Genomic DNA, 56457 nt, shown 5'->3' with positions numbered 1-56457 from the left:
TCAGCAGGCCGGCCGGCAGACCGGCCTCCTCCAGGACCTTCGCGACCAGCGTGCCGCCGCAGATCGGGGTGTTCTGGTGCGGCTTGAGGACGACGGCGTTGCCCAGCGCGAGCGCGGGCGCGACCGACTTGATGGAGAGGAGGAAGGGGAAGTTGAAGGGCGAGATGACGCCGACGACGCCGACCGGGACGCGGTAGACGCGGTTCTCCTTGCCGTCGACCGGCGAGGGCAGGATGCGGCCCTCGGGGCGCAGCGCCAGGTGGACCGCCTCGCGCAGGAACTCCTTGGCGAGGTGGAGCTCGAAGGCCGCCTTGAGGCGGGTGCCGCCGAGCTCGGCGACGATCGTCTCGGCGATCTCCTCCTCGCGGTCCTCGACGATCCGCAGCGCGCGCTCGAAGACGAGCCGGCGCGCGTACGGGTTGGTCTCGGCCCACGCGGCCTGGGCGCGCTCGGCGGACCGGTAGGCGCGGTCGACCTCGTCGGCGGTGGCGACGGTGATCGACGCGAGCTTCTCCCCGGTGTACGGGTTGAAGTCGATGATGTCCCACGAGCCGCTGCCGGGCTTCCACTCGCCGTCGATGTACTGGTGGGCCAGGTCGGTGAAGTGCGACATGGTGGAGACCCCTCTACCCGCTACCTGCAGTGCGACTGATGTGGCGTCATCGTACTGATGTATCAGGAGAGTTGAAGGAGACCTCGGAGCAGGTCACGACTTTCGGCCGGATCCGGACCGTCCTTCTGCAGTTTCTCCATCACCCGCTGGTACTGGGCGACTTCCTCGCGCTTGTCGAGGTAGAGGGCGCTGGTGAGCTGTTCGAGGTAGACGATGTCGGAGAGGTCGGACTCGGGGAAGCTGAGCATCGTGAAGGCGCCGCTCTCGCCGGCGTGGCCGCCGAAGCTGAACGGCATGATCTGGAGCGTGACGCCGGGGTGCTCGGAGATCTCGATGAGATGCCTCAACTGCCCCTGCATGACCGACCGGTCGCCATAGGGGCGGCGCAGCGCGGCCTCGTCGAGGACGGCGTGGAACTGCGGGGCGCGCTCGGAGACGAGGACCTTCTGCCGCTCCAGGCGCAGGGCGACGCGGCGGTCGATCTCGGCGCGCGGGGCGTCGGGCATGCCCCGGGTGACGACGGCGTGGGCGTACTCCTCGGTCTGCAACAGGCCGTGGACGAACTGCACTTCGTAGACGCGGATGAGGGAGGCGGCGCCTTCCAGGCCGATGTACGTCTGGAACCAGCCGGGCAGGACGTCGCCGAAGCTGTGCCACCAGCCGGCGACATTGGCCTCGCGGGCGAGGCCGAGGAGCGCGCCGCGCTCGGTCTCGTCCCCGACTCCGTAGAGGGTGAGCAGATCCTCGACGTCCCTGGCCTTGAAGCTCACCCGTCCCAACTCCATACGGCTGATCTTTGATTCGGACGCGCGGATGGAATAGCCGGCCGCCTCGCGGGTGATCCCGCGCGACTCGCGCAGCCGCCTCAGCTGGGAGCCCAGCAGGATGCGCCGCACCACGCTCCCGCTCGCTCCGCTCGATTCGCCTGCGGTCACGGCTCTTCGCCTCCCCTTTACGGTGTCGAGCCCCCGTCGAGCCCCGGATTCTGCCATCAAACGCTTCAGCGCGTACACATTCGATTACGGAAAGGCGACGAGTTCCGGGCATCCGCGCGCACATCACGGGCACAGTGCGTGCGGATCCGGGGAAGTTCCCCACATCGTGTGGACGACTTATGCACAGATTCGGCACGCGGAAGGACAGGTCCGGCGCGTGCACGTGCATCTGCCCTTGCATCCAGTGCACGCATTCGGAACCATGGACCCCGCGCAGCCGCGTACTCGTTCGTGTTGTCGTGTTGTCGCACCACAGTCGCGATTCCCGGGAGTGCCTCGCATGGGGACGAATGGATCGACCGTGCTCGAGCCGTTACGGCAGGGCCTTCCGCCGATCGATCCCGGCGCCGTCTCCACCTCCGCCTCCTGCGCCCTGCCCGCCCGGTACGAAGCCGTGCGCGGGGCCCGCAAGTTCACCAGCGCCACGCTCGACCGCTGGGAGCTGACGGAACGCTTCGACGACGTGGCCCTGGTCGTCTCCGAGCTCGTCACCAACGCGCTGCGTCACGCGGTGCCCGCCGACGCGCCGCAGGAGGAAGTCCAGAACCCGCCGGTCCGGCTGCACCTGATGCGCTGGGCCTCACGCCTGGTGTGCGCCGTGCGCGACCCCAGCCAGGAGAGCCCGGAGGCGCGCGACGGCAAGGAGGACTTCGCCGCCGAATCGGGTCGCGGCCTGTTCCTGGTGGACTCGTTCAGCGACAGCTGGGGCTGGCACCCGCTGGCCGGCGCGCTCCAGGGCAAGGTCGTGTGGGCGCTGTTCCGGATCGGACCGGAGTAGTACAGGACATGCGAGAAGGGCCCCGACGGGAACCGTCGGGGCCCTTCTCGCGTCTCGGAGCAGGTGGTCCCGCTCCAGGAAGTCCCGGACCGGGAATCCTCAGACCAGGTGGTCGAACTCGCCGTCCTTGACGCCCAGCAGGAGCGCCTCTATCTCCGCGGGCGTGTAGACGAGCGCGGGGCCCTCGGGGTGGCGCGAGTTGCGCACGGCGACGTCGCCACCCGGAAGCTTGGCGAACTCCACGCAGGACCCCTGGGAGTTGCTGTGGCGGCTCTTCTGCCACACGACACCCCGCAGCTCCGTGGCTGCCATGCCGTTGTACGCGTGATGCGCATGATGCACTGGTAGCTCCCCGAGTTGCTTGGTGCAGGTGTCAACTTCCTCGGATCATAGCTGTGTTCACATGCCGATGCATGAGCAGATGCACGTGCACAAGGGGTGGCGTAGCGACTACGCGACAGAGCGTGCTACCGGCGGGTATGACGCACCCCCGACCTCGCCTGACAGCCCATCAGTGGAGGTCAGGCGTCCAGGAACGCGTCGAAGGCCGAACCGGGCCCCTTCCGGGAGTCACGGCCCGCCGCGTGCTCGGCGTCCGCCAGGAAGCAGGAGCCGAGGAGCTCGGCGAGCCCGTCGCGGTCCAGACCGGGCGAGGTGAAGACCAGGTGCCGGCAGCGGTCGCCGTGTCCCGGGTGCCGGTCCAGGGCCGCGGCCGCCCTCCGCACCGGCGGGACCGTCTCCCAGGCCCCGTCGGGCAGCGAGGCCGGCCAGGGCCCCGCGCTCTCGACGCAGAGCGCGCCGCCCGCCGCGTCCCAGGCGAGCGGGGTGTCGGGCCGGTCGGCCGGGTAGAAGCGACCGCGGCTGCGGGCGGCGACGCAGGTCAGGCCTTCAGGCGCAGCGTACAGCCGGCCCGGACGGAAGGGCCGGTGACGGTGCCAGACGTACGTGGCGACCCCGTGCGCGTCCACCTCCTGCGGCAGCGGGGCGCAGGCCGGGTGCCGGGCGGCGGCCGCGACCTCCACGTCGAAGCCGGCGGGGACGGCCCGCGCGAGGGCCGCGTCCCCGACGGGGACGCGCAGGGCGGTGGGGTGCAGCCGGTCGAGCAGCGCCCGGTCCTCCGCGTCGGCCTCCGGGCCCTCGGCGACGGCGAGCACGGGCGCGTACTCCAGCCGGCGCGCCCCGGCGTCGGCGATCGCGCGCCGGTCGGTGGCGGCCGCGGCGAGACCGGCGTCGGCGAGGTCGTCGCCGTTGCCGAGGCAGGGCAGGAGGAGGGCCGGGTCGACGGCGGTGACGACGGCGCCGATCCGGAACCCGACGGCCGCGACGACCTCGGCCATCGCCCCGGGCTCGACGGAGTCCCGGAGCTCGACGACGGCGAGCCGGGTCGGGCCGGAGTCGCTCCGGCTCGGGGAGGAGGGCCTGCCTTTCGGATCGGGCCGGATCAGGGAGCGGGGCCCGGTGCGTGCGATCGCAAGGCGGAGGAGGTCGACAACGGCGGAGCCATGGCGGCCGACGACAACGCGGCGAGCGTGCGTGCCAGGCCCCGCGAGCCCGGCCCGATCCGAAAGGCAGGCCCTCAGTCCTCGCGCAGGGCGCAGCAGGCGCAGTCGTCGACGAGCGGGGCCTCGTCCGCGGAGAGGAGGCCGGTGGCGTCGCGGACGGTACGGGCGACGGTCCCGGTCTCCGGGGCCGTCGCGAGGTCGTGGTGGAGCGCCGCGCTGCCGGGGACGACGGCCAGGAGCCGGTCCACGGCAGCGCGGCGGGCGTCGGAGTACAGGCCTCCGACGAGGGCGACGGAGAGCATCAGGGCGCCTCGCGCCGTCCGTAGCGCTTCTCGAAGCGCTCGACGCGGCCGGCGGTGTCGAGCACGCGCGCGGTGCCGGTGTAGAAGGGGTGGCTCGCCGAGGAGATCTCGACGTCGACGACGGGATAGGTGCGGCCGTCCTCCCACTCCACGGTCCGCTCACCGGTGAGCGTGGAGCGCGTGAGGAAGGCGAAGCCGCCGGCCTTGTCGCGGAAGACGACGGGCTCGTACGTGGGGTGGATGCCGGGCTTCATGGGGTGGCTCAGCGCTCCTCTCGGAAGTCGACGTGGCGGCCGGCGACCGGGTCGAACTTGCGCAGGGCGAGGCGGTCGGGGTCGTTGCGGCGGTTCTTGCGGGTGACGTAGGTGAATCCGGTTCCGGCGGTGGAGCGGAGCTTGATGACGGGGCGGAGTTCATTGCGTGCCATGCTGTGGAGAGTAAATGAAAATGAATCCCATTGTCAACAACTCTGTGGAGAGGTAGGTCACCCTTGTCCGCCCGCTGCCGGCTGACCGGCGCACGCCCCGGATTCGGCAACCGGATCCCGCGCTCCCACCGGCGCACCTCCCGCCGCTTCGACCCGAACGTCCAGGGCAAGCGGTACTGGCTGCCCAGCGAGCGCCGGTACGTACGGCTGACGCTGAGCGCCCGCGCGATCAGGACCGTCGACACCATCGGCGTCGAGGCCGCCGTGGCCCGCATCCGGGCGCGCGGAGGCAAGGGCTGATGGCCAGGCGCAGCAAGGTCGCCCACAACGAGCGGCGGAAGGCGGTCGTGGCCCGGTACGCCGAGCGGCGCGCCGAACCGAAGCAGACCGTCCGGCGCCCCTCCACCCCGGTGGCCGAGCGCGAAACGGCCCTACGCGAGCTGGCCCCCAGCCCCGGGACGCCAGCCCGACCCGCGTCCGCAACAGGGACGCGGTGGACGGCCGCCCCGCGGCCACCTGCGCAAGTTCGACCTGTCCCGGGTACGGGTGCGCCGACAGGCCCACGCCGGGTTCCTGCCGGGCGTACGGAAGGCGTCCCGGTGACGGGGCGGCTCGCCAGCCCGGGCGCGCGGAAGGCGTCCGGGTGACGGGCCGGATCACCAGCCCGGGCGCACGGAAGACGTCCCGGTGACCGGCCGGGCCGGGCCCGTCAGCCCGGGCGCACGGAAGGCATCCCGGCGACCGGCCGGATCACCAGCCCAAGCGCACGGAAGGCGTCCCGGTGACCGGCCGGGCCGGGCCCGTCAGCCCTGGAGGCCGACGAGGCGCCTGCCCTCGTCGTCGTAGAGGGTGACGGCGGCCGGCCTCTCCCCCGGGCCGGTACGCGTGTACCAGACGCCCCAGCCGGGGTGGCCGGGCAGCGTGACGAGCGTGGCGACGGTCTTGTGGCCCTCGGCGTCGGTGAGTTCGACGCGACCCGCCTTCCGGGTCCCGTAATAGAGGCCCGAGTGGAACACCCCCGCCTCGTCGCCCTCGCTCTGGTGGCTGATGCCGGGCTGCGAGCGGTCGATGTTGCCGTCGACGACGCTGCGGAAGTTCTCGTAGCCGTCCGGGCCCGACCAGTGCTTGCCGTCCTCCGTCAGCCACACCGTGTATCCCTGCCCGGCGTCCACGCGCTCGCCGGAGCGGACGGTACGGATGCGGGTCGGGAGGGTGGGGGCGGGGGCGGGCTTCTCGGCGGATGTGACGGCCGGTGCGGCGGCCGGTGCGATGGTCGGTGCGACGGCCGGTGCGGTGGTCGGCTTCACGACGGTCGTCGTGGAGGCGTTCGCGGCCGACGGCGCCGCGATCAGCGCCGCGGCCACGACACCGGCGGCCGCCATCAGGTACTTCTTCATCCGGTTGCTCCTGGGATCTCCCGGGACCGCGACCGTTCGCGACCCTCGTCCCTTTCAACTCCGCGCCACCCGCCGCTGGATGACGTGCCGCCGGAATCAGCGGCCGCGCCTCGAAGCCGTCAGCGCCGTCGTCAGCTCCTCCAGGGTCTCCAGGAGCAGGGCGGCGCCCTTGTCGAGCAGGAAGTGGTCCGGCGGGTCGGCGGACCAGGCGGTGACCGTCTCGCGCAGGGCGTCCCAGTGCGGCTGCTTGCGTTCCCGCACCTCCTTCGCGCCCCGCTCCGTCGACCGGTGGAGGGACTCGGCGAGGGTCGCCGCGGCGGGTACGGGCGGGGCGCCGCGCTCCGGCAGGTGCGCCTCCAGGAGCATCGCGACCCGGCCGAACTCCGCGAGCGCGTGCCCGGCCTCCTCCACGGCCGCGTGCGACAGCCCCCGGTGCCGCACCGGTTCGTGGGTCGCCCGGTCCACCGCCTCCTGCCAGGCGACCCGGGCGGCGCGGGCCTTCAGGAGCGCCTCCCGCACGTCGGGGCTGGTCGGCCCGGCGGGGTCGGCGTACCGCGCGGTGACGACGGCCGCGTACGCGCCGACCGCGGCCAGCCAGTCCGCGAGCCGGCCGCGCAGCCGGGGCGTCTCCCAGGCCGGGTAGACGGCGTACGACAGCATCGCGAGGAGCCCGCCGAGCAGGGTGAGCAGGACCCGTTCCCGTACGGTCTGGGTCAGGCCCGCGCCCTCCATGCCGAGCAGGAAGACGACGTACGCGGAGACGAAGACCTGACCGGCCGCGTACCCCGTCCGCACCAGCAGGTACATCCCGAACGCGCACACCACCGCGAGGGCGGCCGACAGGTACGTGCCCGGGTGCGCCGAGCGCACGACCGCCGTCGCCAGGGTCACGCCGATGAGCGTGCCGCCGAACCGCGCCACCGAGCGGGCGTACGTCTGCGAGAAGTCCGGGCGCATCACCATCACCGAGGCCATCGGCGCCCAGTAGCCGTGCCCGAAGGGGAGCCACGTGCCGAGCAGATAGCCGGCGGCCGTGACCACCGAGACCCGGACCGCGTGGCGCAGGATCGGCGAGCCGGGGCGGAGCTCGGCGCGCATCTGCGCGAGGACGAGGGGGGCGAGACGGAGGAGGGTCGGGCGGGTGCGGGCCCCTCGGGCATGGGGCTCCGAGGTCTCCGTACGGGGCTCCGCCGTCTCCACGACGTCGCTGAGCAGCGCCGCCAGACGCAGGGCGGCCCGGCGGGACGGGCCCTTGAGGACCTCACCGGTGTCCGGGGTGCGGAGGGTGGCGAGGGCGCTCGGGAGCAGGGCGACCGGGTCGCCGTGCCGGATCGCGTGCGCGGCCGCGTCCAGGACCTCGGCCGCCGCGCCGAGCAGCTCCCGCACCCGGGCCCGCTGCGGCCCCTCCTCCGGGACGCCGACCGCCGGATCCGCCAGCGAGGCCAGGACCGGCCGGATCCGCTCCGCGAGCCCCCGCGCCCCGTGCAGCTCCGCCGGGCGGGTCCGGGCCTGGCGGGGCGTGACGGCGGCGGCGTTCCGTGCCGTCATGAGCGGTACGGGGTCGAACGGGGCGACCGGGTCGTGGCGGAGGCGGCGCGCGTAGTCCGCCTCCGCCGCCAGCGCGTCCGCGAGGGCGTCGCGCTGGGCGCCCCAGCGGCGGACCGGCAGGAGGACCACCAGGGCCGCCTGGACGACACCCCCCGCGAAGATCACCGCGGCATGGCCGGCCGCGGTGGCGACCGAGGTCGGGAGGGTCACCGTCACCAGCATGATCGCCACGTTGGACGAGGCGATGATCCCCGCGGTCGGTCCTGCCGCCCACGCGAGCCCCGCCAGGAACGTCCACAGGAGGAGCAGCGCGAGGAAGAGGACCGTGTGCGCCCCCGTCAGATACCCGAGGAACGTCGACACCGCGAGACTCGCCCCGGAGGCGAGGGCCAGGGTGGGCCGGGGCCGCCAGGAACGCTGGAAGGTGGCGATGGCCGCCTGGAAGGCCCCGAACGCCGACGAGACGGCCACGGCGGGGCCGAACAGCGCGAGCGAGACCCCCATGACGAGAGCGAGCCCCAGCGCCCCGCGCGCCGCGACGGCCGGTTCGAGCCGCCGCCGCTCGACGGTGAGTCCGGAGCGGGCGGTCTCCTTCAGCGCCCGGAGCCAGCTCATGCGGAGAGCGTATCCACGAATGCGGGCGAACCGGGCATTCACGCCGAGTGCGGGCCCCGCGGTGGCGCCCTACGGCAGGCGGGGGCGACCCGGGTGGAGGCCCGCCGCGTCGGCGGCGGAGGCGCCGTGGGTCCAGCCCGCCTCGTCCCAGGCGGCCCGGACGCGGGTCGTGCGGGTCTCCGGGAAGAGTTCGTCCGTCCGCGCGCCCACCGCGACCTCGCGCGACGCGAGGGCCGGGAGGAGGGTCGGGGCCTCGGCGGCGACGCGGCGGGAGGTCGCCGCGAGCCGGGCGCCCAGCCGGTTGGCGTACGCGAGGAGGAAGGACTGCCGGAAGGACTTCGTGCGCTTGCGGCCGCCCGCCCGCTGCTCCGCCTCCGCCCGCGTCATCGCCGCCGTCCCCTGCACGAGCAGCGAGGTGTAGAGCAGCTCCACCGGGTCCAGGTCCGCCTCGAAGCCGACGACCGTCGAGAAGCCGTACGCCTCGTTCCACACGGCCCGGCAGTGGTTCGCCGTCGCCACCGCGTCGAGCAGGATCGCCTTGGCCTGCTCGTACGGCGGCTCCACCCCGATCCGGATCGCGCCCGGCGTCTCCGGGGACGGCGCGCCCGCCGCGAGCGTGGCCTCGTCGAGGCTGTGCCGGGCCATCAGCTCCTGGGCCTTGGCCGTCAGCGCCTCCGCCTCCTCCGGATAGCCCGTCGCCTCCGCCTTCGCGAGCAGCGCCCTGATCCGGCCGAGCATCCGGGGCTCGCCCGCCACCGCCGGCGGCAGGGCCTCCCCCGGGACCGGGCCCACCGCGTCGAGGCGCGGCAGCCGGACCAGCAGCCGGTACAGCTCCAGGACGGTCGTCGCCCGCGAGAAGCGGTCCGCCGGGCGCCCCTCCGCCGCGTCCAGGCCGTCCAGCTGCGCCTGCCAGCGGTGCGGGAGCCGCCCGTACCCCGCCGTCTCCGCCCTGATCAGCCCCGCCAGGAGCCGTACGTGCTCGTCCGCGAGGTCCCGTCGCACCATGCGGACCAGATCCGCCGGCTGCCAGCCCCGCACCCACAGCGTCCGCACGAACTCCTCGCCGCGCCGGGACAGTTCCACGTCCGCGCCCGGGTCGGCGGCAAGCAGGGAGGCCGCCATGTCGAGGGAGCCGTCGTCGCTCGCGTACAGCGCCTCGAAGGCCTTGTCGATCACGGTCATGCCGTCGTCCTCACGTCCCGTTCGATGCGGCGCGGGGTCAGCGCCGGAATCCGCCGCGAGACCCCGGTGGCGAGCCGCTGGAGCTCCCCGAACCGCCGCGCCCCGGAGGCGGGTTCGACGACGGCGCGCACCGTCCGCTTGTCGCCGAGCCGGTCCTGGACGTCCCGCGCCCCGCAGTCCTCGGCACGGCCGACCAAGGGCTCGGTGGTCACCTCCGTGTGCCCCTCCGCCATCGATGTGCCTCCTTCCGCATGCCTGCCCGCCCGTTCACGACGGTCCTGGATCGCTCTCGATCGCTCTCGATCTCCCTCGATGGTCTCAGCCGTCACGGCCCCCGGGGGAATTCCGTGCCGCTCGTCACCGGCGGCTCCGGCGCCCTCGACGCGTTCGTGAAGGCGATACGGGAGGGGTAGGGCCAGACCTACCTTCCGGACGCCCGGTGGTGGTCGTGATCGGGGCGGGCGGAAACGGTTCGCTGGAGTCATGACCACGACCACGACCGCCGCCGCCGTACGGCTCCGCGGGCTCACCCGGCACCACCGGGACGTCCGCGCCCTCGACGGCGTCGACCTCGACTTCCGCGCCGGGACCTTCACCGCCGTCATGGGCCCCTCCGGCTCCGGCAAGTCCACGCTCCTCCGGTGCGCCGCCGGGCTCGACCGGCCCACCGCCGGAACCGTGGAGGTCGGCGGCACCCCGCTGGAGGGGCTGAGCGAGCGGCGCCTCACGCTGCTGCGGCGGGACCGGATCGGCTTCGTCTTCCAGTCCTTCAACCTGTTGCCTTACCTGACCGCCGCCCAGAACGTCGCCCTTCCCCTCCGGCTCGCCGGCCGCCGCCCCTCCCGCCCGCAGATCCGGGAGGCACTCGCGCGCGTGGGCCTCGCGGGGCGGGAGCGGCACCGGCCGGGCGAACTCTCCGGCGGCCAGCAGCAGCGGGTCGCGATCGCCCGCGCCCTGATCACCCGCCCGGCCGTCCTCTTCGGCGACGAACCGACCGGCGCGCTCGACTCGACGACGAGCCGCGATGTGCTCGACATGCTGCGGGACCTCGTCGACCGCGACGGCCAGACGATCGTCATGGTCACCCACGACCCGGTGGCGGCGTCCCGCGCGGACCGGGTGGTCTTCCTGGTCGACGGCAGGGTCGCGGGGGAGCTGCGGGGGCCGACGGTGGAGACGGTCGCGGCGCGGATGGCGGCGCTGGAGACGGCAGGCGTCCCGGTGGGAGGTCCGGCGTGCTGACCGTTCTTCTCGCCGGGCTGCGGGAGCGCTGGGCCTCCTTCCTCGGGGGGTTCGTCGCGCTCGCGCTCGGGGTCGGGACGCTCGTGACCATGGGGCTCGGTCTGTCCGCGACTTTTCAGGCGCCCGAGCGTTCTCCTCAGCGGTTCGCGGCGTCGCCCGTGGTCGTCCAGGGGCAGGACCGGCTGACGCTGGACGTGCGGCGCGGGCCCGGCACCGCGGCGGTGGAGCAGCGGCTCGACCGTCCACAGCCTGTGGACGGCCGGGTGCTCCGCGAGCTCCGGGCCCGCTGGACCGTCACCACCGCCGGGGGGCCCGACGCCGTCGGTGTCGACGCCCCGGCCGCCGAGGTCCGGGCGCTCGTCGGCGGCCGCGCCCGGGTCCTCACCGGGGAGGCGCGGACGCAGGCCGATCCCGACCCCGAGCGGGACGCCCGCGCACTCGTCGCGCTGAGCGCCCTCCTGGGCACCTCCGGCGGCGTCACCGCCTTCGTCTCCGTCTTCGTCGTCGCCTCGACCTTCGCCTTCGCCGTGGCGCTGCGCCGCCGCGAGTTCGGGCTGCTCCGGACCGCCGGGGCCACCCCCGGCCAGGTCCGGCGGCTCCTCCTCGCCGAGGCGGCGGCGCTCGGCGTGCTCGCGTCCGCCGCCGGGTGCGGGCTCGGCGCCCTCGGGGCGCCCCTCCTCGCCCGGACGCTCGTCGACGGCGGCCTCGCGCCCGCGTGGTTCACGATCGGCGGGGCGGCCTGGCCCTTCCACGCGGCCTTCTGGACGGGTGTGGGCGTCGCCCTCGCGGGGGCCGTCGCCGCGTCCCGGCGGGCCGGGAAGGTCGGCCCGACGGCGGCGCTGCGCGAGGCGGACGTCGACGCCGGCGCCCTGCCCCTCGGCCGGGCCGTCCTCGGCACGGGCCTGCTCGTGGCCGGGCTCGGGCTCCTCGTCTGGACCTGTGCGACGGATCCGTCCGCGCTGCTCAAGCGGAAGACGTACACGACCCTCCCGATGCTCCTGATCAGCGGCGTCGCGCTGCTCTCCCCGCTCCTCGTCCGGCCCGTGGCCCGGCTGCTGCGGGCGCGCGGGGCGGTGGGGACGCTCGTGCGGGAGAACAGCGCGGCCGCCGTCCGCCGTACCGCCGCCGTCGCCGCTCCCGTCCTCGTGACCGTGGCGCTCGCGGGGACGCTGTTCGGCTCGGCGGCGAGCGTCACGCGCGCGAAGGAGACCGAGGCGCGGGAGCGGACGGCCGCGCAGTACGTGGCGAGCGGGGAGGACCTGAGGCCGGTGACGGCACCGCCCGGGGCCGTCCTCTCCGCCACCGGGGCGACCTCCGTCTTCGTACGGGACGGGGACGCGGCCGTCGTGAAGTACGGGGCGCGGACGGTCGCCGACCCGGCCGCCTTCGCGGAGCTGGCCCGGCTGCCGGTGACCGCAGGGGACCTGCGGGACCTGGACGACCGGTCGATCGTCGTCAACGAGGAGTTCGAGCGGCGCCGGGTCGGCGAGACGGTGGAGGTCTGGCGGGCGGACGGAAGCGGTCCGGTACGGCTCCGGGTCGTGGCCGTCCTCGCCCTCGGAACCGGCGACAACGGCCCGTACGTCACCCGGGCGAACGCACCGGGCGCCGCCCTCGACCGGATCGACGCGCGCGGGGGCGGGGCGGCGACGGCACGGGCCCTGGAGGCGAGCGGCGGAAACGTCCTCGTGGCGCCGCCCGAGCTCCGGACGGCCGGGAACCCCCGGAACCGCCTGGGCATGGTCCTGGTCCTGGGCATCGCCCTCGTCTACACGGTCATCGGCCTCGCCAACACCCTCCTCATGGCGACGTCCGTACGCGGCGCCGAGCTGGCCTCGCTCCGGCTCGCCGGGGCCACCCGCACCCAGATCCTGCGGGTCGTGACGGGCGAGGCCGCGCTGGCCGTCGCGATCGGCACCCTGCTGGGCCTGGCGGTCACCGCGATCGTCCTGGCCGCCCTGGGCGCGGGCCTGGCCGCCCTCTCCGCTCCCGTCGCCCTGGTCCTTCCCTGGCCGGTCGTCGGCGCGGCGGCGGGCGTGTGCGCGGCGGTCGCGGTCGCCGCGTCGGGCGTCTCCGCGTGGCGGCTCACGCGATGAGCGGCGATGGTGGGACGACGGGGCGGCGACCGGGGTCGGAGCCGGGTCACCGCCCCGCCCTTCCCACGCCCGCGCGCACGCACCGCGCCCGTAAGGGCGGTGCCGGCCCACCCCCGTGCGACCGGCACCGCCCGTCCGGGGCCGTGCCCCGTGCCCGTGTGGGCGGTCGTCCCTCCCCCGGACTTCGCCCGGGGGGACTCCCTGGGCGGGACGGGTTACGGCTTCCAGTCCCTGGCGAGGACCGACCAGATCTCCTCGTCGTGCCGCTTGCCCCGGTAGTCGTAGCTCTCCCGCAGGACCGCGTCCCGGGTCATGCCCAGCCGGCGGGCCACCGCGATGCTGGGTTCGTTGTCGGAGGAGACGACCCATTCGACGCGGTGGACGCCGCGGACGCTGATGGCCCAGTCGACGAGGGCGCGGGCGGCGCGGGTCACGAGGCCCTTGCCGACGGCGGACGGTTCGAGCCAGCAGCCGGCCTCGGCGGTGCCGGCGGCGGTGTCGAGGCGGCGGAGGATGACCGCGCCGACGAGTACGCCGTCGGACCAGATGCCGTGGATCCGCCCGGAGTCGGTCGCGACCTTCTCCGCGTACAGGCGGAGGTAGGCCCGGCTCGACTCCAGGTCGGTCACGACGTCGGGGAGTCCGTTGCGGGCGCCGATGAACTCCCTTCCCCGGTCCATGTGCGCGAGGAACTCCTCGGCCTGCCACGGCTCCAGCGGGCGCAGCTCCGCACCGTCGTCGCCCAGGGACATCGCGTACATCGGCATCAACTTCCTTCGTCAGACGTCAGAGTCGGCCCTACGGGGTCAGGACGATCTTGCCCTGCACGTGACCCGCCTCGCTCAACTCCAGTGCGCGGGCCGCCTCCTTGAGGGGCAGCACCTCGGCCAGGCGGACCGACAGCGCGCCCTCCGTCACCAGGCGGGCCTGGGCGACGAGCCCGTCCCGCACGGCGTCCGGGTCCCCCGTGACGCCCGAGAAGACGATGCCGTGCTCCTCCGCGTCGGTCGCCGCGATCGTGACGATCCGCTCCTTCGCCGCGTCGCCGCCGCCGAGGAGTTCGATCGCGACCGGCAGGACACCGTGTCCGGCCGCGTCGAAGACGGCGTCGACGCCGTCCGGGGCGGCGGCGCGGACCCGGTCGGCCAGGCCGTCCCCGTACGTGACGGGGATCGCGCCGAGCTCGCGCAGGTACGCGTGGTTGGCCTCCGAGGCGCTGCCGATCACCGTGATCCCGGCCGCGACCGCGAGCTGGACGGCCACCGAGCCGACGACGCCCGCCGCGCCGTGCAGGAACAGGGTCTCGCCCTCCCGGACCCGGAGCAGGTCCAGGACGCGCTGGGCGGTCTCGCCGGCCACGGGGAGGCTCGCGGCGGCCTCCCAGGAGAGCCCGGCGGGCTTGGGGGCGACGGTGCCGGCGATGGCGTACTCGGCGTAGGCGCCGGTCTTCGTCCAGCCGAGGACCTCGTCGCCGACGGCCAGTCCGTCGACGCCCTCGCCGAGCGCGTCGACGGTGCCGGCGAACTCCAGGCCGGGGACGGCGGGGAAGGTGGTCGGGTAGAACTGCTCGACCCAGCCGTGGAGCCGCTTCCAGTCCACCGGGTTGACCCCGACCGCCGCCACCTTGACCCGGACCTCGCCGGGGCCGGGCTCCGGCTTCTCGACGCCGGCCTCGTGGCGCAGCACCTCGGGGCCGCCGAACTCCTCGTACACGATCGCTTCCATCTCAGCCTCCACTGCTGCCCGTCGCCTCTTCGGTCTCTCTTCGACGCCCCAAGCCTGCGCCCGGCGACCCCTCTCCTCCGCCCTCCCAACGGCCAGTCCCACCTGGCCGAAAGACGGGCCGTCAGCCGACCTGCCCCGACTAGGCTGAACCGCATGGACGCGCTCACGCTGACCACCGCGTACGAGATCATCCGGCAGCCGCTCGGGGAGATCCTCCCCAAGGTCTCGGCCGCCCTCGCCCCGCTGGTCCCGCACGTGGACGCGGCCGAACTCTCCACCCACTGCGCCCACTCGCCCTTCAAGACCCTCGGCGGTACGGAGCTGATGACCGCCGCCGAACTGACCCCGCTGCTCGCGGCGGGCGTCCCCGGCGAGCCCTGGCAGGGGCGCGCGACGATCGGCGGCCGGGAGCGCGAGGTCGTCGCCGTCACCAGCCACGCGACCCGGCGCGGGGCGGTCCTCGTGCTCGTACGGGAGGACGGCGCCGCCCCGGCCGACACGGCCGCGCTCACCGTGGCGCAGGCGCTGTGGGACCTGGTCACCGGGCACTTCGACCGCTTCGCGACGGAGGCGATGCCGGGGGCGCTGGCCCGTTCGCGGGCGGCGGCCGACACCCGGGCCCGGGTGATCGCCGAGCTCACCGCCGCGCACGCGGCGGCGCTCTCCGGCGTCCTCGGGGTGCTGCGCAGCCGGGCCCTCGACGACACGACGGCCCGGGCCACCGCCACCGACCTGGCCGCGTCCGCGCTCATCGACATGCGGGCCGAGCAGCGGCGCGACCGGGCGGTCGCGGAGGAGCCCGCCGAGGACGCCTTCGAGCGGCTCGCGGGCGAGCTCCGGCCGATGCTCCGGCACAGCAAGGTGCGGCTCGACCTGGGCGCGCCCGACTCGACGCGCTCGCTCGCGGCGGACGTCGCGCACAGCGCGCGGGCCATCGTCCGCTCCCTGCTCCTCATCGTCCTGGAACAGGAGTCCGTGCACCGCGTCCACGTCGGCTGGCAGCTCACCGAGCACGAACTCCGCGCCTCCGTCCGCGACGACGGCCCGGGCGCGCTCGCCCCCTGCGACCTCGGCGCCGGCACCGTCCGGGACCGCCTCGACGTCCTCGGCGGACGCCTCGACATGGACGCCGTCCCGGGCTGGGGCACCACCATCACCGCCGTCATCCCCCTCGCGACCCCCGAGGCCCCCGTCGAGGCCGCCCACCCCCTGACCGGCCTCGGCGAACGAGAGGTCGAGGTCCTGCGCCACCTCGCACTCGGCCACCGGAACCGGCGCATCGCCGAGGAGCTCCACATCAGCGAGTCGACGGTGAAGTTCCACGTCGCGAACATCCTCAACAAGCTCGGCGTCGACTCCCGCGGCAAGGCGGCGGCCCTCTTCCACGCGGCGGCGTGACCCCTCCCCCGGCCCGGCTTCCCGGGGGTGTCAGTGGCGGGTGCCAGACTCGCACCCATGAGCGAGAGGTGGGCGCTGGCGGCCGAGAGCGAGGGGGACGGAGCACTGCTCGTGCCCCTCGGGCCGGACGGGCTGCCCGCGGGGCCCGTGCGGCGGGAGCCGGATCTGGTGGCGGCGGTGCGGGCACGGCCGGAGGTGGCGCGCTGGGTGTGGCGGTCGACGGCCGAGGTCTATCCGCGGCTGCTGGCCGCGGGGGTGCGCGTCGAGCGGTGCTACGACGTCGAGGACGCCGAGCAGCTGCTCCTCGGGCACGAGGGCCGGCTCGGGGAGCCGCGCAGCGCCGCCGCCGCCTGGGCCCGCCTGCGGAACGCCCCCGTACCGCCGGATCCGCCGCAGCGCGCCGCCGAGCCCGGTTCGCAGGACGGTCTCTTCGAGCCGCGGCCGACCGTCTCCGTGCCGTTCGACGGGCTGCTCGCGGTCTACGCGGAGCAGCTGCGCCGCCATGACCGGGCCGAGCACCCCGGCCGGATGCGGCTGCTCACGGCGGCCGAGTCGGCGGGGATGCTGGTGGCCGCCGAGATGCACCGGGCCGGGCTGCCGTGGCGGGCGGACGTGCACCGGGACCTGCTGGGCGAGCTGCTCGGCGAGCGGTACGCGGGCGGGGGCGAGCCGCGCCGCCTCGCGGAGCTGGCCGACGAGGTGTCCGCCGCCTTCGGGCGCCGGGTCCGGCCCGATCTGCCCGCCGACGTCACCAAGGCCTTCGCGCAGGCCGGGATCCGGGTCAGGTCCACGCGCCGCTGGGAGCTGGAGGAGATCGACCACCCGGCCGTGGAGCCGCTCCTCGCGTACAAGAAGCTCTACCGGATCTGGACGGCCCACGGCTGGTCCTGGCTGGCCGACTGGGTGCGCGACGGCCGCTTCCGGCCCGAGTACCTGCCCGGGGGCACGGTCAGCGGGCGCTGGACGACCAACGGCGGCGGGGCCCTGCAGATCCCGAAGGTGATCCGGCGGGCGGTGGTCGCCGACGAGGGCTGGCGGCTCGTGGTCGCCGACGCCGACCAGATGGAGCCGCGCGTGCTCGCCGCGATCTCCCGCGACCCCGGTCTGATGGAGGTCGCGGGGCACCCCGACGACCTGTACACCCGGCTGTCCGACCGGGCCTTCTCCGGCGACCGCGCCCACGCCAAGCTCGCGCTGCTCGGCGCGATCTACGGGCAGACCAGCGGCGACGGCCTGAAGAACCTGGCGGCGCTGCGCCGCCGCTTCCCGCGCGCGGTGGCCTATGTCGACGGGGCCGCGAAGGCGGGCGAGGAGGGCCGGCTCGTACGGACCTGGCTGGGCCGGACCAGTCCGCAGGCCGTCGGCGCGGGAGAGGACGACGAGGCCGGCCTGCCGCAGGAGGGGCCCGAGAGCGGCGAGCTCGCCCCCGGACACTCCTCGGGGAACGCGCGGGCGCGCGGCCGGTTCACCCGTAACTTCGTCGTGCAGGGCAGCGCCGCCGACTGGGCGCTGCTGATGCTGGCGGCGCTGCGGCGCTCCCTCTCGGGGATGCGGGCGGAGCTGGTGTTCTTCCAGCACGACGAGGTGATCGTGCACTGCCCGGAGGCGGAGGCGGAGGCGGTGGCGGAGGCGATCCGGGCGGCCGGGGACGAGGCCGGGCGGATCGCGTTCGGGGAGACACCGGTCCGGTTCCCGTTCACGACGGCGACGGTCGAGCGGTACGCGGACGCGAAGTAGGTCCTGCGATACGGGCCCCCCACCCGTACCGCAGGACCGCTCGCCCCTACTTCAGCGGCAGCTTCTGCCACTTGGGGCTCAGCGCGAGCGCCTTCAGCTGCTCCATCGTCAGGGCCGGCTCGTTGCGCGTGGCGGCCTTGTACTGCGCGTCCGAGTTGAAGGTGGAGACGATGACCCGGAAGCCCTCCGGGGTCATGGTGTCGACGCTCCACCAGACGACCCCCTCGCCGCCCTTCTCGCCGGGCTGCTGGGTGGACTTGACCTTGGTGCCGTCGGGCAGGGTGACGACGCCGGCTCCGGTGAAGAGCTCGGCGAAGCCCTCGTGCTTCCCGGCGGTGGGCTGGACGTCGACGCCGACGAGGCTCGGGCCCTCGCCGTCGTCGACGACGACGTAGCCGTGGCCGTCGTCGCCGCCGTGGGACGTGACGGTGACGCCCTTGGGCAGGAGGGAACGCAGGGTGGCCTGGACGGCGGCCGCGCTCGGCACCGCGGGCAACCCGTCCTTGCCCGTGCCGGGCCTGCCCGGGAGCTGGGGCAGCTGCGGCAGCTGGGCGGCCAGCGGCCGCCAGGCCTCGGCCGTGACGAGGGTCTTCAGCTGACTGAGGCTGAAGGGCGGGTTCTCGCGGCTGATCGCGGCGCCCTTCTCGGCGGCGGCGTTGTACTCGCTCGCGTCGATCAGGATCCCGTCCTTGGTGAGCAGGACCGCCCGCCAGTTCTTGGTCTCCTCGCGCTTGTCGGGGTACTCGTACCCCTGGATGGCCATGAACCGTTCGCCGCCCGGCAGCCGCCCGTCGGCGCAGCGGTCGTACGGGACGACGGCCTTGTCGGGGCAGGTCACCTGGTCCGTACCGGACTCTCCGGTCCCGCCGGCCCGGTAGAGGCCGACGCTGACGCCCGCCTTGCCGTGGCCGTCGTCGTAGACGCCGGTGACGGACTGGCCCTGGCCGTCCAGGTTGTCGAACTGCCACTGGCCGGCCGGGGTGTTGGCCTTGAGGACGGCGGCGAGGTCCTTCACCGGGATCGTCGCCTCGCCCATCGGCTTCTCGCCGGGGGCGGCGGCGCCGACGCCCTGCCCCCGCTGCGGGGGCGCGGCCACGGAGCTGGTCTCCGCCGGCCCGCCGGGGCCGAGCAGCGAGCCGCCGTAGACGCCGCCGAGGCCGACGGCGGCGAGCGCGAGGACGCCGCCGGTCACCGCGAGGCGGCGGCGGACCAGGCGGCGCCGGCCGCGCTGGAGCCCGCCCGCGACCAGCTCGCGCCGGTCGTCGACGGCGAAGCCGTCACCGGTGCCGCGCAGGACCGCGCCGAGCTCCTCCTCGAAGCGCTCGTGCGCTCCGTCGTGCCGGGTTCCTTCGTTCTGGGACATGCCGAGATCACCGTCTCCGGTCGGTAGGGAAAGTACGTGGTCAGCGGGCGGCGAACTCGACGATGCTGCCGCCGAGTCGTTCCCGCAGCTTCGCGAGCGCCCGCACCGAGCGGGTCCGCACCGCGGCGGAGCTGACGTTCAGGGCGTCGGCGGTCTCCTCGATGCTGCGGTCCTCCCAGTACCGCAGCACCACGACCGCCCGGTCCTTCGGCGCGAGGCCGGCCAGCGCGTCGAGCAGCGCGATCCGCAGGGCCGGGTCCTCGCCGTTCTCGGACGCGCGGTCGGGCAGCTCGCCGAGGGGGCGCTCGGTGGCCGAGCGGCGCCGCCGGTGGCTGAGGAACGTGCGGACGAGCACGGTCTGGGCGTACGCGGCGGGGTTCCCGATCCGGGCCATGCGGCCCCAGAGGGCGTACATCCGGCCGAGGGTCTCCTGCGTGAGGTCCTCGGCGAGATGCGTGTCGCCGCTGGTCAGCAGGCACGCCGAGCGGAACAGGTGCCCCGTGCGTGCGGAGGCGAACTCCAGGAACTCGTCCGCGCGGGACTTTCTCATGCCCCTCCTTTCCTCGCGGTCACGTGGTGTGGTCGCCGTACACCTCATTGACGCGACGGGGGCGCGGGAATGTTTCAGACGGATCCGGTATCCGAAGAAGCGGAATCGGGTAATCCTGTTGGTATGAACACTCTCAGCGCAGCAGAGAACCTGGCCGCTGGGGTTTGGCAGTCAGGACTGGCCCAGGTGCTCGGCGGGCTCATCGTCGTCTTCGTCCTCATCGGAGCCGTCTGGCTGGGCTTCCGCCTCAGCGACCGCGAGTCCAAGAAACCGAAGCCCGAAGAGCAGCCGCACCGACCCGACACCGGGGCCCTGCCCGGCGAGGTGGAGGAATACCGCAAACCGTCCGAGGTGCCGCAGACCGACGGCGAGCACCGGCTCATGCCCTACCAGCTCAAGAACGCCGGAGAGGCCTCGACCGATCCGCCCTCCGAGGAGAAGCGCAAGTGGGGCGGCATCTCCAGCGGCGGCTTCGGCAGCGGAGGCACCGGACACGGCGACTGACCCCTCTCCCCCTCCGTGTCTCCACCCTCCGTACGGACACGACGAAGCCCAGCCGTCGACGGCTGGGCTCGGTCCGACGGGCGGGAAGGTGCCCCCGCGGGGATCCCCGCCCCGGGGTCACCGCCCGGAAAGGGGCTCGTGCACTCCCCGGCCCGCGCGTGAGGCGATGTGGGCCGGCGGGGCGAAGTCCGCCGGCAGGACCGGGTCGATCACCGGCTCGCCGAAGGTGGTCACCACGGGCAGCACCCCCGCCCACAGACCGAGCGCCGCGTCCTCGGACTCGCCGTCGTCCGGCGGGCCGTCGGCGGTCTTCACCGAGGCCTCGGTCAGGTCGAGCGCGAGCAGCGCGGTCGCGGCCAGCTCCTTGCGGCTCGGCTGGCGCGCGTACTCCCACTGGCCCGGGGAGCTCTGCTCGGTCAGGGCCCGCAGGCCGCGGAGCTTCTCCTCCGGGTCGGTGACGATCTCGGGGACGCCGTAGATCATCGCGCAGCGGTAGTTGATCCCGTGCTCGAAGACGGAGCGGGCGAGGACCAGGCCGTCGACGTGGGTGACCGTGACGCAGACGGTGGCGTCGGGGGCCTGGACCAGGCTGCGGCTGGCGACCGAACCGTGGAGGTAGAGCCGGTCGCCGTCCACCCCGTACGCGGTGGGCACCACCATCGTCGTGCCGTCGACGGTGACGCCGAGGTGGCAGAGGAAACCGGCGGCGAGCACGGCGTCCAGGTCGGCCCGCCGGTGGCTGCCCTTGTGCCGCATCCGGCGCAGCCGGGTCCGCTCGGTGACGGTCAGCTCGTCGCCGAGCTCTGTAGGGGTGCTGCTCATGATGACCTCTCGTTCCGTACGGGTGTACGTGTTGTACGGGGGATCAGCCCGTCACCGCCACCGACTTCCGCCTGTCGGAACGGTGGTGGCGGTGACGGCTCGCCACCAGGGAGTCGCAGATCTCGCCGGCCCGGACGGCGGCCATCGACAGCAGGTTGGCCGTGATGCCGTGCGAGTGCTCGGTGCCGCCCATCAGGTAGATCCCCGCCTCCACCTCGGGCGCGGTCTCCACGCGGTAGTCGCGGCGGACCCGCAGCCGGCCGTCCTCGTCGCGCGCGCAGGCGGCGTCGAGCGCGCCGAGCAGCCGGGCCGGGTCGGGCTCGGAGTAGCCGGTGGCGTAGACGACGGCGTCCGCGTCCATCGTCTCCGTCTCCCCCGTGGCGAGGTTCCGCACCTGGACGCGGACGCCGTCGGGCCCCTCCTCGGCCTCGGTGAGCCGGGTGACGCCGAGGATCCGCAGCCGCTGCTCGCCGCGGACCTTCTCCTGGTACGAGCGGCGGTAGAGCTCCTCGATGAGGTCCATGTCGACGACGCCGTAGTTGGTGTTGCGGTGGTAGTCCATGAGCGTCCGGCGGACGGACGGCTCGGCCCCGTGGTAGAGGTCGACGGCCTCGGGGTCGAAGATCCGGTTCGCGTACGGGCTGTCGTCGGCCGGGCTGTAGCCGTACCGGGTGTGGACGGCGACGACCTCGGCCCCCTCGTACGTGCGGTGGAGGTGGTCGGCGATCTCGGCGGCGCTCTGCCCGGCCCCGGCGACGACGAAGCGGCGCGGGTTCCCGCCCGGCAGGGCGGCGAGGCGGTGCAGGAACTCGCTGCTGTGCCAGAGGCGTTCGGAGGAGGTGACGCCCTCGGGGAGCCGGGGCACGAGGCCGGTGCCGATGACGAGGTTCCGCGCCCGGTACGTGACGGCCTCGCCCTCTCCGGCGGCGGCGACGTCGACCTCGACGACGGGCCCGGAGGCCCCCGCCGTCCCCGCGGGCCGGATGGCGGTGACTTCGAGTCCGTAACGGACCATGTGGTCCACGCCGTCGGCGGCCCACCGGAGGTAGTCGTGGAACTCCTCGCGGGTCGGGAACAGCATCTTGTGGTTGATGAAGTCGACCAGGCGGCCCCGGTCGTGGAGGTACGGCACGAAGCCGAAGCGGCTGCGCGGATTGCGCATCGTGGCCAGGTCCTTCAGGAACGAGACCTGCATGGTGGCGTCCGGCAGGAGCATGCCCCGGTGCCAGCCGAAGTTCGGCTGCTTCTCCAGGAAGACGGCGGTGAGCCGCTCGTCGGGCGCGGCCCGCTCGTTGTACTCCTCGATGGCGATCGCGAGGGAGAGGTTGGCGGGCCCGAAGCCGACACCGACGACGTCGTAGACGGGAGTGGTCTCGTTCGAGGTCCCGATCGAGGTCTCGTTCATGGCGAAGTGCCTTTCGATGGAGGGGGGTTCAGCGGTTCCGGACGCAGGCGAGGGCGGCGCAGCCGGCGGCGAGGAGCAGGGCGAGCAGCAGCCCCGTACCGGCGAAGGAGAGGAAGGCGGCCGCGATGATCAGGGTCACGACGGCGGTCGCGCGCAGGGCGCGGCCGGTGCCGCGTGCCCGCAGGGCGGCCGCTGCGGCGGCCACGTACAGCAGCAGGAACGCGCTGCTGGTGACGACGAGGACCAGCTCCTCGCCGGTGCCGGTGAGGGTCAGGGCGGACAGGACGGCCGCGTAGGCGAGGGCGAGCGCGACGGTCGCCCCCACCGGGCGGTCGGCCAGCGCGCGCGGCAGGATCCGCTCGCGGGCGGCGGCCCGGACGACCCGGGTGGCGCCGAGCACCCACGCGTTGGTGGCGACCACCGCGAGCCCGAGGGCGAGGAGGTCACCGGCGATCGCCCCGCCGTCGCCGAGCGAGGCCCCGAGGAGGGCCGTGATGACGACCGGCTCGTCCCCGGGTACGGCCAGGTAGGCGGCCGTCACCGCCGCGTACAGCAGCCCGACGACGGGCACCGCCCAGCGGATCGCCCGCCGGTAGCTGCGGGCCGGGTCGTCGACCTGCTCGGCGAGCGTGGAGACGTTCTCCCAGCCCAGGAAGGAGAAGAACGCGGTCACGACGGCGATCCCGACACCGCCCCAGCCGTGCGTGAGGAACGGCGTGTACTCCCCCGCCTCGAACCGCGGCACCGCGAGCACCACCGCCCCGCCGAGGCCGATCAGCAGCACCACCAGGGCCGCGGTCTGCACCCGTGCGCCGGCCGTGAGCCCGAGCAGCGTGAACGCGGCGGACAACGCCATGAAACCGATCGCGATCGGGTAGACGGGCCCGTCCGGCTGCCCCGACAGCCCCAGCAGACACCGTGCGGACACGATGCCCATCACCGGATTCCCGATGACGTACGTGGCGACGAGCAGCAGCGCCGCCGCGCGCCCCGGCCGGCGCCCGAACCCCGCCTCCACCATCGCGGCGAGACCCGAGGCGTCCGGACGCCAGGCCGACATCTCCGCGAAGAACCTCGCGAAGGGGTACGAACTGAGCGCGAGCGCCAGCCACGCGAGCAGCGCGGCGGGCCCCGCCTGTCTCTCGGTCAGCCCCGGCACCAGAAGAATGCCGGTCCCGACGAGGCTGCTGACGTAGAACACGACGAGCGCGCGCACGCCCAGGGCGGTGGGGGGTTCGGCGGCTTGGGCGGCTTCGGGCCGCCGCAGCAGATCGGTCATGGGTGTCACCTCCGGTGGTAGTGGTGGGCATGCGTTCCGCCGGGCGCGGACCCGCACGGGCGCGGGCTCATACGGGCGCGGGCTCATACCCGCGCGGCCCTGCGGGCACGGGCCCCGGGTCACCCGCCGCCCAGCACGTCCAGCGCCTCCGCCGCCGCGAGTTCCGCCGCCGCGGGGGCCGTCTTGAAGCCCGCTCCCGACCACCCCGTCGCGAGGACGATCCGGCTGTCGGCGTGCTCGCGGCCGAGGTGGGGGCGGGAGTGCGGGGTGTAGAGGTCGACGCCCTGGCGGCCGCCGAGGAAGCGGGTGGCGGGGTCGGCGAGCCAGGGCCACCGGGCGGCCGCGCCCTGGCGGATGTACGCCACGTGCTCGTCGGTCAGCGTGGCGAGCCCGCCCGGGGGCACGTCCCATTCGTCGACGGGCCGCCCGGCCATGTAGCCACCGGCCGCCTCCCCGGTGAGCTGGGGCCGCCCCCAGACGCCGCTGACCATGTCGACGACGGTCGGCAGACCGGCCGTGGCGGGGTGCTGGAAGAAGCCGTACCGGATGGACTTGGTGCGTCCGGCGTCCGCGCCGCTCAGCCGGTGCCCGGCGATCTCCCCGGTGCCCCCGCCGGCCGCGAGGACGACGGCACGGGCCTCGACGGGCCCGCCGGGTTCGAGGAGGACGCGGACCCGGTCGGCCCCGGGCGGGGCGTCGAGGGCGCGGACCCGGGCGGGCAGCAGCCGGGCCCCGTGGGCGAGGGCGCGGTCGCGGTAGACGCGCGCGGTGCGGGGCGGGTCGGCGTAACCGGCCCCGGGTTCCCAGACGGCGGCGGTGACGCCGTCGACGGAGAGCCCGGGGAAGCGGGCCCCGAGCACACCCGGATCCAGCAACTCGGCCGGTACACCGGCCCCGTTGAGCTCGACGACGCCCTTCTCGGCCTGTTCCAGGTCGGCGTCGCCGCAGAGGACGAGCGACCCGGTGGCCATGAAGCCGTACGGCCCCGGCGCCAGCGCGGCGGGCCCCCAGGCGAGCTGGTGGCTGCGCAGCGCGAGCCCGCGCAGGTACGGGTCGGCCTCGAAGGACCGGACGAGCCCGCCGGACCAGGCGGTGGCGTGGTCCTGACGCCCGTCCATGGGCGCGACGAGCGCGACCCTGGCGCCGTGCCGGGCGAGTACGGAGGCGGTGGCGGCGCCGACGACCCCGGCGCCGACGACGATGGCGTCGTAGGCCCGCCCGTGCGGCCGGTGCCGCGCAGGGGGCCGCACGGCCTCCGGCGCCGGTACGGGCACCGGTACGAAGTCCCAGCCCACGCTCCCGGCCTCGGGTTCGCCGAGCGCGGTGAACCCCCGGTCGGCATGGGCCCGTACGGCGGCGAGCAGGGTGCGTCCGGTGCGCCCCGGGTCCTCGGAGAGCGCGGCGGTGGCGGCGGCGAAGGCCGCGTCCACGTGGGCCTCGGGCCCTCCGCGCATCCGCGCCACGGAGGCGGGACCGGCGGACGGGCCGAGCAGCTCCGCGAACTCGTCCACCGCGCAGTCGTCGGTGAACCAGAACGCCCCCTCGAACCCGGCCTCCCGCCGCTCCCGTCCCACCCTCGCGGCCCCGACGTGGGTCCCGCAGACGACGAGCGCGGTGACGTCCCGGCCTCCGGGCCCGTCGACGGCCTCCAGGACCTCCAGGACCTCCGGCGGAGCAGCCCCGGCCAGGGCGGCCGGCACCGGCACTCCGCCCGTCGCGGGCCCGCTCCCGTCGGAGACCACGGCCCCCGACGGCAGGGCGGGCCGCGCGACCGCCGCCCCCTCCCGTACGAGCAGGGCGAGCCGCTCCCCGTACGCGCTGCCGTCGTGCGTGACGGCGACCCGGCCGTGGCCCGCCTCCCGTACGGCCGCGAGCAGGTCGGTCGCCTGGGCGCGGTCGTCCGGGCACCAGCGCAGCAGTGTGCCGGCGCCGTCGGCGAGGAGGCCGGGGGTGGTGGCGAGCGGGAGGAGGACGGGGAGGCCGGCCGCCCGGTAGACGGGGAGGGCGGCGGCCGCGCCGGCGCTGTTGAAGTGCCCGACGACGAGCGCGTGCCGTCCCTCGGCGACGATCGCCTCGGCGATCCGCCGGGCCGTCCCGGCCTCGCCCCGGTCGTCGTACAGCTCCCAGTTCACGGCCGTCCCGTACCGCTCGGCGGCCCGTTCCAGGTGCTCGCCCCAGGCGGCCCGGGGCCCGGAGAAGGGCCCGACGACGGCACCGCGCGGCAGCACCTCGGGCACCTCAGGCACCGAAGACCGCCCCGGGCCAGGCCGCCACCGGTGTCCCCGGGGCGAGCGGCGCGAGGGCCTCCGCGTCGACCCGGCGCGGCCGGGGCGCGAGGCCGAGGAGGGCGGCGAGGCGGGCGGAGCCGTACGGGAGGACGGGCGCGGCCCAGGCGGACAGGGCGGCGGCGACGGCGAGCTGGGCGGAGAGCGCTGAGCGGTACGCGGCGGCGCCGTCCGGACGCTCGGCCTCGAAGCCGTTCACGTACCCGAAGTCCTCGGCGAGGCACACCACTTCGTCGAGCAGCGCGACCGCGCGCCGCGCGTCGTACCCCTCGACGCCGTACGCCTCCCGCAGCTGCCCGACGGTCTCGGTGAGCCGGGCGCGCAGCCGCTCCCACGCGGCTCCCTGCGGCGCCTCGTCGAAGGCGGCGCCGCCGGACTCGGCGACGGCGGTGAGGAGCCGGCCGAGCCAGCCGTCCCAGCGCTCGGCGAGCCGCTCCCGGCTGACGGCGAGGGCGGCCGAACCGAAGCTGGTCTGGCGGCCGTTGGGCCGGTCGGACAGGACGTGGTAGCGCAGGACGTCCGCGCTCGTCCGGGCGAGTTCCTCGTGCGCCCAGATGGCGTGGCGCCGGCTGGTGGAGAACTTGAGCCCTTCGAGCCGGTAGAACTCGTTGACGACGAAGGCCTTCGGCAGCGCGATCTCCGGGTCGTACGCCCGGAAGGCGGCGGGGAACAGCAGGGCGTGGAAGTAGCCGTTGTCGAAGCCGAAGAACTGGACGGGCGCGGGCGCGGGTCCGGTCCCGCCGGCGCCGGTCCACTCCAGGAGGTAGCCGGGGGCCATCTCGAACCAGACGTAGATCCGCTGGTCGGTGAAGCCCGCGACGGGCACCGGAACGCCCCACTCGGAGGGGTGGCTGACGGCGATCTCGGGGAGCCCTTCGGCGCGCATCCGCTCGCAGAGGGAGCGCAGGTGGGGCGGCATGTCGACCCGCTCCCAGAAGGCGGTGAGCTCCTGCTCCCAGGGCGCGAGGGGGAAGTAGAGCCGCTCGCAGTCGCGGAGTTCGGGGGTGGCGCCGCAGCCGGTGCAGACGGGGTCGGCCAGGTCGGCGCAGTCGTTGGGGCGGCCGCAGGGCTCGCAGGCGTTGCCGTTGGAGCCGGAGCCGCAGTGCGGGCAGTCGCCCTTGAGGTAGGCCTCGTACAGCCAGCGCTCGCAGCCCGCGCAGTACGGCAGCGGCCGCGTACGGGCGACGATGTGCCCGGCCTCGTACAGGCGCTGGAAGAACTCCTGGACGGCCGACCGGTAGCCGACGTCCCGGCGCGGGCGGACGACGGCGTCGAAGTCGGCGCCGGCCTGCCGCCACACGGACTCGATGGAGGCGCCGTACCCGTCGGCGACCTCCTCGCCCTTGCGCCCGCCGTCGCCCCGGCCGCGGACGGGCACGTAGCTCTGGTGGTCGTCGAGGCCCGTGGTGTAGCGGACGGTGCCGGCGCCCTCGGCGGCGAGGAAGCGGCGCAGGACGTCACCGGCGAGGTAGGGGCCGGCGAGGTGGCCGATGTGGAGGTCGCCGTTGGGGGTGGGCGGGGTGGCGGTGATCCAGTGGGTGATCGTCGCGTCGCTCATGCCGCGACCTCCTCGTTCTGCTCGGTGTCGTCGGTGCGGACGGCGGGCTCGCGCAGCGGCCAGTACAGGGAGACCCAGCTCAGCTCGGTGTCACCGGTGTTGTGGACGACGTGCTCCTGGTTCCGGGGCAGCACGACGAGGTCGCCGGTGCGGAACGGCGGCTCCGGGCGGCCGTCGAGGGTCACGCTCCCGGTCCCGGAGAGGATGAGCATGACCTCGTCCTGGTCGTGACGGTCGGGGTCGGATTCCCCGCCGGGCTCCAGGAAGCAGGCCATGGCGCCGACGGGCGGCTCGGCGTCCCCGCCGGGCCAGGGGATGAGCCGCTGGCAGGCGAGCCCGAACTCCTCGGTGGCGGCGCTGCGGTCGATGCGGAGATGGCGGCGGTCGGCCATGGGGGCGGCTCCGGGGGTCGGGGTGGTGGGCGAATTGGGGGTCGAAGTGGGGGTCGAAGTGGGGTGCGGGTGCGGGCTCGTGGGCAGGCCGCGGTACGGAGTGGGGGCGAGGGCCGGTTCTCCGGGCGGCAGGATGGGCGAGGTGAAGGGCATGGGGGTCTCCTGAGAAGGGCGGGGCGCGGGGCGGCCCGGTCTCCGGGAAGGGCGGGACGCGGGGCGGCCCGGTCTCCGGGAAGGGCGGGACGCGGGGCGGCCCGGTCTGCTGGAAAGGGCGGGCGGCGAGCCGGCTACAGCGGGTCGAGGCCCCGCACCGAGGCGACCGGGATGCGGGCGAGTCCGGCCATGACCTGGCGGGGCCCGGCCCCCCACCCGTACCGCTGCTTGAGCGGCGCGACGTGGGTGGCGATGAGCGCGAGGAGGGGCGCGAGGTCGGTGGGCGTGGCGCCGAGGAGGGCGAGCAGTTGCTCGGTACGGGTCAGGCCTGCGCCCGGGCCGATCCCGTGCACGGCGGCGTCCTGCCAGGTGGCGCCGGCGCTCCCGGCGACGACGGTGTTGTGCAGGGCGAAGCCCTGGTTGTCGTGGGCGTGGATGCCGACGGGGGCGGACACGGCGGCGCGGGTGGACTGGACGAGTTCGATGACGCGCTCGGGGCGGAACGAGCCGAGCGAGTCTACGAGGAAGACGGCGTCGAGGGGGCCGAGGGCGGCGCTCTCTCCGAGACAGCGGTCGAGTTCGGGATAGGAGGCGAGGTCGATGTGGGTGAGGAGGAGGCAGACGCCGAAACCGGCTTCCCGCAGGCGGTGCAGCGGGGCGGCGGCGCGGGCCACCCGGTCGTACCGGACGGCGAGGCGGACCAGGCCGACGGCCACCGGCCCGGCGGCCAGGGCGTCGGCGATCCGCCCCGCGGAGGCCGTGGCGGCCGTGTCCGCGGCGGGCAGGCCGACGGTGTCGAGGAGGACGGAGAAGCGGGGCCCGTAGCGCTCGGGGAGCGGGACCGGAAGGAGCGCGCCGCGCGGGGCGGAGCGGTCGGCGGGGTCGTGGACGCCGCCCAGCTCGATGACGTCGATGCCGAGCCGCGCGCAGACCGCGAGGTAGTCGGCGGCCAGCGCGGGGGGTACGGCTCCTCCGGTGAGCTGTCCGCCGGTGCGCAGGGTGCAGTCGAGCAGGGTCATCGGGGTCACCCCCAGCCGGTGTCGTTCGTGCCGGTGCCGGCGGCGGGGGCGCCCCAGCCGGTGTCGTTCGTGCCGGTGAGGACGGCCGCGCCCCAGCCGGTGTCGTCGGTGCCGGCGGTGATCCGCTCGGCGGTGACGGTGCCGAGGCCCGCGAGGCCGACGACCAGGGTGGTGAGGAGGGTGGTACGGATCCGCCGCTTCATGTCGTGCGCTCTCTTTCCGCTTCCGCGAGGAGGGGGTAAGTCGTGGGTTTCCGTGGCGAGTTGCGAGCTTCGCGGGCTGTGCGAGCTTGGTGCGGTTCGACCTTGTGGGCGGTGGTACGAACGTATCGACGGCGGCATGGCTATGGGGCGGACCGCATGGCTCATTAGGCTGCATGGCAGCAAGAGGACGCTGTCACAAACGGGGGAAAAGGTGGCGATACCAGACATTGCGCGGGCCCTTGGCGACGCCGGGACACCGGAAACCACGGCCCTGGCCGCGATCGCCGCGGCGGCCCCGCCCCTCCCGGCACCCTCCTCGGAGACCACCGAGAACCCCGGAGCCCTCGGAGCCCCCGGAGCCCCCGGAGACCCGGACTCCCCCGACGACCCCCTGACCCGCGTCTACACCTGCCTCCTGGCCCGGGACCCGGCCCACCCGCCGGCCCACCCCGCCGACCTCGCGGCGGAACTGGAACTCCCTCTCGCCCGGGTGGAGTCGGCCGTCTCGGCCCTCCTCGACATGGGCCTGCTGCGCCGGACCCCGGAGCGCGCCGTGCTCCCGGTGGCACCGGACGAGGCCGTCCAGCGCACGCTCGGCCCGCTGGAACGCGAGATGCGCGCCCGCCGCCAGCACATGGAACGCACCCGCGAGCAGCTGATGGCCTTCATGCCGCTGTACGAGTCCCACCTGCTCCGGCTGACCCACCTGCGGCAGGCGGAGTACGTGGAGCTGCTCACCGACCTGCGTGCCGTACGGGAGGCCATCACGGAGCTGGGCCGGACCTGCGAGCGCGAGGTCATGACGGCGCAGCCGGGCGGCGGACGGCGGGCCGAGGTCCTCGAAGAGGCGGTGGCCCGCGACGAGGAACTGCTGCGCCGCGGCGTCCGGATGCGCGTCCTGTACCAGCACACCGCTCGCTTCTCCTCGGGCACGTGCGCGTACGTGGAGCGCGTCGGCCGGCTCGGCGCCCAGGTCCGCACCCTGGACGACGAGTTCATGCGGATGCTCGTCTTCGACCGGGCGACGGCGGTCATCCCGGTGCCGGACGACCCGAACGCGGCGGTGCTGATCCGCGAGCCGCACGTGGTCGCGTTCATGGTGGGGGCGTACGAGCGGCTGTGGCTGGAGGCCCTGCCGTTCGAGACGGAGTGGGACCGGCAGACCATCATGGACATCTCGGACGAGCTGAAGCAGACCATCGTCCGTCTGCTCACCGAAGGCCTGACGGACGCGGCGATCGCCCGCCGCCTGGGCCTCTCCGTGCGCAGCTGCCGCCGCCACGTCGCCGACGTGATGGCGGCCCTGGGCGCCGAGAGCCGCTTCCAGGCCGGCTACCTCCTGGCCCAGCAGGACTGACGGAGCCGCCGCGTCACCCGTACGGAGTGAAGACCGGCCGACGGCCACCGCCCGGACACCTCGGGGGCATAAGGTCCGTGCAGACAACAACAGAACGACGAAGTCAGGGTGGACATGAGCGACTTGGCGACCGAGGCGCGATCCGGCCGGGAAGGCCCGGAGGGAGACCCTCCGGGCGACGCGGCCACGGCATCCGGGCGGCCCGCGAAACGCCGCCGCCCCTTCTGGATCGAGCTGCCGTTCCTCGCCGCGATCGCGCTGGGACTGGCCTTCCTGATCAAGACGTTCCTCCTCCAGGCGTTCCTGATCCCCTCGGGCTCGATGCAGAACACCCTCCAGGTGGACGACCGCGTCCTCGTCGACAAGCTCACCCCCTGGTTCGGCTCAGAACCCGACAGGGGCGAGGTCGTGGTCTTCCGCGACCCCGGCGACTGGCTGGCGGGCCGGACCGCGAAGCAGCCCACCGCCGTGCAGAAGGCCCTGGGCTTCGTCGGCCTGATGCCGGCAGCCGGCGAGAAGCACCTGATCAAGCGTGTCATCGGCGTGGCGGGCGACACCGTCGAATGCCAGGGCACGGGCCCCCTGAAGGTGAACGGAAAGCCCCTGACCGAGCCGTACGTCTTCCAGGGCAACACCGCCTGCAGCACGGACCCCGAAGGCCAGTTCAAGGTCACGGTCCCCGCCGGCAGCCTCTGGGTCATGGGCGACCACCGCCAGAGCTCCCAGGACTCCCGCTACCACCAGACCGACCCCCGCGGCGGCATGGTCCCCGTCACGGACGTCGTGGGCCGCGCCGTCCTCGTCGCCTGGCCGGCCCCCCACTGGTCGACCCTCCCCGTCCCGGACACCTTCGACCAGCCGGGCCTCACACGCTGACCCGCTCGCCGGCCCCGGCCGGCGAGCCTCAGCAATCAGAAAAGCCAGGTCAGACAATGTCTGACCTGGCTTTCTCCTGAGCCGCCTTCGGGATTCGAACCCGAGACCTACGCATTACGAGTGCGTTGCTCTGGCCAACTGAGCTAAGGCGGCGCCGCTGTGCGTTCCCATGGTGGGTGCCGCAGCGTCGCCAAGTCTACACAGTTTCCGGAGGTGCTCCGACCACCCCTGGATCAGGCCTACGAGCAGCGCTTTCCTTCGGCCGGAGGGGTGCCTTCGAGGAGGTAGGTGTTGATCGCGGTGTCGATGCAGTCGCTGCCCCGGCCGTACGCGGTGTGGCCGTCGCCCTCGTAGGTCAGCAGGGTGCCGGAGGAGAGCTGCCCGGCGAGGGACTGGGCCCAGTGGTAGGGGGTGGCGGGGTCGCGGGTGGTGCCGACGACGAGGATCGGGGCGGCGCCCTCGGCGGTGATGCGGTGCGGGCGGCCGGTGGGCGGGGTGGGCCAGTAGGTGCAGTTGAGGGCGGCCCAGGCGAGGCCCGCGCCGAAGACCGGGGAGGCCTTCTCGAAGGACGGGACGGCCTTCTGCACGTCGGCGGGGCCCTGGTAGGCGGGCGGCAGGTCCAGGCAGTTCACGGCGGCGTTCGCGAACATGAGGTTGGCGTACGTGCCGTCCGCCTCGCGCTCGTAGTAGCTGTCGGCCAGCGCGAGGAGGCCGGAGCCGTCTCCGCCCATCGCCTGGGTGAGGGCCTCGCGCAGCTGGGGCCAGGCGCCCTCGTCGTACATGGCGGCGATCACGCCGGTGGTGGCGAGGGACTCGCCGAGCTCGCGGCTCTCGCCCGTGGGCACCGGCTTGGCGTCCACGTCGCGGAAGAACTTCTTCAGCGCCTCCCCGGCCGCGGCGACCGACTCGGTGCCCAGGGGGCAGCCCGCCTTGCGGATGCAGTCGGCGGCGAAGGCGCGGAAGGCGGTCTCGAAGCCGCCGGTCTGGTCCCGGTTGAGGTCGAGCGCGGAGAGCGAGGGGTCCATCGCCCCGTCGAGGACGAGCCGGCCGACCCGGGCGGGGAAGAGCTCGGCGTAGGTGGCGCCGAGGAAGGTGCCGTAGGACGCCCCCACGTACGTGAGCTTCTCGTCGCCGAGCACCGCCCGCAGGATGTCCATGTCGCGGGCCGTCTCGACGGTGGAGACGTGCCCCAGGACCTGCCCCGACTTCTTCTCGCAGCCGGCCGCGAAGTCCTTGAAGGCCGCACTGAGCGCGTTGATCTCCGCCGTGTCGTCGGGGGTCTGGTCGACCTGCGTGTACGTGTCCATCTGCGGGCCGCTCAGGCACTCCACGGGCTCGCTGCGGGCCACGCCGCGCGGATCGACGGCCACCATGTCGTAGCGGGCGCGGACGGGCGCCGGGTAGCCGATGCCCGCGTACCCCTGGAGGTAGCCGACGGCGGAGCCGCCGGGGCCTCCCGGGTTGACCAGGAGCGACCCGAGCCGCTTCCCGGGGCCGGTGGCCCGGGCCCGGGAGACCGCGAGCCGGACCTCCTCCCCGTCCGGCTTCGCGTAGTCCAGCGGGGCGCGCAGGGTCGCGCACTGGAAACCCTCGACGCCGCAGTCCCGCCACTTCAGCTTCTGGCCGTAGTACTTCTTCAGCTTCGGCGCCTCGGACGAGGGCGAGGGCGCGGACGCCGGCGCGGTCGTCCGGGACGCGGCGGCGTCACTCCCGCCCGAGCAGCCGGTGAGAATCAGCCCGGCGGCCGCGAGAGCCGTGGCGGACGTACGGAGCAAGCGCCTGGAATCCATCCCCGGAGCGTATCCGGACCGGCACGGACCGTGTCCAATCGCCCGAGCCGCCCCACCGCCGCCGCGGTCGGCAGCCGAGCCCCGGAGCCGTCCGCCGCCCGTCGGGGTCACCCTCGCAGTGCCATCGTCATCGCCTCCACCGCGAGCAGCGGTGCCACGTTCCGGTCGAGGGCCTTGCGGCAGGTGAGGACCGCCTCGATGCGGCGGAGGGTCCGCTCCGGGGTGGTGTCGCGGGCGATCCGCTCAAGGGCGTCCTGGACGTCGGTGTTCGCCAGGGCCGTGCGGGAGCGGAGCTGGAGGGCGAGGACGTCGCGGTAGAAGCCGGTCAGGTCGGTGAGCGCGAGGTCCAGGCTGTCGCGCTGCGTCCGCGTTCTGCGCCGCTTCTGCCGCTCCTCCAGCTCCTTCATCGCACCGGCGGTGCCGCGCGGCATCCGGCCGCCCTGCGCCGCGCCGAGGGCCGCCTTCAGCTCCTCGGTCTCCTTGGCGTCGACCTCCTCCGCGACCTGCTTGGCGTCCTCCGCGGCCGCGTCGACCAGCTCCTGGGCGGCCTTGAGGCAGCCGCCGATGTCGTCGACCCGCAGCGGCAGCTTGAGGACGACGGAGCGGCGCGCGCGGGCCCGCTCGTCGGTGGCGAGCCGCCGGGCCCGGTCGATGTGGCCCTGGGTGGCGCGGGCGGCGGCCTGCGCGGTCTCCGGCTCGATGCCGTCGCGCCGTACGAGCACGTCGGCGACGGCCTCCACCGGCGGGGTGCGCAGCGTCAGGTGACGGCAGCGGGAGCGGATGGTGGGCAGCACGTCCTCCAGGGAAGGCGCGCAGAGCAGCCAGACCGTGCGCGGCGCGGGCTCCTCGACGGCCTTCAGGAGCACGTTCCCCGCGCCCTCGGTGAGCCGGTCCGCGTCCTCCAGGACGATGACCTGCCAGCGGCCGCCCGCCGGGGACAGCTGGGCGCGCCGGACGAGGTCGCGGGTCTCCTTCACGCCGATGGACAGCAGGTCCGTACGGACGATCTCGACGTCCGCGTGCGTGCCGACGAGGGTCGTGTGGCAGCCGTCGCAGAAGCCGCAGCCGGGGGCTCCGCCGAGCGCCCGGTCGGGGCTCACGCACTGCAGCGCGGCGGCGAAGGCGCGCGCCGCGGTCGCCCTGCCGGACCCGGGAGGGCCGGTGAAGAGCCAGGCGTGGGTCATCTTGGAGGCCTCGGGGGCCGGCTCCCCGGCGGCGTGGGCGGTCACGAGCGCGTCGGCGTCACGCGCGGCGGCGGCGAGCTGCTCCTCGACCCGGGTCTGTCCGACCAGGTCGTCCCATACGGCCATGTCTGCCCCTCCTCAGGTACGTCCTCCATTGTGGGGCAGCGCTCTGACACCCCCCGCCGGGCTGTGGACAACCGCTCCCCTCGGACCGCGCCGGGCTGTGGACGAATCGCTCCCCCTCAGGCCCCACCGGGCTGTGGACGAATCGCTCCCCCTCAGGCCCCACCGGGCTGTGGACACCCCACTCCCCCTCAAGCCCCGCCAAGGTGTGGACGACCCGCACCCCTCACGCCCCGCCCGCCCGGCTGTGGACAACCGGCACTTCTCAGACCTCGCTGCGCGGCCTGGTCAGCCACAGCCCGACCGCCGAGCCGAGCAGGACCACCCCGGTGCAGACGCTCCCGACGATCCGGAGGGCGCCGGTCCAGCCGGCGAAGGTGCTGATGAAGACGTTGGCCAGGACGCTCGCGGCGAGCAGCAGCCAGAGAAGGGCGCGCATGGGATGCCTCCGTGGAGTGGGTTCCCTCGAGGTGCCGGGGCGTTCCCGGCGACTCTTCGATCCTGGTCTCCGCGGCGTCCCCGCACAGCCGTGCCCACCCCCGGAGCGATGGTGTAGCCCGCTCCACCGCCCCGCCCGGAGCGGCCGCCTACTCTGGCTCCATGCGCGAGGTGATCAAGGAAGCGGCCCGGGCGTGGCTCCAGCTCACGATCGGGGCCGCGATCTCCCTCCTCTGCTACCTGATGGTGGGAGTCGTCCTCTTCACCGCCTGCCTCACCCTCACGGTCATCGGCGCCGGAGTGCTCCCCGAGAGCGTGCTGCTGCTGCGCCGCCTCGCCGGCTGGGAGCGGCGCCGGACGGCCGCGTGGACCGGGACGCCCGTCCCGGAGGCGTACCTGCCGCTCGAAGGCCCCCTCCCCGCGCGCGTGCGGACCGCGGTCACCGACCCGGAGACCCGGCACGACCTGCTGTGGGCCGCCGCGCAGCTGCTCTACGGCTCGGTGCTCTGGTACCTCTCGCTGGTCCTCTGGGTGCCTGCTCTCCTCGTCGACGGCGTCTGGACCGGGCTCGCGGGGCGGCGGCCGGTGCTGCTGCCGCTGATCGGCCGGCTCGCCGGCCTGGCGGCCGACTGGTCGCGCACGCTGCTCACGCCGGCCCCGTCGGCGGTCCGGGACGCCGCCCTCGCCGCCCGTGTCGAGCAGCTCACGGCCACCCGGGCGGGCGCGATCGCCGCGCACGGCGCCGAGCTGCGCCGGATCGAGCGCGACCTCCACGACGGCGCGCAGGCCCGCCTGGTGGCGCTGTCCATGCGGATCGGTCTCGCCCGGCGCGCGTACGACTCCGATCCCGCGACCGCGCGGAAACTCCTCGACGACGCCCAGACGCAGGCCGAGGAGGCGCTGGCCGAACTGCGGCACGTGGTGCGCGGCATCCACCCTCCGATCCTCACCGACCGCGGCCTGACCGGCGCGGTGCGGGCGCTCGCCGCGAGCAGCGGCCTGGAGGCGGAGGTCTCGGTGACCGGCCTCGGCGACCACGCGCAGGAGGGCCCCCGCGCCCCCGCCGCCGTCGAGGCCGCCGCGTACTTCGTGGTCGCCGAGGCGCTCACCAACGCCGCCAAGCACAGCGGCGCCGACCGCGCCTCCGTCTCCCTCGCCCGTGAACCGGCCGCCCTACGCGTGCGCGTGCGGGACGAGGGCCGCGGCGGGGCCGAGGCCGGCGAGAGCGGCGGCTCCGGTCTGACGGGCATGCGGCGCCGGGTCGCCGCGCTCGACGGCACCGTACGACTGACCAGCCCCGAGGGGGGACCGACCGTGATCGAAGTGGAGCTTCCGTGCGTGTGGTGATCGCCGAGGACAACGCCCTCCTCAGGGAGGGCCTGGTGCTGCTGCTGACCTCGTCGGGACACGAGGTCGCCGGGGTCGCGGCCACCGGCCCCGAGATCCTGCCGCTGCTCCTGGAACACCGGCCCGACGTGGCCGTCCTCGACGTGCGGATGCCGCCCGGCTTCCGCGACGAGGGGCTGCGGGCGGCGCTCGCGGCCCGCGAGCGGCTCCCGGAGCTGCCGGTGCTCGTGCTCTCGCAGTACGTGGAGGAGACGTACGCGGCCGAGCTCCTGGGCGGCGGCGCGCGCGGGGTCGGCTACCTCCTGAAGGACCGGGTGGGCCGCGTGGACGAGTTCCTGGACGCCCTGGAACGGGTCGCGTCCGGCGGTACGGCCCTGGACCCGGAGGTCGTCACCGAACTGATGGCCCGCCGCCGCGACGACCCGCTGGACTCCCTCACGCCCCGCGAGCGCGAGGCCCTCGCCCTGATGGCCCAGGGCCACGACAACGGCACGATCGCCCGCTCGATGGTGATCACCGAGCGGGCCGTGCACAAGCACATCGGGAACGTCTTCCTGAAGCTCGGCCTGCCGCCGACCGACAGCGGCGGCCACCGCCGGGTCCTCGCCGTCCTCGCCTACCTCAACGCCTAGGACCCGCCCGCCTCAACGCCCGGCGCCCCTCCGTGCGGCGACCGGCAGGAACACCCCGGCCACGACCGTGACGAGCACGACGCCCGCGATCGTGCCGCCCTGCGCGGGCGGCAGATACGGCAGCCCGCCGGTGAGCGCCCAGGCGAACGCGGTCAGCGGCAGCGCGCCCACCACGAGCCCGACGAGGAGGCCCGTCGCGGTCAGGAACCCCGCCTCCAGGCCGAGCATCCGGCGCAGCTGGCCCGCGGACGCCCCGACCTGGCGCAGGAGTTGCAGCTCGCCGCGCCGCCCGGCGCCGATCAGGGCGAGGGTGCTCAGGACGGAGAGGAGGGTGAGCCCGCCGATCGCGGCGACGATCCCACCGGAGACGAGCGCGTTCAGCTCGGCTCCGGGAGGGGTCACCGCCTCGGGGACGACAGGGGAGGTGGAGGGGGAGGGGGAGGCTCCGTGCGTCCCCGCCGCCAGTACGCGCGCGGGGTACGGATCGCCCATGTGCGGGGCCAGTTCGGCCTTCGGCAGCAGGAACTCGCCCAGGGCGAGCGACCGTTCGTACACCGCGACCACCCGCAGCCGCCCCTTCGCCCCGTCGCCGAACCGCAGCTCCACCGTCGAACCGGGCTTCACCTCAAGGGACTCGGCCATGTCCGCGCCCACCGCGACCGTGCCGGGCCGGCCGAGTCCGGACAGGTCGCCGGCGACGACACCCGGGTCGAGCGTGCCCGCGAGCCCGTCGGCGTCCACACCGAGGACCGGGAGCCGGTCGAGGCGCGGCGATCCGACCTCCGTGCGGGCCAGGACCACCGAGGAACGCAGCACGTCCGTCGCCGCCTCCACCCCCGGGAGCTCGCGCACGCGCTCCGCCGTCGTGCCGGTGAACGCGAGGTCGGCGGTGGTCGCCGCCCGCGCCTGCGCGGCCGCGGCCCGCTCCACGGTGGCACCCGCCGAGAGCTGCACCAGCGCGAACGCGGTGACGAGCACGACGGGGACGAGCGCGGCCCCGAGCCGACGCGAGTGCGCGGCCGCGCCGGCGGCCGTGAGCCGTCCGGGCGCCCCGCCCAGCCGCCGGAACGGCCGGTCCAGGACCGCCATCGCGGCCCCCGCGATCCACGGCCCGAGCAGCGCGCACCCGGCGACCAGCGTCAGCGTGGCCGTCCCGGCAGCGGCGGCCGCCGCGTCGCCGCCCTGGAGCGCGGCCGTACCGGCCGAGCCCGCGCCGAGCACGAGCAGCACGATCCCGGTGACACGGCGGGCGCCGCCCTTCCCCGGGTGACCCGGGCGCCCCGGCCGGCGGCCCGCGAAGAGGACCACGAACCGGGTGAGGCCCACCACGAGCGCGGCGACGGCGAGCACGGCGGCGAACAGCCACGGAGGAGTGGGGAGTTCGAGGCCTTCCGGTACGACCCCGGTACGGGCCCGCAGCGCCGACCACAGCACCAGGAACACCGGTCCGGACGCGAGGACGCCGAGCAGCGCCGCCGCAGCCGCCACCCGGGTCACCTCCCGGCCCGCAGCTCCCCGCACCTGACGGGGCGTCGCGCCGACCGAGAGCAGCAGTTCCCGCTCGGCGGCACGCTGCTGGAGGGCCTGCGCGACGAGCGAGGCGAGGACGAGGACGGCGACCAGGACGACGTTCGCGGCGACGGCGGCGAGGAGCTGGAGGAGCTCCGCGCGCGCGGGCGGCGCGCCGAGGTGTTCGGCGCCGCCCCGGCCGTCCCCGGTGAGGGCCCGCAGCGGCTGCCCCGCGGCGGTGTCCTTCAGGCCGGCCCCGTCCAGGGCGGCCCGTACGCGCGCGTGGAGGGTGTCCACGGGTACGCCGGGCTCGGCGAGGACCCCGACGGCGTCGACGGCACCGGGGTGCCCGGCGAGCCGCCGCGCCTCCCCCGCCGTGACGTACAGCGCGGCCGGCCCCTCGGCCACGCCGACGACCTCGCGGCCGGCGACGGTGTCCCCGACGGCCGCGCCGAGGCCGGCGCCCACGACGGCCTCCCCGCCCCGCCGGGGCTCCCGCCCCTCGGTCAGCCGGTACGGGGCGAGCCGGGCCGCCTCCCAGGAGCGCCCGGGGTACGCGTGCGCGTGCCCGTCCCGTACGACGAAGGTGTCGTCCGGCACGGCTTCCCGTACCCCCGGCACGGCCCGCAGGACGTCGACGGCCGCGGCGGGGACCCGTACCCGCTCGGCCAGGCCCGCCGTCTCGGTCTTCGGCTCGCTGCCCCACGGCGTGGCCGTCCAGCGGACCTCCTGGTCCCCGGCGACGACGACGGGCGCGGCGGCGTACCGCTCCACGCGCGCGTGCCCGAGCCCGACGGAGCCGAGCGCGAGCGCCAGGGCGCCGAGCAGCGCGGAGGTGACGGCGACGGCCACGAACACGGCGGCCCACGCCTTGCGGTGGGTCCGCAGCGAACGGGCGGCGAGCAGCCGCACGGCGGGGTTCCCGAAGCGACGTCCGGACGGTTCCCCGCTCCGCCCCACCGCCCGGCTCGCCTCCCGGCCCACGGCCTGGCCCGCCTCCCGGCCCGCCGCCCCACTCATCGCCCGGCTCACCGCGCCACCGCCAGACGCCGCCCCGCCTCGCCGAGACCCCCGGGCACCCCTCGTACGCCCACGTCCGCCCCGCCGAAACCGCCGGGCACCTCCCGTACGCCCGCCCCGCCGAGACCGCCGAGCATCTCCCGTACGCCCGCCTCGTCCGGGCGGTCGAGGCGGCCGGCGATCCGGCCCCGGTCCAGGAACACGGCCTCGTCCGCCCAGGTGGCGGCGGTCGGGTCGTGGGTGACGAGGACGACCGTGCGCCCCCGCTCGTCGACGGCGCGCCGCAGCAGGGCGAGGACCCCGGCCGCCGTGACCGGGTCGAGGGCGGCGGTCGGCTCGTCGGCGAAGACGACCTCGGGCTCGTTGACCAGGGCGCGGGCGATCGCCACCCGCTGCTGCTGACCGCCGGAGAGGTTCCCGGGCCGGTCCTCGGCCCGGTCGGCGAGCCCCACGGCGTCGAGGCCGGCCAGGGCGCGGGCGTCGAGCTCCCGGCCCTCGCGGGCCCCGGCGAGGAGCAGCGGCAGGGTGACGTTCTCGCGCACGTTCAGGGCGGAGACGAGGTTGAGCGACTGGAAGACGAAGCCGATCCGGTCCCTCCGGAACCGGGTCAGTCCGGCCGTCCGCAGGGAGGCGAGGTCGGTGCCCCCGATCCGTACCCGCCCGGCCGTCGGCCGTTCGAGCCCGGCCGCGCAGCGCAGCAGGGTGGACTTGCCGGATCCCGAGCGGCCCATCACGGCCAGGAGACGCCCGCGCGGCACGACCAGGTCGATCCCGTCGAGCGCGGGCGCTCCGCCTCCGTACGCACGGCTGACCCCGGCCAGGGCGAGGGCGGCGCCGTCCTCCGTCACTGCTGCTGTCGTCGTCATACCCGAAACGCTAGAAAAGCGCAGGTCACGAAGGTATGGGGCAGGCTGCCGGAACGGGGGTGGAGCTAGCTCCACCCCCGTCGGTGCTCAGCGGCGGCGCGGGCCCCCGTCCTCGTCCTCGTGCGGGCCGAACAGCTCGTCCGCGAGGGTCGGGAGATCGTCGAGCGGGGTCTCCTCGGCCCAGTCGGAGCGGCGGCGCGGCCGGCCGTTCTCGTCGAGCTGGGGCAGCTCCCGGGTCCGGTCGTTCGCACCGTACGGCTCGTCACGCCCGTCACGCCCGTCACGCCCGTCGCGTTCGTCGCGTTCGTCGCGTTCGTCGCGTTCGTCGCGGAAGATGCCCTGCGGCACCCGGTCGACCGGGTCGGACACCCGGGGGTCCCGCACGGGAGGCAGCACCGCGGTCTCGTCGACGGCCCGCGGGTCCCGGACCTGCGGCAGGACGGCGGTCTCGGCCTCGGGCCGCACGATCGGCGTCTCGACGGTGACCTCGTCCGGGGAGACCGTGGGCGCGTCCGGCTTCACGACCGGAGTCGGCACGGTGACCTCGTTCGCCGACTCCCCGGCAGGACGAGAGGCACGCGCGGCAGCCGCGCGCTCGGCAGCGGCCGTCCGCTCGGCCGCGGCCTTCTCCGCCGCCGCCCGCTCCTGGGCGGCCTTCTCCCGGGCGGCCTTCGCCGCCTCCGCCCGCCGAGCGGCGGCCAGCTCCGCCGCGGCACGCTCGGCGGCCGCCCGTTCCGCGGCCGCCTTCGCGGCGGCCTCGGCGGCGATCTTCTCGGCAGCGGCCTTCGCAGCCGCCTCCTCCGCGGCCTTCGCCGCGGCGGCGGCCTCGGCCATCCGGCGCGCCTCCTCGGCGCGCAGCAGGGCCTCCTCGGCCTTGCGCTGCTTCTCCAGGCGGCGCTCCTCGGCCTCGGCCCGCAGCCGGGCCTCCTCCTCGGCCTCCTTGCGGAGCCGCTCCTGCTCCTCCTGGCGGGCCTTCTCCTCGGCGGCGAGGCGCCTGGCCTCCTCCTCGGCCGCGAGACGCTCCTCCTCGGCCTTCCGGCGGGCCTCCTCGGCCTTCCGCTCGGCCTCCAGGCGGCGCGCTTCCTCCTCCTCGCGCCGCTTGCGCTCCTCCTCCTCGGCGCGGAGCTTCGCGAGCTGCTCCTGCCGCTCGCGCTCCAGGCGCTCCTCCTCGGCCTTGCGCGCGGCCTCTTCCTCCGCCAGGCGCCGGGCCTCCTCCTCGGCCTTCCGGCGGGCCTCCTCCGCGGCCTTCACCTCGGCCTCGGACAGCGGCAGCATCCGGTCGAGCCGGTGGCGCACGACGGTGGTGACGGCCTCCGGCTCCTGGCCGGCGTCGACGACGAGGTAGCGGCTGGGGTCGGCGGCCGCGAGGGCGAGGAAACCGGCCCGCACGCGCGCGTGGAACTCCGGCGGCTCGGACTCCAGCCGGTCGGGCGCCTCGGTGAACCGTTCCCTCGCGGTCTCCGGGGAGACGTCCAGGACCACGGTCAGGTGCGGCACGAGACCGTCGGTCGCCCAGCGCGAGATGCGGGCGATCTCCGTCGGGGACAGGTCACGGCCCGCGCCCTGGTAGGCCACGGACGAGTCGATGTACCGGTCGGACAGGACGATCGCGCCCCGCTCCAGGGCCGGACGGACCAGGGAGTCGACGTGCTCGGCGCGGTCGGCCGCGTACAGCAGGGCCTCGGCGCGGTTCGAGAGCCCCGCCGACGACACGTCGAGGAGGATCGAGCGGAGCCGCTTGCCGATCGGGGTGGCACCCGGCTCGCGAGTGACGACGACCTCGTGGCCCTTGGCGCGGATCCACTCGGCGAGCGCCTGGACCTGCGTGGACTTCCCGGCGCCGTCGCCGCCCTCCAGGGCGATGAAGAAACCGGTCGGGGACGGCGCCTGGACCGGGTCGGAGCCGCGCAGCGCGTCGCGCAGGTCGCGGCGGAGCGGGACGCCCGCCCGGTCGTCGGTCTTCGCGAGGACCAGCGCGGCCACCGGAAGCAGCAGGGCGCCGACGAGGGCGAGCGTGAAGGCGGCCCCGTCGTGCGCGAAGACGAAGTCCCCGGACGCGAGCCGGTGCGGCCCGATCACGGCGGCGAGCAGCGGGGCGGCGAGCGCGCCGAGGCCCATGGTGACGCGCGCGGTGGCCTGGAGGTGCTCGGTGGTCCGGGCCCGGCGGGGCTCCTCGGTCTCCTGGTCGATCAGGGTGTGGCCGGTGTTCGCCGCGACCCCGGCCGCGTATCCGGCGAGGGCGGCGAGGAACAACACGGTCGCCGTGTCCGGGACCAGGCCCATCGCGATCAGGGCGACACCGGTGACGGCGATCGCCAGGGCGAGCAGCCGGCGCCGCGACAGCACCGGCAGGACGGAGCCCGCCGTGCGGATGCCGACGGCCGTCGCGCCGCTCAGCGCCAGGATCAGCAGGGCGTACGTGACGGGCCCGCCGCCCAGGTCGTACGCGTCGAGCACGGCGAGGGACGCGGCCGCGGCGATCGCCCCGGCGACGGTCGCGGAGGCGAGGACGAGCAGCGGCAGGACACCGGTGCGGCCCTTGCCCTCCTCGGAGCCCTTCTGCGCCGACGGCCGGCGCAGCCCCTCCAGGGGCGAACGGGGCCGGGCCGTCTCCCCGCCGGGCAGCGCCATCGCGTACAGGACGGTGACGGAGGCGGCGAACAGGCCGGCGGCCACGTACGAGCCGAGGGCCGCCTGGTGCAGCGAGAACCAGTCGATCCCGGCACCCAGCAGGTTCCCCACGAGGGTGGCGACGAGCAGCACGGCGGCCGCGGCGGGGACGGCGAGGAAGCCGGTCCGCAGGGACAGCCGGCGCAGCGCGCCGAGGTGGTCGGGCAGCGGCCGCACGGCCGCGCCCTCCAGCGGCGGGGCGGGCAGCAGCCCGGGCGCCGCGCCCTCACGGCCGACGGTCCACAGCCGCTCGGCCGCGCCGGCGACGAAGACCGTGCCCAGCAGGTACCAGAGGGCGCTGCCGGGGGTCCAGTCGATCCACAGCGGGGCGATGATCAGCAGCGCGATCCGCAGCCCGTCCGCGCCGATCATGGTCCAGCGCCGGTCCAGCGGACCCTTGGGTCCGGTGAGCGCGGTCAGCGGCCCGAGGAGCACGGCCCCGAAGAGGACCGAGGCGAGGAGCCGGGCGCCGACGACGGCGGCCACGGCGAACGCGGCCCCCCGGTAGCCGCCCCCGAGCGCGCCCTCGGCGACCGCGGCCTGAAGGCCGAGGAGGACGAGGACGAGGAGGGCGAGGGCGTCACCGGTGCTGCCGACCGCATGGGCGCTCCACAGCCGGCGCAGCGGCTGATGGCGCAAGAGGGCGCGTACGGCGCGCTCCCGGGAATCCGCGACGAGGGCGGAGTCGGAATCACCCAGGCGGTCTGGCTGCTCTGCATCGCCCAGGCGGTCTGGCTGCTCTGCTCGCGTCATCCGTCCACCCTATCCGGACGGCCTTGCTCCCGGCGGCCCGCGGCCGAACAAACGTGGGGGGCGGGAGCAGTGCTCCCGCCCCCCACCAGGGCTTACTCGGGCTTGGCCGCCGCCGTCTTCTTGGCGGCGGTCTTCTTCGCCGTCGTCGTCTTCTTCGCGGCGGTCTTCTTGGCGGCCGTGGTCTTCTTCGCCGCCGTCTTCGTGGCCGTCTTCTTCGCCACGGCCTTCTTCGCCGGGGCCTTCTTGGCGGCCTTCTTCGCCGGACCCTTGGCCCGCTTCTCGGCGAGCAGCTCGTAACCGCGCTCCGGCGTGATCGTCTCCACACTGTCGCCGGTGCGCAGGGTGGCGTTGGTCTCGCCGTCCGTCACGTACGGGCCGAACCGCCCGTCCTTGACGACCACGGGCTTCTCGCTGACCGGGTCGGTGCCCAGCTCCTTCAGCGGCGGCTTGGCCGCGGCCCGGCCCCGCTGCTTCGGCTGCGCGTAGATCGCGAGGGCCTCTTCGAGGGTGATCGTGAAGAGCTGCTCCTCGTCCGTCAGCGACCGCGAGTCCGTGCCCTTCTTCAGGTACGGGCCGTAGCGGCCGTTCTGCGCGGTGATCTCGACGCCCTCGGCGTCCACGCCGACGACCCGCGGCAGGGACATCAGCCGGAGCGCGTCCTCCAGGGTGACGGTGTCGAGGGCCATCGACTTGAAGAGGGAGGCCGTGCGCGGCTTCACCGCGTTCTTGCCGGTCTTCGGGGTGCCCTCGGGCAGGATCTCCGTCACGTACGGGCCGTAACGGCCGTCCTTGGCGACGATCTGGTTGCCGCTGACCGGGTCCGTACCGAGCTCGAAGTCGCCGCTCGGCTTGGCGAGCAGCTCCTCGGCGAGCTCGACGGTCAGCTCGTCGGGCGCCATGTCGTCGGGCACGTCGGCCCGCTGGTGGCCCTCCTGCTCCTTCTCGCCGCGCTCGACGTACGGGCCGTAGCGGCCGACGCGGAGCACGATGCCGTTGCCGACGGGGAAGGAGGAGATCTCGCGCGCGTCGATCGCGCCGAGGTCGGTGACGAGCTCCTTGAGGCCGCCGAGGTGGTCGCCGTCGCCGTTGCCCGCGTCGGCCGCGCCGCCGGTGCCTCCGGACTCGCCCTCGCCGAAGTAGAAACGCTTCAGCCACGGCACGGACTGGGCCTCACCGCGCGCGATGCGGTCGAGGTCGTCCTCCATGCGGGCGGTGAAGTCGTAGTCGACGAGCCGCCCGAAGTGCTTCTCCAGCAGGTTGACGACGGCGAAGCTCAGGAAGGACGGGACGAGCGCCGTGCCCTTCTTGAAGACGTAGCCGCGGTCGAGGATGGTGCCGATGATCGAGGCGTACGTCGACGGGCGGCCGATCTCGCGCTCTTCCAGCTCCTTGACCAGCGAGGCCTCGGTGTAGCGGGCCGGCGGCTTGGTCGCGTGGCCGTCCGCCGTGATCTCCTCGGCGGTCAGCGCGTCGCCCTCGGCGACCTGCGGCAGGCGCCGCTCGCGGTCGTCGAGCTCCGCGTTCGGGTCGTCCGCCCCCTCCACGTACGCCTTCATGAAGCCGTGGAAGGTGATCGTCTTGCCGGACGCGGTGAACTCGGCGTCACGGCCGTCGGCCGCCCGGCCGCCGATCTTCACCGTGACCGAGTTGCCGGTCGCGTCCTTCATCTGGGAGGCGACGGTCCGCTTCCAGATCAGCTCGTACAGCTTGAACTGGTCGCCCGTGAGGCCGGTCTCCGCCGGGGTGCGGAAACGATCACCCGAAGGCCGGATCGCCTCGTGCGCCTCCTGCGCGTTCTTGACCTTGCCCGCGTAGACGCGCGGCTTCTCCGGCAGGTAGTCGGCGCCGTACAGCTGCGTGACCTGCGCCCGCGCCGCCGCCACGGCGGTGTCGGACAGGATCGTGGAGTCCGTACGCATGTAGGTGATGAAGCCGTTCTCGTACAGCTTCTGCGCCACCTGCATGGTCGCCTTCGCCCCGAAGCCCAGCTTGCGGCTCGCCTCCTGCTGGAGGGTGGTGGTCCGGAAGGGGGCGTACGGGGAGCGGCGGTACGGCTTCGACTCGACCGAGCGCACCGAGAACGCGGTCTCGGCGAGCGCGGCGGCGAGCGCCCGCGCGCTCTCCTCGTTCAGGTGGAGCACGTTCTCGGTCTTCAGCCGCCCGTCCGCGCCGAAGTCACGGCCCTGCGCGACGCGCTTGCCGTCGACCGTCGCGAGGCGCGCGACCAGCTGCGACGGGTCGGAGGCGTCACCGGGACGGCCGGTGCCGAAGGTGCCGGTGAGGTCCCAGTACTCAGCGGAACGGAAGGCGATGCGCTCGCGCTCCCGCTCGACGACGAGACGGGTGGCGACGGACTGCACGCGGCCGGCGGAGAGCCGCGGCATGACCTTCTTCCAGAGGACCGGCGAGACCTCGTAGCCGTACAGGCGGTCGAGGATGCGACGGGTCTCCTGGGCGTCGACCATGCGCTGGTTCAGCTCGCGCGGATTGGCGACGGCCTCGCGGATCGCGTCCTTGGTGATCTCGTGGAAGACCATCCGGTGGACCGGGACCTTCGGCTTGAGGACTTCCTGGAGGTGCCACGCGATGGCCTCGCCCTCGCGGTCCTCATCGGTGGCGAGGAAGAGCTCGTCGGACTCCGCGAGCAGCTCCTTGAGCTTCCTGACCTGCGCCTTCTTGTCGGCGTTGACGACATAGATGGGCTGGAAGTCATGCTCGACGTCGACCCCGAGGCGGCGCACCTCGCCGGTGTACTTCTCCGGCACCTCGGCGGCGCCGGAGGGGAGGTCGCGGATGTGCCCGACGCTCGCCTCGACGACGTAGCCGGGGCCGAGGTAGCCCTTGATCGTCTTCGCCTTGGCAGGCGACTCGACGATGACGAGTCGGCGGCCGCCGTGTGCGGTCTCGCTGGTCGGGGACAACTTCGCTCTTCTCTCCGGATCGACACTCTCTGGCGCGTACGGCACTGGCACGCACGGCAGCGGCACGGACGGTGACGCTCCCGTCGCTGCGGAGTGTGACGGTACAACCCGCCCCCGTGTCAAACGGCAAAAGCCCGCAACGGCCACTCGAACGGTAACCCGAGTCCTGGCATTCCTGCCGCCCGGACTCCCGGACGGGCGGGGCGGGTGTCCCGGCGGGTGCCGTCGCCGGAGGGCTCGCGGGAGGAGCCGGCGGAGGAGATCAGAGGCGGCCGAAGCACCAGAGGCCGAGGGCCAGGAAGGCGGCGCCGGAGAGACTCGTCAGGGCGACCGCCGTACGCGGGGCGACCCCGTGCGCGACGGGCTCACGGTGCAGCGTCCGCACGGTGGTCCACAGCAGCAGCGCGCCTCCGAACAGCGTGAACGCCGCCCCCGCGAAGATCGCCGGCCCGCTCTCCATGCCCGTCCCCCGTTCCGTTCACGTGCGGCGTTCGCCCCCGCACGGCCGAGGCTGACACCCCCGGGCATCGAGAGCACGAACTCCGGGTGAACGGAGCGGGCCGTCCCGGACGGTTTCACGAAGATGGCCGGTAGCGACCCGCGACTCCGGGGCCCCTCCCCCCCACCCCCCCTCACCCCCTCACCCCCACCCCTCCCTCCCCTCGCGACGTCGTCACGTCGTCGCGCCGTCACGTCGTCGTCACATCGTGTCGAGCGTGGCCCGGCGCCGGCTCCCCCGCTCGAAGGCGGCGAGGAGGACGACGGCGAGCAGCCCCCACCCGGCGCCGACCCCGAGCTCGGCCCCGAGCAGGCGTCCGTCCAGGCCGGTGCCGGCGGACAGCCCCCGCGCCGCGTCCGCCGCGTGCGTGAGCGGCAGCAGCTCGCCGGCGGCCCGCATCCACGCGGGCAGCGTCTCCCGGGGCACGGCGGCACCGGTCAGGAGCAGCAGCACCGAGCTGGCGACGTTCGACACCAGGAACACGTCGCGGAAGCGCAGCCCGAGCGCCCCGAGCGCGAGCCCGAAGGCCGAGCAGGCGACCGCCGCGGCGAGCAGCACCACACCGAGCCCGGGGAGCGCCCCGGCGGGCACGGGCAGCCCGAGGACGAGCGCGGCGGTGGTGAGCACGAAGACACTGACGAACAGCCCGTTGAGGACGTACGGGAGAGCTCGTCCGAGCCAGAGCGGGACCCGGCGCCGGGGCGAGAGCAGGACGGCCCCGAGGGTGCCGTACCGGCGCTCGTTGGCGACGGCCATCGTGCCGCCGTACACGCAGGAGGCGGAAGCTGCGAGGACGGCGTTGCCCACGAGGTGGAAACGATCGTCGGCGACACCCAGTTCCCTGCCCAGGAAGACGAAGAAGAAAACTTGAAGGAGCGGTCCGACCAGGAGTGTTCCGATGAACATGGGCGGGGTCGTCCAGTTGAACAGGGCGCGGTAGGAGATCGCCCCGCCGACCACGAGCAGCCGGGAGGAGGCGTGGAAGCGGAAGCCGAGGAGTCGGCACCGGAAGCGGAACATCCGACGGTGTCCTTTCAGGCGAGGGCGAGGGTGGCGGCGGCGCGGGCCCGGCGCTCCACCCGGCCGAGGACGAGGACGGCGGCGAGGGCGTATCCGGTGCCGAGGGCGAGGGCGGTGAGCAGGGGTGTGACGACCTCTCCGCCGGAGGTCGCCGCGTGCACGGCCCGCGCGCCCCAGGTCATGGGCAGTGCCCAGGACAGCGGATGCGTCCAGGCGGGCAGGACGGTGATCGGGACGAGGAGCCCGGACAGCAGCCAGACCGGCGTGTCGAGCGGGTTGGCAAGGGCGTTGGCGTTGCGCAGCAGGACGAAGGTCGACGCGAGGAGGAGCCCCGTCATGCCGAGCGAGAGCACGCACACCGGGACGGCGACCAGGAACAGCAGGGGGTGCGCGAAGTCGAGCGGCACGTCGAAGAGCAGGACGCCCCACAGGACGGTGGCCCCCATCGCGTACGTGCCGATGACGGCGGTCGCGAGGGTGATCGGCAGGAGCACGAGCGCGAGCGGGGTCGGCGCGACGACGAGGGTCTCCAGGGTGCCGAGCCAGCGCTGGTTCTGCACGGCGCCGCCCGAGCCGAAGAGGACCGAGCCCCAGATGCCCATGAGTCCGGCGCCGACGGAGGCGGTGAGCAGCCGGTCGGGGTCGCCGGCGGCGCGGAACAGGTAGACGGCGAGGGTGGCGTAGACGAGGGGGACGAGGACGGCGAAGGTGATCTCGATCGGGGAGCGCGACATGTACGAGACGTGGGTGCGCATCCCGACTCCGATCAGGCGCAGGACGCGGATCACGCGGGCACCCCTTCCGGCCGGGCGGTGGCCGTCTCCTCCACGATCGCGATGTAGGCGTCCTCCAGGGAGGGTTCGCGGCTGACGACCCGTCCGATCCGGACGCCGTCGAGGGCGGCGAGGACGGGGGCGTGCAGTTCGGCGCCGTGGTCCGTCTGCACGCTCACGGTCTGGACCGCGCCCCGGTCCTCGGTGGACACGCCCCGTACGCCGGGCACCCGCCGGATCCGGTCGAGGACCTCTTCGCCCGCCCCGTACGCCTCGATGTCGAGGACGTCCCGGTCCCCCACGCGGGACTTGAGGCTGTCGGGGGTGCCGAGGGCGCGGATCCGGCCGCCGGCGATGACGGCGATGCGGTCGCAGAGTTCGTCGGCCTCGGCCATGTAGTGGGTGGTGAGCAGGATGGTGGTGCCGGCGGCGGCCAGGTCTGCGACGGTGCGGCGCAGGTCGCGGGCGGCGACGGGGTCGACGCCGATGGACGGTTCGTCGAGGAAGAGGACGTCGGGGCGGTGGAGCAGGCCGCGGGCGATGTGGAGGCGCTGCCGCATGCCGCGCGAGTAGCCCTCGACGCGTTCCTTCTCCCGGCCCGCGAGGCCGACGAGGTCGAGGAGTTCGGCGATGCGGCGTTTCTGGTCGCGGGCGGGGACGCCGTACAGCTCGGCGAAGTAGCGGAGGTTGTCGAGTGCGGAGAGCCGGTCGTACAGGCCCCGGTCGCCGCCGAAGACGTACCCGATCCTGCGGCGTACGGCGACGGGGTCGCGGGCCACGTCGTGGCCGAACACCCGGGCGGTGCCGGAGGTCGGCAGGAGCAGGGTGTTGAGCATCTTGATGGTGGTGGTCTTCCCGGCGCCGTTGGGCCCGAGCAGGCCGAACAGTTCTCCCGGCGCCACCTCGAAGGTGACCCCGCGCACGGCCTCGGTCTCGGTCCGCCGGGACCTCGGCCATCCGGTCCTGCTGGTGTAGGTGCGGCGCAGCGCGTCCGCCTCGATTGCGAGCATGCGCCGGACGGTACGAGCGGGTCGGCGGGCCGGGCCATCGATTCGGGAGGCCCCGAATCGTCTGGCCACGGCCCGGGATCCGCCCTGCTCGTCCAGGCCACGGCCCTGGATCCGCCCCGCTCGTCCAGGCCACGGCGGTGGACCCGCCCCGCCCGTCAGGCCACGGCGGTGAGGACGTCCTGTCCGGCGAGGAGGGCGAGCAGCGAACGGCCCGTGTCCGTGAGCTGGTAGTACACCGAGCGCCCGACGCGGTGGCGGGTGACGACCCCGGCTTCCGAGAGCACCGACAGGTGCTCGGAGACGGTGCTGGGTGCGAGGCCGAGCCGGTCGGCGAGGCCGGCCGTGGTCAGGGGCCCGCCCAGTTCGCGCAGGACCGCCGCACGGCCCCGGCCGAGCATGAGCCCGAGCCGGTCCTCGGCGACGGGCTCGCCCGGTTCGCGCAGCGCGGCGGCGCCCCGGGCCTGGAAGGAGAGCGCGAAGACCTCGGGGTCGTCGGTCGAGTAGAGCCGGCAGCCCTCCGCGAAGACGAGCGGCACGAGGACGAGGCGCCGCTCCCCGGGGGCGTACTCGGCGTCGATGTGCTTGGTCAGTTCGAGCACGGGCGGCTGCCACCGGCCCCGCGTCTCCAGGCCCGCGAACAGCGCGCCGACGCCCTCGGTGGCGAACGTCCTGGCGCGGACGAGGACTTCGTCCTCGACGAGCCGGCGCATCGTCGGCCAGTACGGCTCGATCGCGCCCTCCCAGTAGGCGGCGTACGCGTCGGCGAGCGCCGCGCAGGCCGCCTCCGGGTCCTTCCGATAGGGCTGGAGGAAGGGTGCGTCGGCCATGCCGGGGTAGCAGACCTCCACCTGGGCGCGGACGAACTCCGGGTCGGTGGTCCGCAGCGCGGCGAGCTCCTCGTGCACGTGGGCCGTGCCGAACGGCCGGGGCAGCAGGAAGTCGGAGACCTCGTGCCGTTCCCTGACGAACAGGTCCCACAGCGGGCGGAGCCGGTCGTCCTCGCGCCACACCTCGCGCGCCTGCCCGACCCACTCCTGGTAGGGCCAGGAGGGGTGCCGGTGGGGCTGTGCGAGGTGCATGGAGCAGAACGCGTCGCGCAGCGGGCTGATCGCGATCCGGGTCGCCCCGAGCGAGGCCTCGTCCAGCTCGATCCGTATCAAGCAGCGCTCCCTTCGGTCCCGGACGCCTCCGTCTCCGGCAGCAGGGAGCCGGGGATCAGGAAGCCCTCCTCGACGAGCAGCCGGATCGCCTGCGGGGTGCGGTCCCGCAGCACGACCGGGTCCTCGCCCATCAGCTGCCCGATCGCGTCGAGGATGCGGCCCGCGCTGAGCGTGCCGTCGCACACTCCGGCGAATCCGGCGCCGACGTGGTCGACCTTGGTGGCGCGGCGCATGCCCCGGTTCTGCCGGAGGACCACGTGCTCGGGGTCCTCGGCGCCCGGCAGTCCGACCTGCTCCTGCACCACCTCGGGCGCGAGGGTGAAGCTGTCGGCGAGGAGCGCGGCGTCGTCGTGGCCGCGCAGGTAGTCCTGGCGCGCGAAGTGGGCGCGGACGGTGGGGCCGAGGGGCTGCTCGACGGGGTGCGGCCATTCCTCGATGACGATCGAGGGCTCGACGGCGCCGGAGGCCACGGCCTCGCTCCGCCGGATCGTGATCCAGCCGAAGCCGATCGCGCGGGTCTTGCTCGCCTCGAACTCGTCCAGCCAGCGGTCGTACGCCGCCCGGTAGGCGGCCGGGTCGCCGCGGTGGTCGCCGCTGTCGCGCAGCCACAGCTCCGTGTACTGGGTGATGTCCTGGGCCTCGCGCTGCACGATCCAGGCGTCGCAGCCGCGCGGCACCCAGGACCGCAGCCGCTCCTGCCACTCCTCGCCCTCGACGTGCTGCCAGTTGGCGAGGAACTGGGCGTATCCGCCGTCGTTGAGCCGCTCCCCGGCCTGCTGCACGAGCGTGCGGCACAGGTCGTCGCCGCTCATCCCGCCGTCCCGGTAGGTGAGCCCGGCGCCGGGGGAGATCACGAACGGCGGGTTGGAGACGATCAGGTCGTACGTGTCGCCGTCGACGGGCTCGAAGAGCGAGCCGGTCAGCAGCTCGGCCTCCCGGGCCCCGGAGAGCGCGAGGGTGAGCCGGGTGAAGTCGAGGGCGCGCGGGTTGAGGTCGGTGGCGGTGACCAGGGTGGCGTGCTGGGAGGCGTGCAGCGCCTGGATGCCGGAGCCGGTGCCGAGGTCGAGCGCGGAGGAGACCGGCGTACGGACCGTGATGCCGGCGAGGGTGGTGGAGGCGCCGCCGACGCCGAGGACCACCGCTGCGTCTGCCTGGCGGCCGTTCTTGCCGCTGCCTCCGGCGCCGCCGACGGCGCGGCCCAGGTCGGAGACGATGAACCAGTCCTCGCCGTCCGGTCCGCCGTACGGCCGGACGTCGACCGTGGCGAGGACGGTGCCGTCCTCGCGGACGACCCAGCCGTCGGCGAGGGCCTCGTCGAGCGGGAGCGCGGCGGCGGCCCGGTCGGCCGCGACGGGCTCCTGGAGCAGGAAGAGCCGGACGAGGGTCTCCAGGGGGGAGTCGCCGCGGGTGGCGCGCAGGGCGGGCACGGTCTCGCTGCGGGCGAGCGCCGCGTAGGCCGGGGCGCCGAGCAGGTCGAGCAGGCCGTCGGCGGTGAAGTCGGCGGCGAGCAGTGCCTCGCGCAGACGGGCGGCGTGCGCGGGCACCGGGAGGCGGGGAGGCAGGCTGGTCGTACTCACCGCTCCATTGTGACGGCCGCCACCGACATCCGGGCGGGCGACCCGGCGGCGGGCGGCCGATCGCCGCCGGCGCCGGGTCTGGTCGCCGCCGCTGCCGGGGCGATCACCCCACACCGGGGCTGATCTCGCCGCCGGCGCCAGAGCCGATCTCGCGGCCACCGCCGGGGTTGATATCGCCGTCGGCGCCGGGGTTGATCTCGCAGCCGGCGCCGGGGTTGATCTCGCAGCCGGCGCCGGGCCGATCGGCTCGGGTCCTACTCCCCGGTCTTGGGGGCCGCGGACGTCTCGGTCGGCTTGGGGGCCGCGGACGTCTTGGTCGGCTTGGCGGACGCCTGCTTGCTCGGGTTCGAGGCACCGGAGTCGGTGTCGGAGCCGGCGTTCGGGGAGGCGGTCGTCTTCGGCGGGACCGAGGCCGTGGGCTTCTGGCAGCCGGGCTGCTTGGCCATGGCCTGGCCCAGCTCGCCGTCCTCCAGCTTGGACAGGGCGTTCTGGTCCATCTTCTCGATCTTGGTCAGGCCGTCGGCGACGCCCTGGAGGCCGTCCGCGAACTTCTGCTGGTTCGTCGGGTCCAGCGCGTCGACCTGCTTCTTGAGGCCCTCGTAGGCCACCGCGGTGGCGTTGAGCTCCTTGATCGCGTCCTGCTGGACCTTCTCGCCGTTCTCGACGGGCGGGGCGCCGGCGGCCTCGACGGCCTTCGCGAGGGCGCGGTCGGCGTCCGCGATGTCCTGGAACGCCTTGGAGTCGGCGGCCTGGATCTCGGCCGGCTTGCTGTCGGCAGCGGTCGAGATGATGATCTGGTGGGCGTCGGCCCGCTTCTGGATCTGAGGCTTCGCCTGGTCGCAGAAGGTCTTCGCCCAGTCACCCACCTTGTCGCCCTCGTCGGAGCTGCAACCCGACAGCGCGAGCACCAGTACCGCGCCGCCGGACAGTGCGGCCGCAAGCTTCTTGTTCAACGGATCGGTCCCTTCCAAGGCTCTCGGCCCCGGAACATACACGCCGAACGGGCTACGCCCACCTTTCGTACGACTGATTCCTCCTCTATTGCCACCTTTTGAACCAAGGGATGAGCGTCCTGACCGCCCCGGAAACGGCCGGAAATGAGACGGAAACCACGTCAGGACACCGCCACCGACCGCCTCTTGGAGACCCGTACCGCGCCGACCACCACGAGGAGCGCGACCGCCGCGATCGCGGCCCGCAGCCCGGCGTTCGCGTCGCCGCCGTAGCTGAAGCGCACGACCGCCGGGGCGATCAGCAGCGCGACCAGGTTCATCACCTTCAGGAGCGGGTTGATCGCCGGGCCCGCCGTGTCCTTGAACGGGTCGCCGACCGTGTCCCCGATGACGGTCGCCTCGTGCGCCTCGCTGCCCTTGCCGCCGTGGTGGCCGTCCTCGACCAGCTTCTTCGCGTTGTCCCAGGCGCCACCGGAGTTGGCGAGGAAGACCGCCATCAGCGCGCCCGCGCCGATCGCCCCGGCGAGGTACGCGCCGAGCGGGCCGACGCCGAGCGCGAAGCCGACCGCGATCGGGGCCATCACGGCGAGCAGTCCGGGCGTGGCGAGTTCGCGCAGCGCGTCCTTGGTGCAGATGTCGACGACCCGTCCGTACTCCGGTTTCTCGGTGAAGTTCATGATCCCGGGGTGTTCGAGGAACTGCCGCCGGACTTCGTAGACGACCGATCCGGCGGACCGGGAGACGGCGTTGATCGCGAGCCCGGAGAAGAGGAAGACGACCGCGGCGCCGAGGATCAGCCCGAAGAGGTTGTTGGGCTGGGAGATGTCCAGGGAGAGCGTCGCCTCGCCGAGCTCCCCGGCCTTCCCGGCCTCTCCTACGTCGGTGATCGCGGTCGCGATGGCGTCCCGGTACGAGCCGAAGAGCGCCGAGGCCGCGAGGACGGCGGTGGCGATGGCGATGCCCTTGGTGATGGCCTTCGTGGTGTTGCCGACGGCGTCGAGGTCGGTGAGGACCTGCGCGCCGGCCCCGGTGACGTCCCCGGACATCTCCGCGATGCCCTGGGCGTTGTCGGCGACCGGCCCGAAGGTGTCCATGGCGACGATCACGCCGACGGTGGTGAGGAGTCCCGTCCCGGCGAGGGCCACCGCGAACAGCGCCAGCGTGATCGAGGCGCCGCCGAGCAGGAACGCCCCGTAGACGGTGAGCCCGATCAGCAGGGCCGTGTAGACGGCGGACTCCATGCCGAGCGCCACGCCCGCGAGGACGACGGTGGCGGGGCCGGTGAGCGAGGACTTTCCGATGTCCCTGACCGGTCGCCGGCTCGTCTCGGTGAAGTAGCCGGTGAGCTGCTGGATGAGCGCGGCGAGGACGATGCCGAGGGCGACCGCGACCAGGGCGAGGACCCGCGGGTCGCCGCCGTGGCGGTGGATGCCCGGCTCGGTGACGCCTTCGAGTTCGGCGTACGAGGACGGCAGGTACGTGAACGCGGCGACGGCGACGAGCGCCAGCGAGATCACCGCCGAGACCAGGAACCCGCGGTTGATCGCGCTCATCCCGCCGCGGTCGGCGCGCCGCGGGGCGACCGTGAGGATGCCGATCACGGCGGTGACCACACCGATCGCCGGCACCATCAGGGGGAACGCGAGGCCGTGGTCGCCGAAGGCCGCCTTGCCGAGGATGAGGGCGGCGACCAGGGTCACGGCGTACGACTCGAAGAGGTCGGCGGCCATGCCGGCGCAGTCGCCGACGTTGTCGCCCACGTTGTCGGCGATGGTGGCGGCGTTGCGCGGGTCGTCCTCGGGGATGCCCTTCTCGACCTTGCCGACGAGGTCGGCTCCGACGTCGGCGGCCTTGGTGAAGATGCCGCCGCCCACTCGCATGAACATGGCGATGAGCGCGGCGCCCAGGCCGAACCCCTCGAGGACCTTGGGCGCGTCGGCGGCGTAGACGAGGACGACGCAGGAGGCCCCGAGCAGTCCGAGGCCGACCGTGCACATGCCGACGACCCCGCCCGTACGGAACGCGATCCGCATGGCCCGGTGCGCGACCTCGTTCAGGTCCTTCTCGGGTTCACCCGGTGCCGGGGTGGCCTCCCTGGCCGCGGCGGCGACCCGCACGTTGGCCCGCACGGCGAGCCGCATGCCGATGTAGCCGGTGACTGCCGAGAACAACGCCCCGACCAGGAAGAACAGGGAACGTCCGGCGCGCTGCGACCAGTTGTCTGCGGGCAGCAGCATCAGCAGGAAGAACACGACGGCCGCGAAGACGGCGAGGGTCCGCAGCTGCCGGGCGAGGTAGGCGTTGGCCCCCTCCTGCACGGCGGCGGCGATCTGCTTCATCTTCTCGGTGCCCTCACCGGCCGCGAGCACCTGGCGGACGAGGAGCCGCGCGACGACCAGCGCGGCGAGGGCGACGGCCGCGACGACGAACACGATCGTCCGGTTCCCGCTCGTGAGCACCGCCGCGGCGAGAGATGTGGGGTACATGGACGGATCATAGGGAGACAAACCGACACATACGAGGATGCGCCAATTCGTGGGCGAGGGCACCCGGCCCACGAGCGAGAGCGCCCGGCTCGCGGGCGAGGACGCCCGGGAAACGAGCAAGAGCACCCGGCCCACGAGCGAGGACGCCCGGCTCGTGGGCGAGGACGCCCGGCTCATGAGCGAGGACACCCGGCTCGCGGGCGAGGACGCCCGGCTCATGAGCGAGGACACCCGGCTCGCGGGCGAGGACGCCCGGCTCATGAGCGAGGACACCCGATTCGTGGGCGAGGACGCCCGGCTCATGAGCGAGGACGCCCGGGAAACGGAAGAGGGCCCCCGCTGGGGGGGCGCGTGTATTGACGCGGGTTCGGGCAAGGTCAGGACCGGCGCCCGGCACACCCGG

48 protein-coding genes, 1 tRNA gene and 2 pseudogenes (1 of these 51 only partly in view) are annotated in these 56457 nt (G+C 74.4%); 13 read left to right on the top strand and 38 right to left on the bottom strand.

Annotation, left to right across the window (positions count from 1 at the left end; translation table 11 throughout):
- Together ACFYUS_RS30340 and ACFYUS_RS30335 are read right to left on the bottom strand one after the other, a co-directional pair.
- Positions 1-613, bottom strand: the 5' portion of a protein-coding gene (locus tag ACFYUS_RS30340; RefSeq protein ID WP_388859034.1) for an aldehyde dehydrogenase family protein. Its footprint begins 845 nt before the window's first position; the window shows 613 of its 1458 coding nt (coding positions 1-613); the start codon lies at positions 611-613; its stop codon lies off the left edge, out of view.
- Between the two features lie 62 nt (positions 614-675).
- Complete coding sequence (locus tag ACFYUS_RS30335; RefSeq protein ID WP_388859031.1) at positions 676-1548, bottom strand: helix-turn-helix domain-containing protein; 873 nt, start codon at positions 1546-1548, stop codon at positions 676-678.
- A 340-nt stretch (positions 1549-1888) separates the two neighbouring features.
- Between ACFYUS_RS30335 and ACFYUS_RS30330 the strand changes: the two genes are divergently transcribed.
- Entirely contained in the window at positions 1889-2386 is a 498-nt protein-coding gene (locus ACFYUS_RS30330; protein ID WP_388859028.1) for an ATP-binding protein, read from the top strand.
- 99 nt (positions 2387-2485) lie between these two features.
- On the opposite strand, the gene ACFYUS_RS30325 is transcribed toward ACFYUS_RS30330, so the two are convergent.
- The 4 genes and pseudogenes from ACFYUS_RS30325 to rpmG all read right to left on the bottom strand — a co-directional run bounded on the left by ACFYUS_RS30325 (position 2486) and on the right by rpmG (position 4617).
- Complete coding sequence (locus ACFYUS_RS30325) at positions 2486-2698, bottom strand: DUF397 domain-containing protein (protein ID WP_041129870.1); 213 nt, start codon at positions 2696-2698, stop codon at positions 2486-2488.
- A gap of 209 nt (positions 2699-2907) precedes the next feature.
- A pseudogene (locus ACFYUS_RS30320) lies at positions 2908-4190 on the bottom strand (GTP-binding protein).
- Positions 4190-4444 carry a type B 50S ribosomal protein L31 gene (locus tag ACFYUS_RS30315; protein ID WP_388859025.1) on the bottom strand — a complete coding sequence of 85 codons (255 nt, stop codon included), beginning with the start codon at positions 4442-4444 and terminating at the stop codon, positions 4190-4192. Before ACFYUS_RS30315 ends, ACFYUS_RS30320 begins: the two are co-directional and overlap by 1 nt.
- Before the next feature lie 8 nt (positions 4445-4452).
- On the bottom strand, positions 4453-4617 hold the full coding sequence (gene rpmG, locus ACFYUS_RS30310) for a 50S ribosomal protein L33 (protein ID WP_388859022.1): 165 nt from the start codon (positions 4615-4617) through the stop codon (positions 4453-4455).
- Between the two features lie 63 nt (positions 4618-4680).
- Between rpmG and rpmB the strand changes: the two genes are divergently transcribed.
- Together rpmB and rpsN are read left to right on the top strand one after the other, a co-directional pair.
- Positions 4681-4917: a 50S ribosomal protein L28 gene (gene rpmB / locus ACFYUS_RS30305; protein ID WP_388859018.1), complete on the top strand. Its 237-nt coding sequence runs from the start codon at positions 4681-4683 to the stop codon at positions 4915-4917.
- Positions 4917-5220: pseudogene (gene rpsN, locus ACFYUS_RS30300) on the top strand (30S ribosomal protein S14). Before rpmB ends, rpsN begins: the two are co-directional and overlap by 1 nt.
- Before the next feature lie 200 nt (positions 5221-5420).
- Here the strand turns inward: rpsN and ACFYUS_RS30295 are convergent.
- The 4 genes from ACFYUS_RS30295 to ACFYUS_RS30280 form a co-directional block, all read right to left on the bottom strand.
- On the bottom strand, positions 5421-6014 hold the full coding sequence (locus ACFYUS_RS30295) for a hypothetical protein (protein WP_388859015.1): 594 nt from the start codon (positions 6012-6014) through the stop codon (positions 5421-5423).
- Between the two features lie 96 nt (positions 6015-6110).
- Positions 6111-8177 (bottom strand): FUSC family protein, encoded by a 2067-nt coding sequence (locus ACFYUS_RS30290; protein ID WP_388859012.1) that lies wholly within the window; start codon positions 8175-8177, stop codon positions 6111-6113.
- Positions 8178-8246: 69 nt separating this feature from the next.
- Positions 8247-9359 carry a DUF2786 domain-containing protein gene (locus ACFYUS_RS30285; protein WP_388859009.1) on the bottom strand — a complete coding sequence of 371 codons (1113 nt, stop codon included), beginning with the start codon at positions 9357-9359 and terminating at the stop codon, positions 8247-8249.
- Positions 9356-9592 carry a winged helix-turn-helix transcriptional regulator gene (locus ACFYUS_RS30280; protein WP_388859006.1) on the bottom strand — a complete coding sequence of 79 codons (237 nt, stop codon included), beginning with the start codon at positions 9590-9592 and terminating at the stop codon, positions 9356-9358. Before ACFYUS_RS30280 ends, ACFYUS_RS30285 begins: the two co-directional genes overlap by 4 nt.
- Positions 9593-9842: 250 nt before the next feature.
- Here ACFYUS_RS30280 and ACFYUS_RS30275 point away from each other — a divergent pair, with 250 nt between their 5' ends.
- Complete coding sequence (locus ACFYUS_RS30275) at positions 9843-10601, top strand: ABC transporter ATP-binding protein (protein ID WP_388859003.1); 759 nt, start codon at positions 9843-9845, stop codon at positions 10599-10601.
- Positions 10595-12697, top strand: a complete 2103-nt coding sequence (locus ACFYUS_RS30270; protein WP_388859000.1) for an FtsX-like permease family protein — start codon at positions 10595-10597, stop codon at positions 12695-12697. The genes ACFYUS_RS30275 and ACFYUS_RS30270 overlap by 7 nt, the downstream gene beginning before the upstream one ends.
- 215 nt (positions 12698-12912) lie before the next feature.
- Here the strand turns inward: ACFYUS_RS30270 and ACFYUS_RS30265 are convergent, their stop codons facing one another.
- On the bottom strand, positions 12913-13458 hold the full coding sequence (locus ACFYUS_RS30265) for a GNAT family N-acetyltransferase (RefSeq protein ID WP_388859257.1): 546 nt from the start codon (positions 13456-13458) through the stop codon (positions 12913-12915).
- A 37-nt stretch (positions 13459-13495) separates the two neighbouring features.
- On the bottom strand, positions 13496-14422 hold the full coding sequence (locus tag ACFYUS_RS30260) for an NADP-dependent oxidoreductase (RefSeq protein ID WP_388858997.1): 927 nt from the start codon (positions 14420-14422) through the stop codon (positions 13496-13498).
- Positions 14423-14575: 153 nt separating this feature from the next.
- Between ACFYUS_RS30260 and ACFYUS_RS30255 the strand changes: the two genes are divergently transcribed.
- Positions 14576-15820, top strand: coding sequence for a LuxR C-terminal-related transcriptional regulator (locus tag ACFYUS_RS30255; RefSeq protein ID WP_388858994.1), 1245 nt, complete (start codon positions 14576-14578; stop codon positions 15818-15820).
- Between the two features lie 57 nt (positions 15821-15877).
- Positions 15878-17557 carry a bifunctional 3'-5' exonuclease/DNA polymerase gene (locus ACFYUS_RS30250; protein ID WP_388858991.1) on the top strand — a complete coding sequence of 560 codons (1680 nt, stop codon included), beginning with the start codon at positions 15878-15880 and terminating at the stop codon, positions 17555-17557.
- A gap of 46 nt (positions 17558-17603) precedes the next feature.
- Here ACFYUS_RS30250 and ACFYUS_RS30245 read toward each other — a convergent pair whose 3' ends face one another.
- Entirely contained in the window at positions 17604-18920 is a 1317-nt protein-coding gene (locus ACFYUS_RS30245; RefSeq protein ID WP_388858989.1) for a hypothetical protein, read from the bottom strand.
- 40 nt (positions 18921-18960) lie between these two features.
- Positions 18961-19470 (bottom strand): SigE family RNA polymerase sigma factor, encoded by a 510-nt coding sequence (locus tag ACFYUS_RS30240; RefSeq protein ID WP_388858986.1) that lies wholly within the window; start codon positions 19468-19470, stop codon positions 18961-18963.
- Between the two features lie 123 nt (positions 19471-19593).
- Here ACFYUS_RS30240 and ACFYUS_RS30235 point away from each other — a divergent pair, with 123 nt between their 5' ends.
- A complete protein-coding gene (locus ACFYUS_RS30235; protein ID WP_388858983.1) occupies positions 19594-19974 on the top strand; it encodes a DUF6479 family protein in 381 nt (126 codons plus the stop codon).
- Positions 19975-20091: 117 nt separating this feature from the next.
- Here ACFYUS_RS30235 and ACFYUS_RS30230 read toward each other — a convergent pair whose 3' ends face one another.
- The 8 genes from ACFYUS_RS30230 to ACFYUS_RS30195 form a co-directional block, all read right to left on the bottom strand.
- Positions 20092-20796: a pyridoxamine 5'-phosphate oxidase family protein gene (locus ACFYUS_RS30230; protein ID WP_388858980.1), complete on the bottom strand. Its 705-nt coding sequence runs from the start codon at positions 20794-20796 to the stop codon at positions 20092-20094.
- 43 nt (positions 20797-20839) lie between these two features.
- Entirely contained in the window at positions 20840-22201 is a 1362-nt protein-coding gene (locus tag ACFYUS_RS30225; RefSeq protein ID WP_388858977.1) for a lysine N(6)-hydroxylase/L-ornithine N(5)-oxygenase family protein, read from the bottom strand.
- A gap of 28 nt (positions 22202-22229) precedes the next feature.
- Positions 22230-23480: an APC family permease gene (locus tag ACFYUS_RS30220; RefSeq protein ID WP_388858974.1), complete on the bottom strand. Its 1251-nt coding sequence runs from the start codon at positions 23478-23480 to the stop codon at positions 22230-22232.
- A 119-nt stretch (positions 23481-23599) separates the two neighbouring features.
- Positions 23600-25726 carry an FAD-dependent oxidoreductase gene (locus tag ACFYUS_RS30215; RefSeq protein WP_388858971.1) on the bottom strand — a complete coding sequence of 709 codons (2127 nt, stop codon included), beginning with the start codon at positions 25724-25726 and terminating at the stop codon, positions 23600-23602.
- The gene (locus ACFYUS_RS30210; protein WP_388858968.1) at positions 25719-27323 is read right to left on the bottom strand and encodes a class I tRNA ligase family protein; all 1605 of its coding nucleotides are present in this window, start codon (positions 27321-27323) and stop codon (positions 25719-25721) included. The genes ACFYUS_RS30215 and ACFYUS_RS30210 overlap by 8 nt, the downstream gene beginning before the upstream one ends.
- On the bottom strand, positions 27320-27868 hold the full coding sequence (locus tag ACFYUS_RS30205) for a cupin domain-containing protein (protein ID WP_388858965.1): 549 nt from the start codon (positions 27866-27868) through the stop codon (positions 27320-27322). Before ACFYUS_RS30205 ends, ACFYUS_RS30210 begins: the two co-directional genes overlap by 4 nt.
- 134 nt (positions 27869-28002) lie before the next feature.
- The gene (locus tag ACFYUS_RS30200) at positions 28003-28887 is read right to left on the bottom strand and encodes a hypothetical protein (protein ID WP_388858962.1); all 885 of its coding nucleotides are present in this window, start codon (positions 28885-28887) and stop codon (positions 28003-28005) included.
- Positions 28888-28892: 5 nt separating this feature from the next.
- Positions 28893-29090: a hypothetical protein gene (locus tag ACFYUS_RS30195; protein ID WP_388858959.1), complete on the bottom strand. Its 198-nt coding sequence runs from the start codon at positions 29088-29090 to the stop codon at positions 28893-28895.
- Positions 29091-29301: 211 nt separating this feature from the next.
- Between ACFYUS_RS30195 and ACFYUS_RS30190 the strand changes: the two genes are divergently transcribed.
- Together ACFYUS_RS30190 and lepB are read left to right on the top strand one after the other, a co-directional pair.
- Complete coding sequence (locus ACFYUS_RS30190; RefSeq protein ID WP_388858956.1) at positions 29302-30447, top strand: LuxR C-terminal-related transcriptional regulator; 1146 nt, start codon at positions 29302-29304, stop codon at positions 30445-30447.
- Positions 30448-30561: 114 nt separating this feature from the next.
- Positions 30562-31323 (top strand): signal peptidase I, encoded by a 762-nt coding sequence (lepB, locus tag ACFYUS_RS30185; protein WP_388858953.1) that lies wholly within the window; start codon positions 30562-30564, stop codon positions 31321-31323.
- Between the two features lie 79 nt (positions 31324-31402).
- Here lepB and ACFYUS_RS30180 read toward each other — a convergent pair.
- From ACFYUS_RS30180 to ACFYUS_RS30165, 4 genes are all read right to left on the bottom strand, one after another.
- Positions 31403-31476 (bottom strand) — tRNA-Thr (locus tag ACFYUS_RS30180).
- An 86-nt stretch (positions 31477-31562) separates the two neighbouring features.
- The gene (locus ACFYUS_RS30175) at positions 31563-33113 is read right to left on the bottom strand and encodes an alpha/beta hydrolase (RefSeq protein ID WP_388858950.1); all 1551 of its coding nucleotides are present in this window, start codon (positions 33111-33113) and stop codon (positions 31563-31565) included.
- A gap of 107 nt (positions 33114-33220) precedes the next feature.
- Positions 33221-34423 carry a DNA polymerase III subunit delta' gene (locus ACFYUS_RS30170; RefSeq protein WP_388858947.1) on the bottom strand — a complete coding sequence of 401 codons (1203 nt, stop codon included), beginning with the start codon at positions 34421-34423 and terminating at the stop codon, positions 33221-33223.
- A 262-nt stretch (positions 34424-34685) separates the two neighbouring features.
- Entirely contained in the window at positions 34686-34859 is a 174-nt protein-coding gene (locus tag ACFYUS_RS30165) for a hypothetical protein (RefSeq protein WP_388858944.1), read from the bottom strand.
- A gap of 161 nt (positions 34860-35020) precedes the next feature.
- Here ACFYUS_RS30165 and ACFYUS_RS30160 point away from each other — a divergent pair, with 161 nt between their 5' ends.
- Together ACFYUS_RS30160 and ACFYUS_RS30155 are read left to right on the top strand one after the other, a co-directional pair.
- Positions 35021-36205 carry a sensor histidine kinase gene (locus ACFYUS_RS30160; RefSeq protein ID WP_388858941.1) on the top strand — a complete coding sequence of 395 codons (1185 nt, stop codon included), beginning with the start codon at positions 35021-35023 and terminating at the stop codon, positions 36203-36205.
- The gene (locus tag ACFYUS_RS30155; RefSeq protein ID WP_388858938.1) at positions 36193-36837 is read left to right on the top strand and encodes a response regulator; all 645 of its coding nucleotides are present in this window, start codon (positions 36193-36195) and stop codon (positions 36835-36837) included. The genes ACFYUS_RS30160 and ACFYUS_RS30155 overlap by 13 nt, the downstream gene beginning before the upstream one ends.
- Before the next feature lie 12 nt (positions 36838-36849).
- Here the strand turns inward: ACFYUS_RS30155 and ACFYUS_RS30150 are convergent, their stop codons facing one another.
- From ACFYUS_RS30150 to ACFYUS_RS30095, 12 genes are all read right to left on the bottom strand, one after another.
- Positions 36850-39366 carry an FtsX-like permease family protein gene (locus tag ACFYUS_RS30150; RefSeq protein WP_388858935.1) on the bottom strand — a complete coding sequence of 839 codons (2517 nt, stop codon included), beginning with the start codon at positions 39364-39366 and terminating at the stop codon, positions 36850-36852.
- Between the two features lie 8 nt (positions 39367-39374).
- Positions 39375-40232, bottom strand: a complete 858-nt coding sequence (locus ACFYUS_RS30145; RefSeq protein ID WP_388858932.1) for an ABC transporter ATP-binding protein — start codon at positions 40230-40232, stop codon at positions 39375-39377.
- Between the two features lie 87 nt (positions 40233-40319).
- The gene (tmk, locus tag ACFYUS_RS30140; protein ID WP_388858929.1) at positions 40320-43655 is read right to left on the bottom strand and encodes a dTMP kinase; all 3336 of its coding nucleotides are present in this window, start codon (positions 43653-43655) and stop codon (positions 40320-40322) included.
- A gap of 92 nt (positions 43656-43747) precedes the next feature.
- A complete protein-coding gene (topA, locus tag ACFYUS_RS30135) occupies positions 43748-46576 on the bottom strand; it encodes a type I DNA topoisomerase (protein WP_388858926.1) in 2829 nt (942 codons plus the stop codon).
- Between the two features lie 262 nt (positions 46577-46838).
- A complete protein-coding gene (locus ACFYUS_RS30130) occupies positions 46839-47036 on the bottom strand; it encodes a hypothetical protein (protein ID WP_041129895.1) in 198 nt (65 codons plus the stop codon).
- A 240-nt stretch (positions 47037-47276) separates the two neighbouring features.
- Positions 47277-48095, bottom strand: coding sequence for an ABC transporter permease (locus tag ACFYUS_RS30125; protein ID WP_388858923.1), 819 nt, complete (start codon positions 48093-48095; stop codon positions 47277-47279).
- Between the two features lie 14 nt (positions 48096-48109).
- A complete protein-coding gene (locus ACFYUS_RS30120) occupies positions 48110-48883 on the bottom strand; it encodes an ABC transporter permease (protein ID WP_388858920.1) in 774 nt (257 codons plus the stop codon).
- Positions 48880-49878 carry an ATP-binding cassette domain-containing protein gene (locus ACFYUS_RS30115; protein ID WP_388858917.1) on the bottom strand — a complete coding sequence of 333 codons (999 nt, stop codon included), beginning with the start codon at positions 49876-49878 and terminating at the stop codon, positions 48880-48882. Before ACFYUS_RS30115 ends, ACFYUS_RS30120 begins: the two co-directional genes overlap by 4 nt.
- A gap of 155 nt (positions 49879-50033) precedes the next feature.
- A complete protein-coding gene (locus ACFYUS_RS30110; RefSeq protein WP_388858914.1) occupies positions 50034-51038 on the bottom strand; it encodes an ArsR/SmtB family transcription factor in 1005 nt (334 codons plus the stop codon).
- Positions 51035-52615, bottom strand: a complete 1581-nt coding sequence (locus tag ACFYUS_RS30105) for a methyltransferase (RefSeq protein ID WP_388858911.1) — start codon at positions 52613-52615, stop codon at positions 51035-51037. Before ACFYUS_RS30105 ends, ACFYUS_RS30110 begins: the two co-directional genes overlap by 4 nt.
- Before the next feature lie 254 nt (positions 52616-52869).
- Positions 52870-53568 (bottom strand): small secreted protein, encoded by a 699-nt coding sequence (locus tag ACFYUS_RS30100; protein WP_388858908.1) that lies wholly within the window; start codon positions 53566-53568, stop codon positions 52870-52872.
- A 161-nt stretch (positions 53569-53729) separates the two neighbouring features.
- Complete coding sequence (locus tag ACFYUS_RS30095) at positions 53730-56054, bottom strand: sodium-translocating pyrophosphatase (RefSeq protein ID WP_388858905.1); 2325 nt, start codon at positions 56052-56054, stop codon at positions 53730-53732.
- Positions 56055-56091: 37 nt separating this feature from the next.
- Here ACFYUS_RS30095 and ACFYUS_RS30090 point away from each other — a divergent pair.
- A partial coding sequence (locus tag ACFYUS_RS30090; RefSeq protein ID WP_388858902.1) for a hypothetical protein occupies positions 56092-56457 on the top strand: 366 nt, incomplete at its 3' end.

The organism is Streptomyces sp. NPDC004284 (assembly GCF_042874035.1).
Classification (GTDB): domain Bacteria; phylum Actinomycetota; class Actinomycetes; order Streptomycetales; family Streptomycetaceae; genus Streptomyces.
This window is presented reverse-complemented; position numbering and strand designations above follow the sequence as displayed.

Excerpts from the sequence above, each read along its gene's own strand:
- ACFYUS_RS30240 (WP_388858986.1), bottom strand. The coding sequence starts at position 19,470 with ATGAGAAAGTCCCGCGCGGACGAGTTCCTGGAGTTCGCCTCCGCACGC.
- ACFYUS_RS30175 (WP_388858950.1), bottom strand. The coding sequence starts at position 33,113 with ATGGATTCCAGGCGCTTGCTCCGTACGTCCGCCACGGCTCTCGCGGCC.
- ACFYUS_RS30275 (WP_388859003.1), top strand. The coding sequence starts at position 9,843 with ATGACCACGACCACGACCGCCGCCGCCGTACGGCTCCGCGGGCTCACC.
- lepB (WP_388858953.1), top strand. The coding sequence starts at position 30,562 with ATGAGCGACTTGGCGACCGAGGCGCGATCCGGCCGGGAAGGCCCGGAG.
- ACFYUS_RS30130 (WP_041129895.1), bottom strand. The coding sequence starts at position 47,036 with ATGGAGAGCGGGCCGGCGATCTTCGCGGGGGCGGCGTTCACGCTGTTC.
- ACFYUS_RS30285 (WP_388859009.1), bottom strand. The coding sequence starts at position 9,359 with ATGACCGTGATCGACAAGGCCTTCGAGGCGCTGTACGCGAGCGACGAC.
- ACFYUS_RS30125 (WP_388858923.1), bottom strand. The coding sequence starts at position 48,095 with ATGTTCCGCTTCCGGTGCCGACTCCTCGGCTTCCGCTTCCACGCCTCC.
- ACFYUS_RS30205 (WP_388858965.1), bottom strand. The coding sequence starts at position 27,868 with ATGCCCTTCACCTCGCCCATCCTGCCGCCCGGAGAACCGGCCCTCGCC.
- ACFYUS_RS30210 (WP_388858968.1), bottom strand. The coding sequence starts at position 27,323 with ATGAGCGACGCGACGATCACCCACTGGATCACCGCCACCCCGCCCACC.
- ACFYUS_RS30225 (WP_388858977.1), bottom strand. The coding sequence starts at position 22,201 with ATGAACGAGACCTCGATCGGGACCTCGAACGAGACCACTCCCGTCTAC.
- ACFYUS_RS30260 (WP_388858997.1), bottom strand. The coding sequence starts at position 14,422 with ATGGAAGCGATCGTGTACGAGGAGTTCGGCGGCCCCGAGGTGCTGCGC.
- ACFYUS_RS30200 (WP_388858962.1), bottom strand. The coding sequence starts at position 28,887 with ATGACCCTGCTCGACTGCACCCTGCGCACCGGCGGACAGCTCACCGGA.
- ACFYUS_RS30255 (WP_388858994.1), top strand. The coding sequence starts at position 14,576 with ATGGACGCGCTCACGCTGACCACCGCGTACGAGATCATCCGGCAGCCG.
- ACFYUS_RS30330 (WP_388859028.1), top strand. The coding sequence starts at position 1,889 with ATGGGGACGAATGGATCGACCGTGCTCGAGCCGTTACGGCAGGGCCTT.
- ACFYUS_RS30150 (WP_388858935.1), bottom strand. The coding sequence starts at position 39,366 with ATGAGTGGGGCGGCGGGCCGGGAGGCGGGCCAGGCCGTGGGCCGGGAG.
- ACFYUS_RS30230 (WP_388858980.1), bottom strand. The coding sequence starts at position 20,796 with ATGAGCAGCACCCCTACAGAGCTCGGCGACGAGCTGACCGTCACCGAG.
- ACFYUS_RS30160 (WP_388858941.1), top strand. The coding sequence starts at position 35,021 with ATGCGCGAGGTGATCAAGGAAGCGGCCCGGGCGTGGCTCCAGCTCACG.
- ACFYUS_RS30280 (WP_388859006.1), bottom strand. The coding sequence starts at position 9,592 with ATGGCGGAGGGGCACACGGAGGTGACCACCGAGCCCTTGGTCGGCCGT.
- tmk (WP_388858929.1), bottom strand. The coding sequence starts at position 43,655 with ATGACGCGAGCAGAGCAGCCAGACCGCCTGGGCGATGCAGAGCAGCCA.
- ACFYUS_RS30145 (WP_388858932.1), bottom strand. The coding sequence starts at position 40,232 with ATGACGACGACAGCAGCAGTGACGGAGGACGGCGCCGCCCTCGCCCTG.
- ACFYUS_RS30250 (WP_388858991.1), top strand. The coding sequence starts at position 15,878 with ATGAGCGAGAGGTGGGCGCTGGCGGCCGAGAGCGAGGGGGACGGAGCA.
- ACFYUS_RS30195 (WP_388858959.1), bottom strand. The coding sequence starts at position 29,090 with ATGAAGCGGCGGATCCGTACCACCCTCCTCACCACCCTGGTCGTCGGC.
- ACFYUS_RS30295 (WP_388859015.1), bottom strand. The coding sequence starts at position 6,014 with ATGAAGAAGTACCTGATGGCGGCCGCCGGTGTCGTGGCCGCGGCGCTG.
- ACFYUS_RS30325 (WP_041129870.1), bottom strand. The coding sequence starts at position 2,698 with ATGGCAGCCACGGAGCTGCGGGGTGTCGTGTGGCAGAAGAGCCGCCAC.
- ACFYUS_RS30235 (WP_388858983.1), top strand. The coding sequence starts at position 19,594 with ATGAACACTCTCAGCGCAGCAGAGAACCTGGCCGCTGGGGTTTGGCAG.
- rpmG (WP_388859022.1), bottom strand. The coding sequence starts at position 4,617 with ATGGCACGCAATGAACTCCGCCCCGTCATCAAGCTCCGCTCCACCGCC.
- ACFYUS_RS30245 (WP_388858989.1), bottom strand. The coding sequence starts at position 18,920 with ATGTCCCAGAACGAAGGAACCCGGCACGACGGAGCGCACGAGCGCTTC.
- ACFYUS_RS30165 (WP_388858944.1), bottom strand. The coding sequence starts at position 34,859 with ATGCGCGCCCTTCTCTGGCTGCTGCTCGCCGCGAGCGTCCTGGCCAAC.
- ACFYUS_RS30265 (WP_388859257.1), bottom strand. The coding sequence starts at position 13,458 with ATGTACGCGATGTCCCTGGGCGACGACGGTGCGGAGCTGCGCCCGCTG.
- ACFYUS_RS30170 (WP_388858947.1), bottom strand. The coding sequence starts at position 34,423 with ATGGCCGTATGGGACGACCTGGTCGGACAGACCCGGGTCGAGGAGCAG.
- ACFYUS_RS30315 (WP_388859025.1), bottom strand. The coding sequence starts at position 4,444 with ATGAAGCCCGGCATCCACCCCACGTACGAGCCCGTCGTCTTCCGCGAC.
- ACFYUS_RS30290 (WP_388859012.1), bottom strand. The coding sequence starts at position 8,177 with ATGAGCTGGCTCCGGGCGCTGAAGGAGACCGCCCGCTCCGGACTCACC.
- ACFYUS_RS30095 (WP_388858905.1), bottom strand. The coding sequence starts at position 56,054 with ATGTACCCCACATCTCTCGCCGCGGCGGTGCTCACGAGCGGGAACCGG.
- ACFYUS_RS30115 (WP_388858917.1), bottom strand. The coding sequence starts at position 49,878 with ATGCTCGCAATCGAGGCGGACGCGCTGCGCCGCACCTACACCAGCAGG.
- ACFYUS_RS30220 (WP_388858974.1), bottom strand. The coding sequence starts at position 23,480 with ATGACCGATCTGCTGCGGCGGCCCGAAGCCGCCCAAGCCGCCGAACCC.